The organism is Geothermobacter hydrogeniphilus (genome assembly GCF_002898515.1).
Lineage (GTDB): Bacteria > Desulfobacterota > Desulfuromonadia > Desulfuromonadales > Geothermobacteraceae > Geothermobacter_A.
In genome coordinates, this window is sequence record NZ_PPFX01000007.1 from 59,842 (window position 1) to 116,383 (window position 56,542).

Here is a 56,542-nt window from a genome sequence, read left to right on the forward strand (position 1 = left end):
GTGCTGCAGAACGATCTCGAACTGATCGCTGACCAGTATTTCAATATCGGCTATCTTCAGGTCAAGGTCAGGAAACCGGTCATCCTTATCAGCGAAGATCGTAAATATGTCGATATCTATATTCAGATCGAGGAGGGTGACCAGTTCCGGGTCGGGAAGCTGGATATTGCCGGTGACCTGATCAAACCCAAGGCTGACCTGCTCGCGGAACTGAAGACGAAGCCCGGTGATATCTTCAAGCGGAATGTTCTGCGCAAGGATGTTCTCAAGTTGAATGATGCCTATGCCGACCAGGGGTATGCCTACGTCAATGTCGCCCCCCTGACCCAGCTGGACACTGAACGCAGACTGGTCGATCTCAAGTTCGATATCGAAAAAGGTCCCCTGGTTCGTATCAATCGAATCCATATCGCCGGCAACACCAAGACCCGGGACAAGGTTATTCGACGTGAGGTTCAGCTTGCCGAAGGGGAGCTTTTCAGCTCGACCAAAATAAAAGCCAGTCGGAGACGGATCAACAACCTGGGTTTTTTCGAGGAAGTCGAAGTGTCGACGAACAAGACCGCCAACGAACAATTGATGGATATCGATATTCAGGTCAAGGAGCGACCGACAGGAAATTTCAGTATCGGAGCCGGTTACTCCTCGATCGACGGGTTGATTGCGCAGGGGTCGGTCAGTCAGGATAATTTTCTCGGGCTCGCTCTCAAGCTGAATCTCAGCGGTTCCTTCGGCGGACGGACCACGACCTATAATGTCGGTCTGCTGGACCCTCATTTTCTTGATACCCGGTTCGCGCTGGGCGGAGACCTTTTCAAAACCAAGTACGAATACAGCGAATATGACCGGGCCTCGATCGGGGGGGATATCAAGCTCGGCTTCCAGTTCGGAGAGGACAACAGCGCCCTGTTCATTTATCGTTATGAACAGAAAGATATCACCAATGTTGACCCCGCCGCCGCTTTTGAAATCCAGGAATCCCTGGGTCGTTCCACCATCTCTTCGCTTTCAACCAAGATTACCCGCGATCGCACAGATTACCGACTTGATCCCACGCGGGGTTATCTGACCGAATTTTCCTCGGAACTGGCAGGGTGGGGCGGCAGTGAGCAGTATGCCAAACTGATTCTGCAGCATCGGCACTTTTTCCCCTTCAAATGGGAAACCTATTTTGTCATTCACGGGCAGATTGGTTACCTGGGGGCGATTGGCGGCAAAACTCTGCCGGTCGATGAGAAATTCTTCCTCGGCGGACTTTCCAGCATCCGGGGTTTTGACTGGCGGGAAGTCGGTCCCCGGGTTCAGCTGAAGGACAGTACCGGAACCCCGATTCCCGGGGCTTACGATTATGTTGGTGGGGACAAGGAAGCTTTTGCCAATTTTGAATATATTTTTCCCTTGATCAAGGAAGTCAAATTCAAAGGTGTCGTCTTTTTTGACATCGGCAATGCCTGGGATGCCAACGAAGATTATTTTTCCGGCATGCGCTACAGTACGGGTGCCGGAATTCGCTGGACGAGTCCCATGGGACCGTTGCGTCTCGAATGGGGGTATAATCTCGACCCCATAGATGGTGAACAGCAAAGCCGGTTTGATTTTACCATGGGTAAGTACTTTTAATTTCAAGTTCATTTAAAGGAGATTGTTATGAAACGGATCATGATGGTTCTGGCGATTTTTGCGTTGCTGCTGGGTGGAGTGAACTACGCGGCGGCAGATGTGAAGATCGGTTACATCGACCTGCAGAAAGTTCTCAATGAATCCGACAGCGGCAAGGTGGCCAAGGAAAAAATTGCCAAGAAGGTGAAGGAGTATGAGGTCCAGATTGACCGGCAACAGGAGGATTTGAAAAAGGCCAAGGAAGAACTTGAAAAACAGGCGTTGCTCCTTTCAGAAGAAGCCCGTTCCAGGAAACAGCGTGAATACCAACAGAAACTCAAGGAACTGCAGCGTTTTACCAAGGATGTCCGGGATGAATTGCGCATGAAGGACAATGATTATACGCGCAAGATTCTCGATGAGATCATCAAGGTTGTTGAGAAGTTTGGTGCTGAAAAGGGTTATACCGCCATTTTTGAAAAAAATGAGAGCTCCCTGGTTTACGCCGATGAGAAAATCGACCTGACCGACCAGGTGATCAAGCGTTACAATCAGTCCATGAAGAAGTGACTCGGGAGAAGCCGGATGCCATGCCTGCAGGAACTGGCTGACCTTGTCGGCGGTCGGGTGGTCGGAGACCCTCAACTGGAGATCAACCGTCTGACGACCTTCGAGGAGGCCGAGCCGGGAGATATCGTTTTCGTCACCAGGGCCGGGTACGCAAATCGTCTCGGCGAAACCAGGGCCTCCGCTGTCATTCTGGACAAGGAGCGGGAGAACCTGCCCCTCGCCCAGTTGGTCTGTCCGAACCCCTACCTGGCCTTCGCCCGGGTTCTCCAATGTCTGCAGCCCGCGAACCCGTCCCCGCTCGGCATTATGCCCGGGGCTTTTGTCGACCCTGAAGCTTCGCTCGGTGAGAATGTGAGCATTCATCCCGGTTGTCATGTCGGTCGGGGGGTACGGATAGGCCGTGGTACCGTCCTGCACCCCAACGTGGTCATCTATCCGGGAGCGACAATCGGCGACGATTGCCTGATCCAGGCCGGGTGCGTGGTTCGCGAGGATTGCCGGATCGGCAACCGTGTCATCCTGCAGCCCAATGCCGTGATCGGCTCCGATGGTTTCGGTTTCGCTCCGGACGGTGAACGGTATGAGAAAATTCCCCAAGTCGGCATCGTTGTCATCGAAGACGATGTTGAAATAGGAGCCTGCGCCTGTGTCGACCGGGCCGCACTCGGCGTGACCCGTATCGGCACCGGGTGCAAGCTCGACAACCAGGTTCAGATCGGACACAATGTCGATGTCGGGCCGCATACCGTCATGGCGGCCCAGTCCGGCATTTCCGGCAGTACCGTCATCGGTCGACACTGCACCTTCGGCGGCCAGTCCGGGACCGCCGGCCATATTCGTATCGGTGACAACGTCACCGTTGCCGGGCGTGGCGGCGTAGCCAGTCATACCGAGGGAAACCAGGTGATTTCCGGTGCCCCGGCCATCCCTCACCGGGAGTGGCTGAAGCTGTCCATGACACTGCCGAAACTGCCTGAAATGAGAAAAGAAATTTCCCGTCTTAAGCGTCAGGTTGATGAGCTGAAGGCGTTGTTGAAGGAGTCTTGAAGGATGGTTCTCGATTATAAAAAGATTATGGCTATGCTGCCGCATCGTTATCCCTTTCTGCTGGTGGATCGGATTCTTTCCGTGGAGCCGGGGAAGAGGATTGTCGGGCTGAAAAATGTCACCATCAATGAACCCTTTTTCCAGGGGCATTTTCCCGGGCACCCGATCATGCCTGGGGTGTTGATCATTGAAGCCATGGCCCAGGTCGGCGGGGTCTACGCCCTGGTCAGTGACGAGGTCGGGGAGGACAAGGTGACCTACTTCGTCGGCATCGACAAGGCCAAGTTCAGACGGCCGGTGGTCCCCGGAGACAGCCTGCGTATTGAATTGGAAATGGTCGGTGTTCGCAGGGGGATCTACACTTTTGCCGGCAAGGCACTGGTGGACGGCAAAGTGGTCGCCGAAGCGGAACTGAAGGCAACCTTTGCTGACCGGGAAGGATGAAACCATGATCCATGCCACGGCACAGATCCATCCCCAGGCGGAGCTGGGCGAGAAAGTTCAGGTCGGGCCTTTCGCCGTCATCGGGGAACATGTCCGCATCGGTTCAGGGACGAAAATCGGTGCCCACGCGGTCATCGACGACTATACGGAAATCGGTCGGGACAACCATATCTACCAGTTTGCTTCGGTCGGCGCCGAACCGCAGGACCTGAAATTCGGCGGGGAAGTTTCCTGGCTGCGCATCGGTGACCGCAACCGTATTCGCGAGTTTGCCACTCTGCACCGCGGCACCGCTGACGGTGGCGGAGAAACCCGGATCGGTGATGACTGCCTGTTTATGGCCTACTCTCATGTCGCCCACGATTGTCAGGTCGGCAACCATGTGATCCTCGCCAACGCCGCGACCCTGGCCGGGCACGTGCTGGTCGAGGATTTCGCCATATTCGGCGGGCTGTCCGCTGTCCACCAGTTCACCAGGGTCGGGGCGCACGCCATGATCAGCGGTGGATCGATGATCACCCAGGATATTGTCCCCTACGCTATCGCCCAGGGTGACCGGGCCAAAATTGTCGGTCTGAACCTGATCGGTCTCAAGCGGCGCGGGTTCTCGGATCAGGCGCTGGCAACTCTCAAGGCGGCGTATAAGCTGGTTTTTCGCAGTGACCTGCGTCTTGAAGCCGCGATCAGCCGTATTGAGGAGGAACTCGAAGACGGACCGGAACTGAGTGTTCTGGTTGATTTTCTGAAACGGGGTGAGCGCGGTATCGCGCGCTGAGCAGGTCCCGGTTTCGGTGATGACGCAACGGACAGAGCACCGTCGAGTGCTGATTGTAGCCGGCGAAGCCTCCGGCGATCTGCATGCCGCCAATCTTATCCGGGCAGCCCGGGAGCTTGCTCCCGGGCTATCCTTTTTCGGGGTCGGCGGAGACTGGATGCGGGCTGCGGGGTGCGATATCCGTATTCCCATGGAATCGCTTTCGGTCATGGGCGTTGTGGAGGTGCTGGGACGTCTGCCGGCCATCCGCAGGGTTTATCGCGATCTCTGCCGGATGATGCAGCCGGGAGGCGATGAGCGTCCCGACCTGCTGGTGCTTGTCGATTATCCGGGGATGAACCTCAAGCTCGCCCGTGCCGCCAGGCGGGCCGGGGTGCCGGTCCTCTACTACATCGCTCCCAAGGTCTGGGCTTCACGGCCCGGCCGGATGAAGACCATGGCCCGGTGTATCGATCAGCTGGCCGTGATCTTTCCTTTTGAGGAAGAGCTGTTCAACGCAGCCGGAATCCGTACTGCCTATGTCGGCAACCCCCTGCTGGACGAGTTTTCCGGATCCGTCCGGGACGCGGGTCTCGGTGGACGGCTCGGGTTTGATCCGCAACGGCCGATCGTGGGGCTGTTGCCCGGCAGTCGACGGAGTGAAATCCGCTACTGCTGGCCGACCATGGTTGAAGCCGCGCGGGCTCTCAAAGACGAGCGTCCCGAACTGCAGTTCGTTGTTCCGCTGGCACCGTCTCTGAGTGAAGACCTGTTACGGGAGAAATTGACCCCGGCTTTTCCGGATCTGATGATCTGTCGGGAGGATATCTATTCGGTTGCCGGAATCTGTTCCGCCATCTTGTCTGTTTCGGGGACTGTTACCCTGCAGGTGGCCCTGGCCGGTATCCCGATGACGGTCATTTACAAGGCCTCCTCCCTGACCTATGCCCTGGCCCGAAGGTTGATCAGAATACCCTATGTAAGCCTGCCGAACATCGTTGCCGGCAGACAGGTTGTCGCGGAATATCTTCAGGACGAGGCGAATGTCGAGAATCTGCTCGCCGAGCTTAAACGGCTGCTGTCGGACGGTTCCTGTCGTGACGCGATGATAAATGATCTGGCCGAGGTGCGCAGGCTGCTCGGTGAGCCGGGGTGTTCCCGGAAGGTTGCCGCTTTGTTGAAAGAGATGGTGTATTGATCGTGGATGATTCCAGGCAGATAAAGAATCTTTCCAGGCGGGTCTGGTCTTATGCGTGGCCCTACCGCAGGAGAATCCTGCTGTCCATGCTCGCGTCTCTCGGCGTGGCGTCGACCGACGGCGCCATGGCGAAGCTTGTTCAGCCGTTTATCGACAAGCTGATCATCGCCGGGGACCGTGACCTGATTCAGCTTGTTCCGTTGATTGTGATCGGCCTGGCGGCGTTCAAGGGGTTGTCCCGGTATGTTCAGCAGTATTATATCCTGACCGCCGGGCAGCTGGCGATCCAGGATCTGCGCAACCAGGTCTTCAAGCACCTGATGTCCCTGTCGATGCGGTTTCATTCCAGCAACGGGACCGGCAGTATCATGTCGCGGGTACTCAATGATATCGGCATGCTGCAGGCTTTTCTCGGTGATGTCCTGGTGATCATCCTGCGGGAGAGCTTTACCCTGGTGGTGCTGGTCGGGCTGGCTTTTTATACCGACTGGAAAATGGCCCTGATCGCTTTCACCGCGCTGCCGGCAACGGCCCTGCCGGCGGCGCTGCTGGCGAGGCGCATCAAGGCTTACGTGAAGAAGAGTCAGGGCGCGATCGCGGTTCTGACTACGGCGCTTGAACAGGCCTTTTCCGGCATCAAGGTGATCAAGTCCTTCGGGACCGAAAAGGACCAGGTTCGACGCTTCTTCGACAAGAATCGCTCCTATTACAATTTCTGGCGCAAGGTCATCAAGTATGATGCCGCGTCGTCTCCGGTCACCGAGCTGCTGACCTCCCTCGGCGTCGCCGGGGTGCTCTGGTACGGGCTCAACCGGGTGCTGGCCGGAGAAATGACCCAGGGTCAGTTGTTTTCCATTGTTGCCGCCATCCTGATGATGTATGGACCGGTCAAGCGGCTGGTCAGGGTCAACAATGTCTTCCAGTCGGCGATGGGGGCGGCCGAGCGGGTGTTCGAACTGTTTGAAGCGCAACCGGAGATTCTCGACGCGGAAAACGCCGTCCGGCTTGACCGGGTTCGGGGTGAGCTGGTGCTGGAGCATGTCTGCTTCAGCTATGACACCGCTTCACTGGAACCGGTTATCCGCGATCTGTCGCTCACGATCAAGCCGGGAGAAATGGTGGCCCTGGTCGGGCCGAGTGGCTCGGGAAAAACCACCCTGATGGGGTTGCTGCTGCGGTTTTTTGATCCCGATTCAGGATCGATCCGGCTTGACGGCCATGATCTGCGGGAGATCAGCGCCGAAAGCCTGCATCGTAATCTGGCCATGGTCGACCAGGAGGCTTTTCTCTTCAACGACACCATCGCCAACAACATCAGCTACGGCAGCGCCGAGGGCTCTCTCGACCGGGTGCGGGAAGCCGCCCGCCAGGCCTATGCCGATGGGTTTATCGAGGAGCTTCCCGACGGCTACCAGACTGAAATCGGTGACCGTGGTCTCAGGCTGTCCGGCGGTCAGCGGCAACGGATCAGTATTGCCCGTGCCGTCTATCAGAACGCGCCGGTGCTGATTCTCGACGAGGCGACCAGCGCCCTGGATACCGAAAGCGAGGCGATTGTCCAGGAGGCGCTCAACAACCTGGTGGAGAACCGGACGACGATCGTCATCGCCCACCGGCTCTCGACGGTGAAACATGCCGATCGCATCGTCGTGCTCGACAAGGGAGTCATCTGCGAAATCGGCAGCCACGAGGAACTGCTGGCGCGGGGTGGCATGTACCGCCGACTGCATGACATGCAGTTCAAAGAGGATACTGATGGGTCGTTGGACTGAGCGCCTGGCCGCGGCCTGCGTTCCGGTGCTGGGGTGGGGAGCCATCAACCTGATCCACGCCAGCCAGAAAACTGAGCTTCTGGGCGTTGACCATGTCCGGGAGCAGTTCGCCAGGGGAGAGCGTATCATCATTTCTTTCTGGCACGATCAACTGCTGCTGATGGTCAAGGGCTATCAGCATGTCAGGAAGGGCGTGGCGGATGGTGGCGGCGCGAGGATCCTGATCAGTTCCTCGCAGGACGGCGAATTGATCGCCCGGACGATGAAACTTTTCGGCCAGGGAACGGTTCGCGGTTCGTCCAGTCGGGGCGGCAGCCGCGCGTTGCGGGAGATGGTCAAACTGATGCGCGAGCCGTTTGACCTGGTTTTCACCCCCGACGGTCCCCGCGGCCCCCGCCACCAGGTCAAGCCGGGCGTTGCCCAATTGGCCAGGATCTCGGGCCGACCGGTGATCCCGATGGCTTACGTTACCAGCCGCGGGCATCGGTTTTCTTCCTGGGACCGTTTTCTGCTGCCGGCACCGTTCGCCCGCGGGGTTTTTTCCTTCGGTCCGCCGATCTGGCATCAACCGGGCGAGCAGGCCGAAGCCTTCTGTGAGCGGCTTGCCCGGTCCATGGCGGAGAATGAGGCGCGGGCCGTTTCACGACTGGAGGAACGTGGTGTATCTGCTGTATGACCTGCTGCTGATTCTGGCGGGCCTGGGCCTGATCCCCTATTACCTGCTGCGCGGCTTGAAGTATGGCAAAAGCCGTCGCGGTATCCGGGATCGACTTGGTTTATACGCCGCCGGGCACCTGGCGCCGCTCGACGGTCGCAAGGTCATCTGGGTCCACGCGGTCTCGGTCGGTGAAACCCGCGCTGCCGTCCCCCTGCTGGAAGGCCTGCGCCGGGCACATCCCGACCATGCCATCGTACTCAGCAATGTCACCGAAACCGGTCATGCCATCGCCGCTGAACTGGACTGCGTCGATCTCTGCCTGTTTTTCCCCTTTGACATTTCTGTTGTCATCCGCCGGGTTCTGGGTCGGATCAGGCCCGAACTGATCGTGCTGGTCGAAACCGAAATCTGGCCCAATTTCGTCCGCCTCGCCCATCGCCGGGGTATTCCGGTCGCGCTGGTCAACGGGCGGATATCCGATCGTTCCTATCCGCGCTACAAGCGTTTCCGCCTGTTGCTCCGGCCGATTCTCGACTGCATCGAGCTCTATGCCATGCAGACCGAGCTGGACGCCGAACGCATTCATGACCTCGGCGCCGGGCGTGACCGGATCGGTGTTTCCGGTAATCTCAAGTTCGACATGGGTTCGCCGGTTTTCGAAACCGGCGAAACGGATCTTTTCAGAACCCTGCTCGGCCTGGCTCCCGAGCAGGTTCTGCTGGTGGCCGGCAGTACCCATGACGGCGAAGAAGAGCTGCTGGTGCAGGCCTATCGATCATGCCTGGAGACGAACCCCGGTTTCCGCCTGATGCTGGTGCCCCGGCATCCCGAGCGGACCCCGGAGGTGGCGGGGATGATCACCCAGTCCGGTCTGCAGACCCGACTGCGCAGCCAGTGCGAGGGCCTGCCCCTGGACGCAGAGACGATCCTGATCGGTGATACCCTGGGCGAAATGCTGAAGTTTTATGACCTCGCCGACATTGTTTTCGTCGGCGGCAGCCTGGTTCCGGTCGGCGGGCATAACATTCTCGAAGCGTCTCTGTTGCAGAAGCCCGTGCTGTTCGGTCCGCACATGAATAATTTCCGGGAAATTTCCCGACTGGTGCTGTTCGCCCGAGGCGGTCGGCAGGTCAACGACCTTTCCGACCTGGTGCGGGTACTAAACGAGATGCTGGCTCACCCCGAGCAGAGGGAGCGTATGGGGCGGGCGGGAAAAGCTCTGCTTGATCGCCATGCCGGTGCCACGGATCGTAGCCTGGAACTGCTTTCCGTGTTGCTGGAGCGGCGGGGATGAAGTTTGCCCGCTGGTATCGCCGCTTTGCCATCGAGGGGCCGGAGAAGGGGGTTGAGACCCTGCTGTTTACCCTGCTGCTCCCCGCCTCACTGGTCTACGGATGGGTCGGCAGAGCGCGGGTGTGGTTCTTCCGTAATGGCTGGTTACATTCTTACCGGCCGCCGGTGCCGGTGGTTTCCGTGGGCAACCTGGCGGCCGGTGGAACCGGCAAGACGCCGATGGTCGCCTGGCTGCTGGACTGGGCACAGCGCCAGGGGGTGCGTGCCGCTGTTATTTCGCGAGGTTACGGTGGGAGGCGTCACGACGGGGTGTTGACCGTCTGTGCCGGCAACGGGCCCCTGGTTTCGGCGACCGAGGCGGGAGACGAGCCCTGGCTGCTGGCCTCGCGTCATCCGCAGGCGGTGGTCGTGGTCGGCAGCGACCGGGTCGGTTGCGCCGAGTGCGCGGTCCGGGAGCATGAAGCCGAACTTTTGCTGATCGATGATGGTTTTCAGCACCTGCGGTTGCAGCGTGATCTCGACCTGCTGTTGCTTGACGCCCGGCGGCCGTTTGCCAACGGCCGGGTTCTGCCGGCGGGTTATCTGCGGGAACCGGCCAGTGCCCGGCAGCGGGCCGACCTGGTTATCCTCACCCGTTGGCATTCCGGAGTGAAGCTTCCCGCCACTCTTGACGACGCGGTTCGTGCCCGGCATTGCCCCGGTGACCCGTTGCTCGAACTGCGTGGTGAGAAGGTTCCGGTGAATGCCCTGCAGGGGCGTGCCGCCGCCTTTTGCGGCATCGCCGACTCTGAATCGTTTTTCAACCAGCTGCGCGAGTTGGGGTTTCGGCTGGAGACGACGCTGGCTTTTGCCGACCATTGTGACTATTCTCCGGCGATTCTTGATCAGGTTGCCGGACTGGCTGAAAATATTGATTTTTTCCTCACCACCGAGAAGGACGGTGTTAAACTGGCTGACACTGACCTGCCCCGTCCCTGCTACCAGGTGCCGTTGCGCATGGAGTTTGTTTCGGGACAGGAACGGTTGGAGGGGCTGCTCGAAGGATTGCTGAACAAGGATGATGGTCAGACCATGCCGCTTTCAAAAGATCTGCTCGAAATTCTCGCCTGCCCGCAATGCAAGGGCCAGGTGCACTGCAACGAAGATCAGACCGCGATTCTCTGCGATCATTGCCGGCTCAGCTTCCCGGTTCGGGACGAAATTCCGGTGATGCTGATCGATGAAGCCCAATCCCTGCCCGGAGGATCTGCACCCGGCGAATGAAGGCTCTGGTTCTCAGCGACGGTAAACCGGGACATGTCAACCAGTCCCTCGCTTTTGCCGAACTGTCAGGGTGTGATCATGACCTGGTCGAAGTCCGGACTCGCGGCAGACTGGCCAAAGGCCTCGGCTACCTGTTTGACCGTTGCGGTGTCTATTCCTCTTCGCTGTTTACTCCGGTGACCTGTGACGGGCATTACGACCTGGTTGTCTCTGCCGGTTCCGAGACCTATTACGCCAACAAGGTGCTTGCCCGGCAGTTGCGGGTCCGTTCGGTGGCGATCATGCTGCCGCGGGGGTTTCGCTATGATTTCAACCTCATCCTCGCCCAGGAGCATGACAACCCTCCGTCCAGGGACAACTTGGTCTCTCTGCCGATCAATCTTTGCCGCGTTTCACCTCAAGGTGTTTTCCGTCCCGAACCCGATCGTCGTTATATTTCCCTGATTATCGGCGGCAACAGTCGCCATTGCCGTCTGGACGCGGCGGCGCTGAAGGTCCGGGTCGAGGAGATCTTTGCCCTTTTTCCCGCGGCGGACAAGCTGGTGACCACCTCCCGGCGAACTCCGGACGAGGTGGAACGAATGCTGGAAACGTTCGATTTCGCCGACCGGGTGATTTATTCCCGGACGCCAAAGAACCCGATCCCCGATTACCTCGCCTGCAGTGAACATGTTTTTCTGACCGGCGACTCGACCTCCATGGTCAGCGAAGCGGTCAGTTTCGGGAACGGTTGCGTGGAGATATTGCCGGTCGATTATCGCCGTCCGGACAGCAAGATTGCCGCTATGATCAGTCACCTTGAGAAGAGGGGGCTGTTGCATGTCTTCGATGGCTCCCTCGGTCATTGCCGCGACAAGATTGACCTTCAGCAGTTGCTCAAGGGGGTGTTGTGATACACGTTGTGCAGGTGTTGCCGGAACTGAACGAAGGAGGGGTTGAGCGGGGAACGGTCGAGTTGAGCCGCGAACTTGTCGCCCGGGGAATCTCCAGCACCGTGATCAGCAACGGCGGCCGCCTGGCCGAGGTCATCGAGCAAGACGGCGGGCGTTATTGCCGGCTGGATGTCTGCAGCAAGAACCCCCTGACGGCGCCGGCGCGCATCCGCCGGCTGCGCCGCCTGCTGATGGAGCTGCGACCCGATATCCTGCACGCCCGCAGCCGGGTTCCGGCCTGGCTCTGCCAGCTCGCCAATCGTTCCCCGCGGATCCCCTTCGTCACCACCGTGCATGGCTTCAACAGTGTCAATGCCTACAGCCGGGTGATGACTTTCGGCGACAAGGTGATCTGCGTCAGCGGGGCGATCAGGGATTATGTCAAACAGCACTACGGAGTGCCCGATGCGAAACTGGTGGTGATTCCGCGCGGGGTGGATCTGGAGTCCTTCAATCCCGACAATCTTGACCGGGAATTCATGGCCCGTTTCCGGGCCGACCATGGGCTCGAAGGCCGGTGGGTCGTCACCTCCGTCGGGCGGATTACCCAGCTGAAGGATTTTGAAACCTTCATCGACGCCATTGCCGGACTGCGGAGGGACATGCCTGATATCCTCGGGTTGATTGTCGGTGGTGTCCGCGAGGATAAACGGACCTACCTCGAAGTCCTCAAGCGACGGGCTGGGGATAAACAATTGGCGGGACACCTGCTGTTCACCGGCAGTCAGAAAAAGATCGCGGAAATCTATGCCTTGAGCGATGTTGTGGTTTCCTCTTCAAAGAAACCGGAAAGTTTCGGTCGGGCAGCAGCTGAAGCTCTGGCCATGGAGGTGCCGGTGATCGCGACGGCTCATGGGGGAGTGCTGGATATCGTCCTGGACGGCAGGACCGGTTTTCTTTTTGCTCCCGGAGACTGTGACGAACTCGGTCAGCGAATCCAGGCGGCCCGCGGACAGACTTTCCGGGATCTGCGGCAGTATGTTGCGACGAATTTCAACCTTGATCTGATGGTTGAAAAAACGGTCTCTGTTTATAACGAGTTGTCGGTGAGACGGGAAAACGGGATCTGCTGAACTGTTGAATGATTTTTTGTCATTCTCCTGAATCCGTGAGTTCCTTGTCGGCGGACAGCACAAGTCATTGATCTTCCTGAGCTTGCCGGTAATAGCGCCGGCGATGCCGCCGCCGCTCAAGCAGCGTCCGCAGATGAAACAGGTGGAAGGTCGTTGACCGGTAGAGCCGGATGCGTCTGGCTTTCGGGATCTGCCCCGGAAACTCCTCCTCCAGTTTGATCGGAAAGGGGACGACGCAGGCGGTCCTGAAGCCGAAATCCCAGTCCCTGTCCAGCGCGACATCGTAGGGAAGACTCATCGGCAGCATTCCGTTGACGCAGCATTCGGCCGCATGTCGGTTGAGGAAATAGGCGCCGGTGTTTTTCAGCACCTTCAGATTATAAGCCAACTGGTGGCATCCGTTCAGCTGGGCGAAAGGGAGAAAGTCGCCTTCCCGCGAGGATGTCAGGCGCAGCATGTCCCAGTTCTCGCCGTGCGTTGTCGCTTCGGTCAGCAGCGGGATGATGTTTTCCGGCAGGCTGACGTCATCTTCGAGGATCAGCGCGTAGGGCAGGTCGGACTGCAGAAAGGTCCGCATCGCCTTGATATGGCTGAAATAGCAGCCGATTTCCCGCTTGTTGGTTTCCTTGCCGGTACGGACTTGGTAACGGTGCTCGTCATAATTCGCAACCGGTTCGTTGAGCCGGTCGCCGTAGACCCCCTCGATGCGGGTGTAGGGGATGGTGGAATGCTCCAGCTGCTCGCGCATATGTTCCCAGCGGGCGGTCGCGTGTTCCAGGTTGATGACGTAGGCATGAAAATTCATGGTTTTCCTTCAAACAAAAGTTTCGGAATCAGTTATGAGCCGTGAGTCCCGACCCGTCTCACATCTCCCCGGTCACCTAGTAAGCTTTTCAGTCTGATCCATCCGGTGCAGCAGGCAAGATAAAATTTCCACAGACCGCGCGTGACCGGATAGATGAGGCGCATGCCTCCTTCAAGACGTACGGTCTTGTCCCAGCGCAGATTGTTGTCCTGGCTGTCGATGCAGGACGGGGATTCGTCGTTGGGCAGCACCGGTGACGGGGCGACCGCCAGGGTTCTGAGCCCGGTCAGCCAGACCGCTCCGTGCAGGGTGTCGATGGCCAGCCAGTTTTTTTGCGTCATCCGGCTCAGGCGTTTCGCGGCCTTCAGGTTGAGCATGTAGCCGTAGGCGCCGCCGGGGATGCCCAGCTGCCGGGCCAGCATGGCCGAGGTCCCCTCCAGGGGGCGGATGGAGCGCGTGGAGCGATAGTTTTTGTCGCGCCCGAGAAAACGGACCAGATCCCAGTTGTCGGCGATCCGTGCCAGGGCTTCGATGACTTCGGGAAGTTCTTCGGTAAGAATCGAGTCGTCTTCGAGGACGACCGCCATCTCGACCTGCAGTTCCTGCATGTGTCGGTAGACATTCCGGTGAGCCAGGATGCAGCCGAACTCTCCCTGCGACAGGTCCCGGCCGTAGAAGAGCCGCCTTTTGATCGGCTCGTAGTCCGGATGATTCTCCAGTTTCAGGCCGCGGCCGTCCACGCCGCTGATAAATTCAAAAGCCAGTCCGAGTTCCCGCAGCCTGGCGCTGATGGTCTGCTGTCTCTCCCTGGCGTGATCCAGGGTGATGACATAGATCGGGCAATGTCGTCGGGTGGTGTGCATCAAAACTCCGTGGGCGGCGTCAGTACATTTTGCGGCGCGGCAGAAAACGGTGCCAGAAGCGTCTCCAGGCCCGGCGGCCGTTGCGGAAGGCCTGCAGGTGCGGGCGGTGATACATGTCGAACAGTTGGCGTTCCCGTTTCTGCCCCCAACGGCTGCGGTTGCGTCGATAGGCCGTCGGCAGCGGCTGGTCGAAGATGTTGGCGAGGAACCGGGCATAGGTTTCGGCCCGCAGTGCTTCCGGCTCCTTCCCGTCCCTGAACCAGGGCGCCTGCAGCATCTTTTCATAGCGGGCGGGGTCCCGGTCGATGCGCGCGACCTCTTCCACCACCTCCTGCAGGGAGGCGAAGTTGTGGCAGTTGACGAAGGCATCGGGGTTGAAGATCTCGCCGATGCCGGGGTCGCCCCAATAGATCGGGATCGCGTTGGCGGCCGCCGCCTGGGCGAATTTTTCCGTCAGGTAGCCGGGATGGGAACAGTTCTCGAAGGCGATGACGAACTTGTGCCGGGACTGAAACGCCAGCTTGTCGGCGACCCGGCCGCCGACATTGTTGCGCCAGAGTCCGCCCGAGTTGACCTGTTTGTACCGTGACAGCAGCTCGAAAATCCGCACGCGTTCCTCGGCACTGCTGCGGGTATTGGACATGACGTAGGCGCAGAAATCGGTTTTCTGCTCCAGGATCTGCCGCGGCTCCGGGCGCGGGCAAGTCAGCGTCTCGTAATCGTGGCGGTAGAGTCTGATCAGCGGCAGCCAGATAGCGCGGTCGGCAAAGGAGAGCCGTTCAAAGGACAGGGCGTAGTCGCTGATGGCGAAATCGGGAGTGACGTTCTCGCCGGTGACAAAGATCCGTACCCCGCTGTATTTCAGCACGTCGTAGCCGTCGATGGAGTGAAAGACGTAGTCCGCGTCCCGGTCGTCGGTCCATTCGAACCGGTAGCGGTCCTGAACGAATTGCAGGATATTCTCGACGAAGTCGCGCTGCGAATCGGCAACGGCGATACGTTTGACGGGTTTGCTCATGACGTTCACCCGGGGGACTGAGACCATGGTTGATGACGTGAGGCGCGCATCAGGATTCGTACCAGTAGTCCCTGATCCAGGGGGTGGGTCGGCAGGCCTTGTAGATCCGCTTCCAGCCGCGCGCGGCCTTGCGGATGTTCGGCGGCGACCAGCGCCCGGCCAGGGCGTCATGGATATCGGGATGGCCGTGAAAGGCGAGTACCTTGGTTCCTTTTTGCGGCAGTGACGGGGTCTGGAAATGCCGCATGAAGGCGAAGGGCAGGCAGTGGAAGCGGAAGGACTGGAACCACGCCTCGGGCCAGAAGTTCAATCGGCCGTATTTTTGAATCACCATGGCCGACAGGTATTCCTGTGACGCCGTCCCGTACTGTTCGATAATGGGATCGGGATCAGCTTCGAAGGTTTCGCGGACAGACCCCAGGGTACCGACAACAAAGGAATAGCAGGTGGCCTGGCCGACGCGGTCCCCCTTGCTGTTCCAGTCATTGATGATGTAGAACTTGTCCCCCTCGGGGTAGGCGAACAGCTCATCGAGATCGTCCATGATCAGCACGTCGAGATCGAAGAAGAAGACCCGCTGCCCGGTCAGTCCGCCGAGATCATCGGCGCAGAGTCCGGCCTCCTTGCGGTAGGCATAGCGGTTCTGGTGGGGGCTGATCCGCATCGCCGGTTCGGGGTGCCGGATGATGGCGGGGTTCAGGTCCGGCAGGTCCTCATTGCTGAAAAGGTGGAAGTTGACCGGTCGGCTGGTGTTGCGTCGGATCATCGCGAAGAGAATATTGACATCCTCCTCGCTGTAGGCCTTGCCCCAGAGGATGCTGATGATGTTGACGGGTTGCTTTGCAGTCATGTCGGCGGCCTGGGGATGCGAACTGTGTAATGATGTCTGACTGTCGGGAAATTCAGCGGAATACTCGCACACTTTTCAGCAAATTTCCAGTTTTCCAGGCAGCGAAGGAGAGGAAGTCGGCCGGGTGCCGCATCCGCATCAGCCGGCGGTTGTAGATCACGCCGCCGGGACTGCTTCCGGTGTTCTCATGGTCGAGAATGATCCTGTTGATCATGGCGGGAAGGTTGTATTCGTCCATCACCAGCCGTTTTGCCTCCAGCACTGCCTCCCGTCGGCGTTCATATTCGCCTTCCCTGGACAGAAGTGAACGGATGTACGCCAGGGAGCCTTCAAAATCGTTGATGTCGATGGGGAGCAGGCTGTCTTTCGGGAAGTAGTCGAAGACATTCGGACAGCCGCAGTAGATGGGGATGGTTTCGGCGAGAAAGGCGTCAGCCAGTTTCTCCGTCCACAGGTGCGGGCCGATCTGGTTTTCTACCACCAGGTGAAATCGATAGGGGTCGAGCGCCTGGTGCTTCTTCTCGACGAAACGGACGCCGTGGCCGAAAATCTCCAGCTCCGGCAGCTCCTTTTTCAGCTTCCAGGTGAAGTCATAGCGCCGGGCGTGCATGGTATGGGGCTGCCGCTTGGAGGAACAGACGGTGGAAATCAGCTCTGATTTCGGGAGCTCGGCGGTCTCTTTGATTTCGTCATAGCTCTTGCCGTAAAACCAGATATTGCCGGTCTGGGAACGGATCGCCCGAGGGTGGGGCAGCGCCCACTCCTCCTGGTTGGTCAGCAGGTGCCCGAATTGCGCGGCAAAGGATTTGCCGTAGCGGGTTACGGAAGAAGGTTCGGAGGTCACCAGGATGGTGTTGTCTCGCGGGCAGGCCAGTTCCTCCCGCTTGCCGGGCATGATCCGGGGAATATCGTCAACAGCGACCAGCCAGTCGTAGTCACGCGCGAAGGGATCGGATGTGAACACGCAGCGATCCCAGCGGGGAGTCCGGCCCGGGCATTGGGCGGTCCATGGGAACCCTTTTTCCTTTCCCCAACGGGTAACGAGTTTGACGCGGATAACGGATTTAGAATTTGCCATGCGCATTATTTGTTTGCTAGAGTCGACTGGCTTTACGAGGGCCCTGCTATCTTCAGTTTGCAGGCACGTCTCATTCTGTCTTAAATGAGGATAGTACTTATAAGGCCGTGCCCGCCGCATTGTCAAATATTGATGGCGTCGCAAAAACTCACCAGCAGCTGCGTTGCTGCGTTTATCTCGCTGCTTCGACGTACGTAAGTACGCCTCATTGTTCGATAAACGCGCGTCTCGCTGATTGCGCTTTTTGCTTAGCCAACATCATTTTGGTTTTCTTGCGAAAGCATCAAATATTGAATCTTCCGGTTTTGTATTTCGGGTTGATCTTGAGGATTTGTCATGAGTTTGCCGCTGCATTCCGTCTGCATCCCTTCCTACAACCATGAGCGGTACATTCTTGACTGCCTGAACAGCGTCAGGCGTCAGACCTATCCCCGTCTGGAACTGATCGTCGTGGACGATGGTTCCGCCGATCAGACTTTCAACCTGGCCGAACAGTTCGTGGCTGAGCATGCCGACAGGTTCGAAAGGGTCGAGTTGTTGCGGCAGGCGAACCGGGGGATTGCGCCCACCTGCAACAGGTTGCTGGACCTCGCCCGGGGAGAATGGTTCCACCTTTTCGGGTCTGACGATATGCTCTATCCGGAAAAAATTGCCGCCGAGTGGGAGGCGTGCTGCCGGTGGAGAGAACCGAATCTGGCCCTGGTGCATGCTGACGCGGAGTTGATTGACGCGGAAGGGAATGTTGTCGGACCGCACTGCTCATCCTGGAAAACCGAGGAACCCGTTGCCAGGGCTTTCGAAACCCTGCTGCTGAATAACTACATCAAGACTCCAACCGCGATGGTGCGTCGGGATGCCCTGGTGGAGATGGGGGGCTATGCTGAAACATTCACCATCGAAGATTATTTCAGCTGGCTGAAGCTCTCCAGCAAATTTCTTATCGGGAAAATAAACAAGGTTGTCTGCGGTTATCGATGGCATGGCGGCAACTATAGTGCCGACAAAAAAGAGATGCTCAAGGAAACTATCGCCATCCATCATAAATTTATAGAAGAGTTCGGTGATAACATCGACAAGAATGTATTGATGAAATGTTATCAGAAAGATGTCAGACGAGTCTGGAGATGGGCTAAGAAGGAGAACAGAAATCTCCTGCCGGTGATGACGAAAAAAGTTCTGGGTAGCTATTTGTTCTGTCCAGATAAGGAAAATTTTAAGCGTTTAACCGGTTTTCTCCAGATGGGTTGATTCTTTAACTTCTCAGCAGTTAAAAATTGCTTTACGCTTTCATGCAATAAATCTGTTCTGTAAATTGATTAAATCGTATACAGGAATATTGTGCCATGGACAAACAACTTGTACTTGTTTTGGGGATGCATAGAAGTGGGACTTCACTTGCTGCAGGTATTCTTTGTAAGTGTGGAATAGATTTCGGTGACAACTTAATGCCTGCAACAGATGATAATCCGAAAGGCTATTTTGAAGATCTCGATTTTGTTGATATTAATGACACTATCCTTAGGAAGTATAAATCTTCATGGTATGATCATAGGCCTATAAAATTCAATTTTTTTAGATTTATAAGATACTATAAGTATCTATCATTGATTAGGACAAAGCTGGATGAAAAGTTTTCAGGGAAAACAATTATTGGTGTCAAGGACCCGCGAATTTCTCGCCTGTTGCCGGTGTGGGAAAAATTTTCCGAGCCCTATGATAAGAAATATATCGTTGTATTCAGATCTCCATTTGAAGTTGCAGAATCCTTAAGAAAAAGAGACGGGTTTTCTTTAGAGAAAAGTATAAAAATATGGATTGCATATAACAATTCAATTGTTGATTTTGTCGACAGCAATGATGGGATATTTTTTTCATATAAGAAAATAATAAGCAATACAGAAATGTTTGTTGATAGGGTTTTGAAAAATTTAAATATTGACATGAATGTGTCAACTATTGATGATTTTGGCTTTGTTGATAAGGGGCTTTATAGAAATAAAATTGAAGATAATTTTGATGACATTAAAGATTCTGAATTAAAGAAGAATTGTTTTGATATGTATCAGAGGCTTATTTCTTTGGAAGAAAAAACTAATATATCGTAAATATGAATAAAATTTCTGTTGTTATGGCAACCTGTAATGGTGCCAGATATTTAAGTAGCCAGATTGACAGTATCTTAAATCAGACCCTTGTGCCGGATGAGTTGATCATTGTTGATGACTTTTCAGATGACGAATCCTACGCTATCGTTCAGGCGTATCAGGATCGCTTTCCTGACAGGGTAAGAGTTTTTCAAAATACCGAAAGACTCGGGGTAAATAAAAATTTTGAAAAAGCTGCGACCCTCGCCACCGGTGAGCTGATTTTTTTTTCTGACCAGGATGATATTTGGGAGGAGGAGAAGATTGAGGTCATGGTTGCCCATAGAGGCGGTGCGAGCCTGCTTTACTCCAGTGGCATGATCATTGGCGAGGAAGGGGAAATCATCCATGAAAATGAACTTGAATTTTTAAGAGTTCCTGCTGTGCAGGGAACACCGTTGTTTTATCAGATTGAGGGAAATTCCATATCTGGACATAATGTTCTGGCGACTCGTGAACTTGTCGCAAAAGCCATTCCGTTCTGCGACGCATGCATGTACGACAAGTGGCTCGGGCTGGTTGCCTGTCTCTTGAATGGAATCAGGTTTCTTGATCTCAAGTTGGTCAGACACCGCATGCATGGTTCAAATGCGCAAAATAATCCTGAACTCAGAAAAAGGAATTCTGACGGTAAAAAAAGCGGCAGACTTATGAGGTTTCGTGAAGATTGCGCAATGAAGCGTGATTTATTGCGGCAACTCTTCAGGGTCCCTGTCGGTGAGTTTCCGCACAAGGACTTGTTGCAGCTGTACGTCGACCATTTGGAGACTTCTCATAGATGTTTTTTTAATCGCACCCTCTATCGGGAGTTGTTGAAACATAATTATGGTGGCTGGCTGAATCTGTCTCCGCCAAAGTTGCGAAAAAGGATTCGTAGAATAGCAAGGGGTGAGCTTTATTACCGTATTTTCTTCGTATGAAATGAAATAATATTTTTTTGAATTATTGAATCAATTTGTTTGTAACCTAAGTGTTTAGACAATCCTGTTTCGCTCTAGAAGGGGCTGGTCATGGCAACTGAGACAGATGATTCGTTTCGCTCCCATCTAACGTTGCACCATCAGGCTTTGAAGTCCGTGGAGCAGAATCTTGATCCCCTGATTCACCAGGCGGTCGAAATGATTGTGGCCTGCTTTGAGAGTGATGGCAAGCTGCTGATCATGGGGAACGGCGGTTCGGCGTCGGATGCCCAGCATTTTGCCGCCGAACTGGTCGGTCGTTATCGGGCGGAGCGGGACGGATTGCCCGCCATTGCCCTGACCACCGATTCCTCGATTCTGACCGCGGTCGGCAATGATTACGGATTTGAGCAGATCTTCGCCCGCCAGGTGGAGGCTCTGGCACGCCCGGAGGATTTGGTGGTTGTCCTCTCCACGAGCGGCAATTCCGGCAATGTCGTGGCCGCGGTGCGGGCGGCGAACGAGATCGGTTGCCGCAGCATCGGTCTGTTGGGGCGGGACGGCGGTGCCCTGAGTGCGCTGGTCGACCTGCCGCTGATCATTCCGGTCGAATCCACAGCCGTGGTGCAGGAGATGCACATCCTGCTGATCCACCTGTTGTGCGAAGCTGTTGATCACCATGATTTCGAGCGACGGGAGAGGTCATGAATGTCGGTCAATTCCTGGAGCAGGCCCGCGATTGTCCGATCCTGGTGATCGGCGACCTGATGCTTGACGAATACCTGTGGGGGGATGTTGAACGCATTTCCCCCGAGGCGCCGGTGCAGGTGGTCGACGTTGCCGACGAGGAAGTCAGACTCGGCGGCGCGGGCAACGTGATCCGGAACCTGGTCGAACTCGGCTGCCGGGTTAGTGCCGCGGGTGTCGTCGGTAAGGATGATGACGGGGACCTTCTCGGCAAAATGCTTGAGACGGCCGGTGTCGATTGCCGGGCCCTGCTGGCTGTTGCCGGTCGGCGCACCGGACGTAAAACCCGGGTTCTTTCGAACAGTCAGCAGATGCTGCGCATCGACCGGGAAAGTTGTGAGAATATCCCGGCGGTGACCGAGTCCCGGCTGCTTGAGGCGGTGCTGCCGCTTATCCCCCGGCAACGGGTGGTTCTGGTTTCCGATTACGGCAAGGGGGTTCTGACCGAGCGGGTGTTGCGGGAAATTCTTGCCGCCGGGCGGGCGGCCAAGGTTCCGGTGCTGGTTGATCCCAAGGGAGAGGATTTCCTGCGCTACCGTGGCGCCTTTCTGCTGACGCCGAACCGGCGCGAGGCCGGTTTGGCGTCCGGCATCCCGGTTGAGGATGAAGCGTCGGCCCTCGCCGCCGGCCGGGCTCTGATGGCGCAGTGCTCTCTTAAGGCCCTGGTCCTGACTCGCAGCGAAGAGGGTATGAGCGTTTTTCTGGAGAATGGTTCGGTGACCCCGATGCCGACCCGTGCCCGGGATGTCTACGATGTTTCCGGAGCCGGTGATACCGTGCTGGTTTTCGTCGGTCTCGGCGTGGCGACCGGCCTGTCGGTGATTGAGGCGGCCGCCCTGGCGAATGTTGCCGCCGGCATCGTCGTCGGCAAAGTCGGCACATCGACCGTGACAGCCGCTGACCTGTTCACCGCCGCCGGTGATGATTCCGGGCTGAACCGCAAGATCCGTCCGGCCGCGGAGTTGGCGGCCATTCTCGCTGACCGACGTCGGCAGGGACAGAACATTGTCTTCACCAACGGCTGTTTCGATCTTCTGCACGTCGGCCATGTCCGCTACCTGCAGCAGGCGAGGCAGCTTGGCGACCTGCTGGTACTGGGCCTTAATTCCGATGCCTCGATCCGTCGCCTGAAGGGGCCGAAGAGACCCCTGATCGGCGCTGAAGAACGGGCCCATATCCTGGCGGCGCTGGACTGTGTCGACTTCGTGGTCATGTTCGATGAGGATACGCCGCTGAACTTGATCGAATCCCTGCGGCCGGATATCCTCGTCAAGGGGAGCGACTACACGCCGGAAGAGGTGGTCGGCAGAGAGTTTGTCGAGAGTCAGGGCGGGCGGGTGGAACTGATCCGGGTGGTTGACGGCAAGTCGACCAGCAATCTCATTGAAAAGATCCTGCAGGCCTATCAGTCGTGACCTTCGGCACCGGTGAAACACTGAAGCCTGCGGTTTTTCTCGACCGGGACGGAACCATCAATGTCGAGAAAAATTACCTTTTCCGGGTGGAGGATTTCGAATTCATTGACGGGGTTCCGGCAGCGATCCGGCGCCTGAACCGGGCCGGACTGCCGGTGGTCGTGATCACCAACCAGTCGGGAATCGCGCGTGGGTTCTACGGTCTGTCCGAGGTCGAGACGCTGCACCGTCATGTTGACCGGTTGCTGGCCGTTGCCGGCGCGCGAATCGACGCCTGGTATATCTGTCCGCACCTCCCAGACTACAGTTCAGCGAAATGCGACTGTCGCAAACCGGCTCCCGGTCTGCTGCTGCGGGCGGCCGCCGAAAGAGGGATCGACCTGGCGCGGTCGTGGATGGTGGGCGACAAGCCGGCCGATATCCGGGCCGGGTTGTCGGTCGGTTGCGGCTCGATCCTGGTGAAAACCGGATACGGGAATACCGCGGTTGCCGAGGCGATGGAACTCAAGGTTCCGGTGGTCGAGACCCTCGTCGAGGCCGTCGATCTTATCCTGCGGCCAGGTTCAGGATTGACGCTTTGATTTCCACGCCGGGAATGATACCATTCCGCCCCAAATTAAATATCCAGCAACGCGACATAGGGGGGAGTTATTTCTACCATGAAAAATATTCTTGTTACCGGCGGCTGCGGGTTTATCGGCGCCAATTTCATCCGGCTGGCGCTTGAGAGCCCTGACGAGATCCGCCTGGTCAACCTCGACAAGCTGACCTATGCCGGCAATCCCGAGAACCTGTCCGGTCTCGACTCTGATCCCCGTTATCGTTTCGTGCGCGGCGATATCTGTGATCGTGAGCTGGTGCAGAAGTTGTTTGCCGAGGAAGAGATCGATACGGTGGTCCATTTTGCTGCGGAATCGCACGTTGATCGCAGCATCGACGGGCCCGGAGAATTCATCCGGACCAATATCAACGGCACCTTCTCGCTCCTTGAGGCGGCCCGCAGCACCTGGCTCGGGGGCGGAGGGAAGGGTGATGGCAGACGTTTCCTGCAAGTCAGCACCGACGAGGTTTACGGATCCCTGGGCGAAACCGGTTATTTTTCCGAAACCACCCCCTACGATCCCCGCTCTCCCTATTCGGCCAGCAAGGCGGCCTCCGACCACCTGGTCAGTGCCTATGGCCATACCTACGGCCTGCCGGTGCTGATCACCAACTGTTCCAACAATTACGGTCCCTACCAGTTTCCGGAAAAGCTGATTCCGCTGATTATCAACAACGCCCTCAATGGACGGGAACTGCCGGTCTACGGTGACGGCCGCAATATTCGCGACTGGCTGTTTGTCGAGGATCACTGCCGGGCGATCCTGGCTGTCCTGAACGGTGGCAGATGCGGCGAAACCTACAATATCGGTGGCAACAGTGAAAAACGGAACATCGAGGTGGTCGAAACTATCTGCGACATTCTCGATGAAAAAGTTGCCCCGCTGGCCTCGGGCGAACCACGTCGTTCGCTGGTCCGCTTCGTCAAGGACCGCGCCGGGCATGATCGCCGCTACGCCATTGACGCCGGCAAGATCAGGCGGGAACTCGGCTGGGAGCCGACGGTCCCTTTCGACGAGGGACTCCGCGGCACGGTCGACTGGTACCTTGCCAACCAGGCCTGGTGTGCCGCCATTCTTGACGGCTCCTACCAGGACTACTACGACCGGATGTACGGAGATCGCTGAATGAGCGTTTCGCTGAAGGTCGCCCTGATCGGGGCCAAGGGGATGCTGGCCGATGCGGTGCAGCGTCTCGCTCCCGGGAACTGGGATATTCGCGGTTATGATCTGCCCGGTTTTGACCTGACGGACCGGACCTCTGTTCTTGACCTGGCAGGGGAAAACCCGGATTTGATCATCAATTGCGCCGCCCTGACCGATGTCGACGGCTGCGAGAGTCGGGTCGAGCAGGCCGAGGCGGTCAACGGCAGGGGACCCGGCTACCTGGCGGAGCTGGCCCGTTGTTGCGGGGCGACGCTGGTGCATATTTCGACCGATTTTGTTTTCGACGGCAAAAAGGACAGTCCCTATCTGGAGACGGATACCCCGGACCCCCTGTCGGTGTATGGTCTGAGCAAGCTGCACGGTGAACAGGCGATTCTTGCCGTCGGCCTGGGGAGCTGCTTCATTATCCGTACCAGCTGGCTTTACGGAGCCGGCGGCGGCAATTTCGTCGAGACCATGGTGCGTCTCGCCCGTGAACGCGAAAGTCTCGGCATCGTCGCCGACCAGACCGGTACCCCGACCTGGACCGACGATCTGGTCCGGGCGATGCTGCGGCTGCTGGAACAGGGTGACTACGGCATCTATCATTACAGTAATGATGGCGCCTGCAGCTGGTACGATTTCGCCTGCGCCGCTATTGAACTGGCCCGGCGTGATGAAAAACTCGCGGTGCGGCAGGTTCGCCCGATCACGACCGCGGACTATCCGCTGCCGGCCTGTCGTCCGCGTTATTCCGTCCTCAGCAAGCAGAAGATCGGAAAGATCTCCGGTGTGGAGATTCCCGCCTGGCGGGAGAGCCTGAAGCGTTATTTTGAACAGAGACAGGGAGGGGATAAACCCCATGGCTATTGAAAAAGGCATTGTGCTGGCCGGTGGTGCCGGCACCCGCCTCTATCCGCTGACCCTGGTGGCCAGCAAGCAGCTGCAGCCGATTTATGACAAACCGATGATCTATTATCCGATCTCGACCCTGATGCGGGCCGGGATAAAGGATATCCTGATCATTTCCACGCCCCAGGATACGCCCCGTTTCGAGGCCCTGCTGGGTGATGGATCGCAGTGGGGACTTCGGCTCAGCTACCAGGTTCAGCCCGAGCCCAAAGGAATCGCCCAGGCTTTTCTGATCGGTGAGAAGTTCATTGACGGAAAGGCGGTTTCGTTGATTCTCGGTGACAATATCTTTTACGGCAAAATGGGCCTGTCGCGTATTTTCCGGGACTTTGCCGGTGGCGCCAGGGTGTTCGGCTATCCGGTGCAGGATCCGGAACGTTACGGCGTGGTCGAGTTCGATGCCTCGGGCAAGGTTCTCGGCATCGAAGAGAAACCGCGGCAGCCGAAATCACGTTACGCCGTGCCGGGGCTCTATCTTTATGATGAAAAGGTTGTCGAGCTGACTCGCGGGCTTCAACCTTCGGCGCGCGGGGAACTGGAAATCACCGACCTCAACCTGGCCTACCTTGAACGTCGGGAACTGCTGGTGGAAAAGCTCGAGCGGGGCATCGCCTGGCTCGACACCGGCACCCACATGAGTTTGCTGGAGGCGAGTCATTTCATCGGCACCCTTGAGGCGCGCCAGGGAGTCAAGATCGGCTGCCTCGAAGAGGTCGCCTACAGAAAAGGCTACATTGACCTTGACCAGCTGCTGGCGGTCATCGAGGCGATGCCGAAATCGAGTTACCGCAGTTACCTGGAACAACTCAGCCGCGAATAGGAGTCTGTATGCGGATTGTTACCATCGCCATTGCCGATGTCCTGCTGCTGGAGCCGCGGATTTTTCCGGACCGGCGCGGATTTTTCTTCGAGAGCTTCAACCGGGCCCGCTGGGAAGAGTTGACCGGGTTGAAAAACGATTTCGTTCAGGACAACCACTCGCGTTCCTGTCGCGGGGTTCTGCGCGGTCTGCATTACCAGGTTCAGCAGCCCCAGGGCAAACTGGTGCGGGCCGTCGGCGGAGAGATTTTCGATGTCGCCGTCGACCTGCGTCGTTCTTCACCGACATTCGGGCAATGGGTCGGCGCTGTCCTGTCGGATGAAAACAAGCGGCAACTCTGGGTCCCGGAAGGATTTGCCCACGGATTTATGGTACTCTCCGAGACGGCGGATCTGCTTTACAAGACCACCGCCTACTATGCCCCGCAGCATGAGCGGACGATTCGTTGGGATGACCCGGACCTGGGGATCGACTGGCCGCGTGATGTTCAGCCCCTGCTGTCGGAAAAAGACGCAGCGGGAACCGCGTTCCGGGATGCCGAATGTTACCCCTGACCTGAATCTGAGTTCCTGTTGGATGGAGAGTGCAAGTGCTTGGTCTGAATGAGATTTGCAAAAATCTGAAGCGCACCCACAGGTTCGCTGGTGATTTTTGGGAAGCTCAGGCAGATCAATGACTTGTGCTGTCCGCCAACAAGGGGCTCACTGATTCAGGACTGAGAGAGGATGAGCCAAGATGATTGACAGCATGACCGGCTTCGGCAAGGGCCGGGCGGCCGGTGAGAACATCGCCATCGGCATCGAGATCAAATCGGTCAACCACCGCTTCTGCGATGTCAATGTCAAGGGGCCACGGGTCGCCATGCCCCTTGAGGGCATACTCAAGAAAAAGGTTTCCGAGAGCCTGTCGCGCGGCAAGATCGATATTTTCATCAACCTGGAGATCATTGGCGAGCAGGCCTACGAGGCCCGGATCAACAAGCCGCTGGCCGACGCCCTGGTCCGGTCGCTGAACAAACTGCAGAAGGCTTATGGTCTGGACGACAAGGTCTCGCTCGACCTGCTGGTCGGGCAGAAGGATGTGCTGCAGTTTTCCGAAAGTATTTCGCTCGACGAGTTGCGGCCGTGTCTGGAACAGGCCCTGGACGAGGCCTTGCTGCAGATTCGCCAGATGCGTCGTTCGGAAGGGGAGGCCCTGCAGGTCGATTTCGAGCAGCGACTGGAAAAGCTCGACAGTTTGATCGGCCGGGTGGCCGAACGGGCGCCTCAAGTCCCCCTGGAATGGCAGGAGAAGTTGCGCCAGCGGCTCGAACGTTATGCCGCCGATGTCGACATCGAACCGCAGCGGATCGCCCAGGAACTGGCCGTCTTTGCCGACCGCTGTGACATCAGCGAAGAACTGACCCGTTTCCGCAGTCACCTGGTCCAGTTTCGTGGGCTGTTTGATGCGGAGGAGCCGGTCGGCCGGAAAATGGACTTCCTGGTGCAGGAAATCAACCGTGAAACCAACACCATCGGCAGCAAGGCCAATGACGCCGTTATCGGCAGCCAGGTGGTCGAGATCAAGGCGGAGCTGGAAAAAATCCGCGAACAGGTACAGAACGTCGCATGAATGAAAAGTCCTCAGCAGAACGGCTTGATCCGATCGAAGCGCCCCGTGAAGGGCTGCTGATCGTCGTTTCTGCTCCATCCGGGGCCGGCAAGACCACCCTCTGTCGACATCTGGTTGACAATTTCAGCAATATCCGTCAGTCTGTCTCGTTCACGACCCGCAAGCCGCGTGGTTCGGAACGGGATGGCGTCGATTACCATTTCGTTGACCAGGCTGAATTCGACCGCATGGTCGCGGCCGGGGAATTCGCCGAGTGGGCGGAGGTCCACGGCAACTGCTACGGTACGGCGCTGAAGACCCTGGACGAGTCCCGTCGGCGGGGCGAGGATATTCTGCTCGATATCGACTGCCAGGGGGCCGCGCAACTGCGAGACAGGCTTGACGCCGCGGTCTTCGTTTTTATCCTGCCGCCGTCGCTTACGGAACTGGAAAGACGTCTCCGTTCCAGGCAGACCGACAGCGATGAGGTGATCCGGCATCGGCTGCGCAATGCCGAGCAGGAAATTCGCGCCGCCAGGTGGTATGATTACCTGATTGTCAATGCCGATCTGGAAACCGCCCGTCAGCGGTTGGCGTCCATCGTTCGGGCCGAACGGTGTCGGACCCGGCGCTTCAAGAGCGCGCCGGCGGTCTGGTTCGGGTTGGAAAAATTAAGTTAACACCAAGGGAGTTCTGATTATGGCACGTGTCACCGTTGAAGATTGTCTGGATGTAATCCCCAACCGCTTTTTGCTCTGCATGGTTGCATCCAAACGCTCCAAGCAGCTTTACAAGGGGGCCGCGCCCCTGATCGACAACAAGGCCAACAACAAAAAGGTCGTTGTTTCGCTGCGTGAAATCGCCGCTGGAAAAGTCGATTTCGAAATCCCCACCCGCAAGAGCTGAATGTAACGCCGGCTGAAAACCCGGGCAGGCGGCCGCCGTGCTGTCTACCCGTTTTTTGCCCGAGCCCTGATGGTCCGTCTCGACGACATCCTTGACATGGTGGCCGGCTATCATCCGACCGCCGACCTGGAACCGATCCGCAAGGCTTATGTCTTCTGCGGAAAGGTTCATCAGGGACAGGTGCGCCTCTCCGGCGAAGCCTATCTGCATCATCCCCTCGAAGTTGCCCATATCCTGGCCCAGTTGCAGCTTGATGTTCCCTCCATCGTTACCGGACTGCTGCACGATACCCTTGAAGACACCCTGACCGGCGAGGCGGAAATCCGCGAACTTTTCGGTGATGAAGTCTTTGAGCTGGTTGACGGGGTGACCAAGATCGGCCGGATGACATTCAAAACCCGGGCCGAGGAGCAGGCGGAAAATTTTCGCAAGATGCTGCTCGCCATGGCGCGCGATATCCGGGTGATCCTCGTCAAGCTGGCTGATCGGCTGCACAACATGCGTACTCTTGACACCCTGCCGCCCGAGCAGCAGCGGCTGATCGCCCGGGAGACGGCGGAGATCTACGCGCCGCTGGCCAACCGCATGGGGATCAGCTGGATCAAGAACGAACTGGAAAATCTTTCCTTCCGCTACCAGGAGCCGGACGACTATCGGGATCTGTCCGCCAGGATCGCGCGCCGCAAGCGCGAGCAGTCCCGCTATATCGAAGAGGTCAAGCGGATCCTCGGGCGGATGCTGAAAGACAACGGTTTTGACGGCCAGATCTCCGGCCGCGCCAAGCATCTTTTTTCCATCTACCAGAAAATGAAGCGGCAGCAGATCGATTTCGACCAGGTGCATGACCTGATCGCTTTCCGCATCATCCTGCCTTCGGTGCAGGACTGTTATGCGGTGCTCGGTATCGTCCATGCTCTATGGAAGCCAATTCCCGGACGCTTCAAGGATTATATTGCCATGCCCAAGGCCAACATGTACCAGTCGCTGCATACGACGGTTCTCGGCCCGCATGGCGAACGGATGGAGATCCAACTGCGCACCATCGAGATGCACCGGATTGCCGAAGAGGGCATCGCGGCGCACTGGAAATACAAGGAAGGCAAGGGGGCCCCGATTGCCGCCAGCGGCCGGCACGACCGGCGTTTCGCCTGGCTGCGGCAGATGCTCGAATGGCAGAAGGACCTGACCGATTCGCGGGAATTTCTCTCCTCGGTCAAGGTTGATCTCTTTCCCGAGGAAGTCTACGTATTTACCCCGAATGGCGATGTCAAGGAGCTGCCGCGCGGCTCGACCCCGGTCGATTTCGCCTACAGTATCCACAGCGATGTCGGCAATCACTGCAGCGGCGCCAAGGTCAACGGCAAGCTGGTACCGCTCAAGACCGAACTGCACAACGGTGACATCGTCGAAGTGACCACCCAGGCCGGCCAGCACCCGAGCAAGGACTGGCTCAAGTTTGTCCGCACGTCCAAGGCGCGCAACAAGATTCGCCACTGGATCAAGACCGAACAGCGTGAACGCAGCGTCGAACTCGGACGTGATCTGCTGGAAAAACGTCTCCGCAAGTACGGCATGAGCCTGAAAAAGGTGCTGTCGTCAGCCGACTGGCGGAAAGCCTGGGAGGAGTTCGGTTTCAGCGGCGGCGAGGATCTGCTGGCGGCTCTCGGTTACGGTAAGGTCTCCCTCGGCCAGATTGTCGCCAAGCTGGTTCCCCGCGAGCAGATCGAAACCCGACCGGCGGCGCCCGGCCCCCTCGGCAAGGTGGTCAACAAGATTCGTCAAAAACCCTCCAATGCCATCAAACTGCAGGGGGTCGAGGATATCCTGGTGCGTTTCGCCAAGTGCTGCAATCCTCTGCCGGGGGATGAAGTGATCGGTTTCATCACTCGTGGCCGCGGGGTGACCGTCCATGCCGGCGATTGCCCTCAGGTGCGGGAAACCGATCCGGAACGCCGTGTTCCGGTTGAGTGGGATCGACGCAAGAAGGCGTCCCGACCGGTCAGAATCAGGGTCTACTGCGAGAACCAGCGGGGGATGCTGGCCGCCATTACCACTGCCATCACCAACTGTGACGCCAACATCATCAGCGCCAATGTCCATTCAACCGCTGACCACAAGGGGGTCAACAATTTTGAAGTGGATGTTCAGGATCTTGAACATCTCAACCGGGTGCGCCAGGCGGTTGTCAACCTCAAGGGTGTTTACAAGGTGGAGCGGTTGCGCGGCTGAGGGTGTCATCAGAAAAGGGAGAGCATCATGGCTAAAGAGATCATTCAGAGTGACAATGCGCCGGCAGCTATCGGACCCTATGCACAGGGGGTCCGGGTGGGCGATCAGGTCTGGTTTTCCGGACAGATTCCGCTTGATCCGGTCAGCGGCGAGGTGGTGTCCGGCGGGATTGCCGAACAGACCGAACAGGTGATGAAAAACATGGGCGCGGTTCTCGCTGCCGCCGGGCTCGATTTCGGCCAGGTGGTCAAGACCACCATCTATCTTGTCGACCTCGCTGATTTTACCGTTGTCAACGAAATTTACGGGCGCTTCTTTCCCGCCGCGCCACCGGCTCGCGCCACCGTTGAAGTGGCTGCCCTGCCGAAAGGGGTATCGGTCGAGATCGAATGGATCGCGCACGATGACGCGTGATGAGATGTGAGGGGACAGTCCCCCTTGATGAAGGGGACTGTCCCCTCACGTTGCCGGTTCACAAAAAAGGCGGTTCACCCCGAGGGCGAACCGCCTTTTTCAGTTTCAGCTACCGGTTGCGTCAGCCTGCCTTGACCACCGCTCCGGAACGGATGCAGCGGGTGCAGACCTTGATCGCCCGGACCTGACCGTTCCGCAGCGCCCTGACCTTCTGCAGGTTCGGATTCCAGACTTTACGGGTTTTGTTATGTGCATGACTGACATTGTTGCCGGTCGTCGGTTTTTTTCCGCAGATTTCACACACCTTGGCCATCGATCGATACCTCCTCAAGATTCAGAACGCAAATTTCTAGCATGCTTCGAAAAAGAATGCAAGGGACTTTTTCAAGTCACCGGACGGCTATGGCCCTTTTCTCTTCATGCCGGTCAGGGTCAGGGCGACCAGGGCTTCGCCGAGCAGCCCGAGAGCGGGATAGAGTTGTTCGGCACAGGCCTGATAGAGACCCTTGCCGGGACGGATCGATCCTCGTTCGCCGCATGCGCCACCGGCCGCGGGGGCCGTGCCGCCGCTCTGCAGGCGCTTGAAAGTGAGCCGGGCGGAAGGGAAGAGTGCGTGCAGTTCGGTCGACAATTGTTCTTCCGGATCGAGATTGGATGGACAGCGCAGATAGATTTCCGGCTGATTCCGGTTGCGGCCGAGAGCAAGTTGAAAGGCACCTGCCGGAGAGTGGAGCAGTAAACGTGGTGCCAACAGCTTCGATGGTTCCGGAGAGGGTGTGCCCAGTTCCCACAGTGCCGGACCGGCCAACGCCTCCGGCCATCCGGGGACCGGGGTGGTTGGTCGGGCCGCCAGCAGCAGTTGATCGCAGGAAACCGTTTCCGAACCGAGGCGGCATTGGACGACTCCCGAACGGAGTGGTCGCAGATCGGTGAGTTGCTCCAGCGGACGCCGGGTCGCGCCGGCATCGATCAGGCGCTGATCGAGCAGCTTGTCGAGAACGGCTCCCGCCACGGACTGTCGGCCGAGGACCTGGGCCCAGGCAAGGGCGGCTTCAGCCAGGCTCAGGTCGGCGGCGGGAATCAGGCAGATGGAGGCCAGAAGAGACTCGCACAGGTGCCTTCCTTCCGCGTCGAGTGTCTGCCGGGAGCACCAGTCGGCAAAGGGTTGGCGCAGAAGGCTCCCGGGCAGCCCCTTGCTGCGACACGCCAGGGCCCAGCGAGTTCTGCGGCGAAGGTTGAGGGCAGGGCTGCCGCCGATTTCGATCAGGGCGTGCTGCAGCGTGCTGCCCCATTGCTGCAGCTGGTCAAGCAGGGCAATGATCCGGGAGTAGGACTGCGGATGTTCCCGCCGGATTTCGTCTTGCCAGGGCGTACTGCCGTGGATTTCGATGCAGGTTGTTCCGATGTGAAGCTGGACCGGGACCGCCGTCGTCAGGCAGTTGCGGGCCTGCAGCTGATCAAGCAGGGCGTCGAGCATGTGCGAGTTGTACCCGAGGAGGTATTTCGGCTGCCCCCGGCCATGCAGGTGCAGGACACGCAGTCCCCGGCGACCCAGCAGGATTCCGTCGATACGGGCTCCGGGGGCATCGCCGGCGATGATCAGGTCGTAATGCTGATGGGCCATGATTCATCCTTCCGGCAGGTTCTCTTCCGACCAGAGCTCGATCCCGTGTCGTTCGAGAAGGGCCGCGGCAACGCCCATTCCGGGGACAACCCGTTCTTCAAGGTAAATGAGGCGGCTGCCGCAGGATGGGCTGCGTTCCTTGAGAATGGCGCGTCGACAGCCGCACAGTCGGGCAATCGCCAGGGTTTGTCCGGCCCCCTTGAGGAAGAGGTCGCTGACCGGTTGCTGCCGGTCGTCGCGGACTTCGCCCGCGCCGTTGAGCAGCGCCCGCCCGTCGCCGCGGGTAAAGCGGGTTCGTGGTCGCGGGGTGGGCAGACCGGCGAGCTGTTCCGGGCAGACCGGTATCGGAACCAGGTTGTGCCGTTGCAGAAAGGCGCGAACGTCGCTGTTGGTTTTGCATCTGCCGTCGTAGCGGGTCGGCAGGCCGAGGAGACAGCTGCTGACGAGAATCGGTTCCGCCTTGCGCTCGCTCATGGCCGTTTGGTCAGTCGTCCAGCGGGGGATTGATCAGGCTCGCCCGCAGGGGGGAGGCCGATGGGGTGATGCGGACCTTGCGGCCCTCGATCCGCAGCCGTCCTTCGGCGAACAGTTGAATGGCGCGGGGGTAGATGCGGTGTTCCTCGACCAGAATGCGGGCGGCGAGGCTCTCCTCGTCGTCATCTTCCAGTACCGGAACCACAGCCTGTAGGATGATCGGGCCGGTGTCGACGCCGCCGTCGACGAAATGAACCGTGCAGCCGGAAAAACGGGCGCCGTATTCAATCGCTTTGCGCTGCACGTGCAGGCCGGGAAAGGCCGGCAACAGGGCGGGGTGAATGTTGATGATGCGTCCGGGAAAGGCTTCGAGGAAGACGTCGCTGATCAACCGCATGAAACCGGCCAGAACCACCAGCTCGACCCCTGCCTGCTGCAGTGCGGAGACGACCCGGTGATCGAAGTCGGCGCGACTGCTGAACTGTCGATGATCGATGCAGAGGGTGGTGATGTCGGCAGCCGCGGCACGTTCCAGGCAACCGGCGCCGGGGTTGTTGCTGATCACCAGCGCGATGGAGGCATCCAGGCTGCCGTCCCGGCAACGGTCGATGATCGCCTGCAGATTGGTGCCGCTTCCTGAGGCCAGGACGCCGATTTTCAGTTTGCCGGACATGGCCCGTTAATCTCCGACACCATGCAGGATGACCTGTTCTTCGCCCTCTTTACAGAGAGAGACGGTACCGATCTGCCAGGCCTTTTCCTCCAGGCCGCCGAGCCGGACCAGGATGTCGTCGGCCTGCGCGGCGGGAACGATCAGCACCATGCCGATACCGTAGTTGAAGGTCCGGTACATCTCCTGTGGGGCGATGTTGCCGCCTTCGCGCAGCCGTTCAAAAATAGCCGGTTTGGGCCAGGCGGTGGTGTCGATGTCGACCCGGCAGTGGCGCGGCAGCACCCGCGGGACATTTTCCAGCAGGCCGCCGCCGGTGATATGGGCCATCCCCTTGATTTCGAAATCCCGCAGCAGGTTGAGGATTGATTTGACGTAGATCCGGGTCGGGGTGATCAGCTCTTCGCCGAGGGTGCCTTCCAGGCCATCAAGGCGGGCATCGAGGGAGAGCCCCATGGTTTCGAGAAAAACCTTGCGGGCCAGGGAGAAACCGTTGGAGTGCAGACCGCTCGACCCGATGCCGATGATCAGATCTCCGTCGGTGATGGCCGATCCGTCGATAATGCGGTTGTTGTCGACCACGCCGACCGTGAAACCGGCCAGGTCATATTCCCCGTCGCCGTACATGCCCGGCATTTCCGCGGTTTCGCCACCGACCAGGGCGCAGTTGGACTGCACGCAGCCTTCGGAGATACCGGCAACGATTTCGGCCGCCTTCTCCGGGGCCAGTTTCCCGGTCGCCAGGTAGTCGAGAAAGAAGAGCGGTTCGGCCCCCTGGACGATGATGTCATTGACGCACATGGCCACCAGGTCGATGCCGACGGTGTCGTGTTTGTCAAGCATGAAGGCCAGCTTCAGCTTGGTGCCGACGCCATCGGTCGAGGAAACCAGGACCGGGTTCTGATACTTGTCGGTATTGAGTGAAAAGAGGCCTCCGAAGCCGCCGATGTCGGTCAGTACCTCGGGCCGCGAAGCTGCCTTGACCAAGGGCTTGATCAATTGCACGAAACGATTGCCGGCATCGATATCGACGCCGGCATCCTTGTAGGTCATCTGCTTGTCTCTGGACAAGGTGGAACTCCTCTGGCTGAAGCCTGAATCTGTGAGCCCCTTGTCGGCGGACAGCATAAGTCATTGCCCTGCCTGAGCTTTCCAAAAATCACCAGCGAACCTATGGGGGCGCTTCAGATTTTTGGAAATCTCATTCAGACCAAGCACTTGCACTCTCCATCCAACAGGAACTCACAGATTCAGGCAAAGTGGACCCTTTTTTAAATCAATGTTGCCGGAGTGTCAATGCTGAATCCGTCTCCTGCGGCCTGACAGAGAGCCTCGGACAGATTGCAACAATCCTTTACAGGGAGCCGTGGCTCAACTATCATGCTGTCTCGCCATGAACAGACTGTACATCCGCCGCCTGACGGCTGACGATCTTGAAAAGATTACCGCACTTGAGCGTCGTTGTCAGCCTCACCCCTGGAGCCGGGAGCTTTTTTGCCGGGAACTGGGCAACCCGGTGGCACGTTTCCATGTGGCGGAACTCGCCGGCAGCATTGCCGGCTACCTGTGCTGCTGGCAGATCGGTGACGAACTGGAAATCCACAACGTCGCGACCGATCCCGATTATCGGCGTCGCGGGATTGCCCGCCGTCTGTTGGCGGGGGTTCTCGCCGACCCCGGAGTGGCCCGCGTCTTCCTTGAAGTCCGGAGCGGCAACCGGGGCGCCATCGCCCTCTACCGGGCACTTGGGTTCCGGGTTTCCGATTGTCGCCGGGGTTATTATCACGACGGCGAGGACGCTTTGCTGATGGACTGGCGGAGACCCGGACCGGATTGACCCTTTTGCAAAACCAGGAGAGACTGTTTCATGTCAAACTTCAAGACCCGAATCCTGGCCAACCAGGAGATATCCCCCGGTTACTGGCGCATGCGGATTCAGGCTCCCGGTGCTGTTGCCGATTGCCGTGCCGGCCAGTTTCTGATGTTCCGGGTGCAGTTGTCGCTGCTGCCGCTGCTGCGCCGCCCCTTCGGCATCTTCCGTACCGGGTTTCAACCTTCGGATGTTGATGGCCTGCCGCCGGTTGAATACCTGGAAATTCTCTACAAAGTGGTCGGTCAGGGGACGGCCATGATGAGCGAACTGCATCATGGCGATCGGGTGGAGATTCTCGGGCCCCTGGGGCGCGGTTTCGATGGCGGCGAGCCGGGGCGACGCAAAATCCTTGTCGGCGGCGGTATCGGTCTGGTTCCTCTCTATATGCTCGCCGAACAGCTGGTCGGCGGCAACGAAGTCAGGCTGCTGATGGGGGGGCGTACCCGTGACGATATCATCGTCGTGACCGAGTTCGAGCGCCTCGGCGTGCAGACCTATGTTTCGACCGAAGACGGCAGCCTCGGCGATCGCGGCCTGGTGACCGCGGTTCTGCAGCAGCAGCTCGACACCGATCCCGACGCCGACGTCTTTGCCTGCGGTCCGCTGCCGATGCTCGAAGCGGTCCATGATATCTGTCGTCAGCGCCAGGTGCCGCTGCAGGTGTCGCTGGAAGCCCTGATGGCCTGCGGGGTCGGTGCCTGTCTCGGTTGCGTGGTCAAGGGTGTCGGCCATTCCGAAACCAGTCCGCGCTTTCTCTGTACCTGTAAGGAAGGTCCGGTTTTCCGTGCCGAACAACTGGCCTGGGACCGCCTGGACCGGACCGAAGGCACTTGCGAGGGATGCAAATGATGTCGCAGCAATCAACGGCCAAAGTCTCCCTGGCGGTGGAAATCGCCGGACTGCGGATGAAAAACCCGGTCATGCCGGCGTCGGGAACCTTCGGTTACGGTGAAGAGTTCGCCCCCTATCTCGATCTCAACCGGCTTGGCGCGATTGTCACCAAGGGCCTGTCGCTGCGGCCCAAGGCCGGCAATCCGACCCCGCGCATCTGTGAAACGGTCAGCGGCATGCTCAACGCCATCGGTCTGCAGAATGTCGGGGTGGATGCCTTTATCGAACACAAGATGCCCTTTCTGCGGGAAATCAATACCCCGGTGATTGCCAACTTCTTCGGCAATACCCTGGAGGAATACGGCGAGGTCGCCCGACGGCTGAACGACATTCCCGAACTGGCGGCGGTCGAGCTGAATATTTCCTGTCCCAACGTCAAGCAGGGAGGGATTGTCTTCGGGACCGATCCGCAGGCCGCCCACCAGGCGGTCGACGTGGTGCGGAAGAATCTCGACAAACCGCTGATTGTCAAGCTGACGCCGAACGTCACCGATATTACCGTGATCGCCCGGGCGGTGGCCGATGCCGGGGCAGACGCGGTCAGCTGCATCAATACCCTGACCGGCATGTCGATTGACGTACGGCGGCGCAAACCGCGAATCGCCAACCGCACCGGCGGGCTGTCGGGGCCGGCGATCCGCCCGATCGCCGTCCGCATGGTCCACCAGGTGGTGCAGGCGGTTGACATTCCGGTGATCGGCGTCGGCGGCATCAGCAGCGCCGAGGATGCCCTCGAATTCCTCATCGCCGGTGCGCAGGCGGTGCAGGTCGGTACCGCCAACTTTGTTGATCCGGATGCCATGCAGCAGGTGATCGACGGCCTGGAACGGTTCTGCATCGAGGAGAGAATCGCGGACATTCGGGAACTGATCGGCAGCCTTGAGGTATAATTCCTTTCAGGATTTCGGCGGAAGGGGACAGTCCCCTTAGCTGAGGGGGACTGTCCCCTTGTTCGGCTCAGATGCCCGGCGCGAAGCGCCCACCCTATGGACGTTATCACCACCCACATCAATGCCGATTTCGACTGTCTCGGTGCCATGGTGGCAGCGCGCAAGCTGTACCCGGACGCCGAGATGGTTTTCCCCGGCTCGCAGGAACGCAACCTGCGGGAATTTTTCCTGCGCAGCACCATCTACGCCTACGACTTCAAGCGCCTGCGCGACATCGATATGGAGCAGGTCGAACGGCTGATCCTGGTCGACGTCCGGCAGTCGGAACGCATCGGTCCTTTCGGCGAGGTCGCCCGCCGGCCCGGTGTTGAGGTGCATATCTACGATCATCATCCGACCGGACCCGGCGACCTCCATGGGGCTCATGAAGTGATCAGGCCGGTCGGGTCAACCGTTACGCTCTTCTGCCAGCTGTTCGCCGAACAGCAGATCCGTCCCGATGCCGATGAGGCGACGCTGATGATGCTCGGTCTCTACGAAGATACCGGCAGCCTGCAGTTCAGTTCCACCACCCGCGCCGATTTCGAAGCCGCCGCCTTTCTGCTCGATTGCGGCGCGGCGCTCTCCGCAGTCGCGGATTTTCTGACCCAGGAGTTGACCGCCGACCAGGTCGGCCTGCTGCACCAGTTGCTGCAGAACCGCCAGATCCTGACTGTCAACGGTCATGAGATCTGTATCAGCCAGGCGACCAGTGAGCAGTATATCGGGGACCTCGCGGTGTTGGCGCACAAGCTCAAGGATATGGAGAATCTCGACGCCCTGATCATTGCGGTGCGGATGGTGGACCGGATTTTTCTGGTCGGCCGGTCGCGTATCCCCGAGGTCCATGTCGGCGCCATTCTCGAGGAATTCGGTGGTGGCGGTCATCCCTTCGCCGCCTCGGGCACCGTGCGCGACCAGACGTTGGTCCAGGTTCTTGACCGTCTGCCGCAGGTTCTGCAGCGCCAGGTCCGTCCGCGCTGGTTGGCAGGGCAGCTGATGTCCAGCCCGGTCAAGTCGGTTGCCGCCGGGGAGACCATCGGCACCGCGCGTGAATTGTTGAATCGTTACAATGTCAATGTCCTGCCGGTACTTGACGACACCGGTCAGGTTGTCGGTCTGATCAGCCGGCAGACGGTTGACAAGGCGGCCCATCACGGCCTTCAGTCCCACCCGGTCGGCAGCTACATGGATGGTTCTTTCACCACGGTTGGTCCCGAAACGCCGCTGCAGCAACTGCAGGAACTGATCGTGGCCGACAACCAGCGTCTGGTGCCGGTTGTCGAGGAGGGCCGGCTGGTCGGGGTATTGACCCGCACCGACCTGTTGCGGCAGCTGCTTTCCTTTGAACAGCACCCGCACGGGCAGGTGCTTCCGGGGCAACGCCGGACGGGCGGTCCATGGCTGAAAAAAAAGCAGCTCGGACGGTTCATGCGTGAACGTCTGCCGCGGGATCTGCAGCGGCGGTTACGCAGTTTCGGTCAGGTCGGTGAAGAGCTGGGGGTGCAGGTCTACCTGGTCGGCGGCATGGTCAGGGACCTGCTGCTACGGCAGGATAATTTTGATGTCGACCTGGTGGTGGAAGGAGACGGCATCGCTTTTGCTTGTGAAATCGCCGCCCGGGAAGGCTGTCGGTTGCGGACCCATCAGAAATTCGGCACCGCGGTGCTGATCTTTGATGATGGTTTCAAGGTCGATGTCGCCTCGGCGCGTATGGAGTACTACCAGCAGCCGGCGGCGCTGCCGACGGTTGAATATGCCTCGATCAAGCTGGACCTGTTCCGGCGGGATTTCACTATCAATACTCTGGCCATCGCCCTGAACGAGGGCAGTTTCGGCGAACTGCTGGATTTCTTCGGCGGCCAGCGGGATCTCAAGGACCGCGCCGTGCGGGTGCTGCATAATCTCAGTTTTGTCGAGGATCCTACCCGTGTCTATCGGGCGGTTCGTTTTGAACAGCGCCTCGGGTTCCGCATGGGGAGGCCGACCGAACACCTGCTGCGCAGTGCCGTGCGCCAGGGGTTCATCGAACGGGTCGGCGGTAATCGCCTGTTTCGCGAACTGGAGCTGATTCTGCGAGAACCCGATCCCTGGCCGGCTATCCAGCGCATGGCTGATCTCGACCTGCTCAAGTACATTCACCCGAATCTGAAAGTCGATGCCCGGATGCCGGGGCTGGTGGCTGAAACCCGCAGGGTTGTCCACTGGTATCAATTACTTTACCTGCACCAACCCTGTGAACCCTGGCTGGTTTTTCTGCTCAGCCTGACGGCCAGGCTCGACGATGACAGCATGCTCGGGATGTGCCGCCGACTGAAGGTGGCCCCCCGCTTTCTGACGCTGTTGTGTGAGCAGCGCCGTGCTGCCAAGAAGGTGCTGGTCGGGCTCAGGCGCCGGGTGAGGCGCGTAACAGAACCGAAAGCGAGCGATCTGTACCGGATGCTTCGCCCGCTGGACAGCGAAATGCTGCTTTTCCTGATGACCCTGGGCGATGACAGCATCCGCCGGTGGGTGGGGCACTATCTCTCCAGTCTGCAGCAGGTCCGCTGTGAATTGAACGGCCATGACCTCGAACGGCTCGGCCTGCCGCCCGGGCCCCTGTTCCGGGAGATTCTCGATACCCTGCTTGCCGGGCGTCTCAATGGTCGTCTGCACAGTCGCGATGATGAACTGGCCCTGGTGCGAAAACGTTTTCTGCGTTGCCGTTCCGAACCTGGCACCGCCGTTGATTGACTTGTCCCGGGCGGTTTGCTAAAACCTGATGGCGTTGCAATAACTCACCAGCAGCTGCGTTGCTGCGCTTGTCTCGCTGCTTCGACGTACATCAGTGCGCCTCATTGCCCGACAAACGCACGCCTTGCTGCCTCAGCCAACAACTTTTTTACGTTCTTGCGAAAGCATCAAAACCTGAACAACCTTTCGCTGCCGCTTGCCGGCACAGCCCTCAACCCTGTCGAGAAAGATCACCGCGTTTGGAAACCCTGATTGCCAAAATCTCGATCATGCTGGTGCCGGCCCTGTTTGCCATTACTCTGCATGAGGTCGCCCACGGATTCGTCGCGGAAAAACTCGGTGACCCGACGGCGCGACTGCTGGGGCGGTTGACCCTCAACCCTTTCCGTCATCTCGACCCGATCGGCACCCTGGCCCTGGTGCTGTTCGGCTTCGGCTGGGCACGGCCGGTACCGGTCAATTTCGGCAACCTTCGCAACCCGCGCCAGGGAATGATCCTGGTGGCGTTGGCCGGTCCGGTGACCAATCTGCTGGTCGCCGTGATTTCGGCTCTGCTGCTGCGGGTGGTTTTTCTTTACGGTGGCCGTTTTGCCGGCGACATGGCCTTCGACCATGTTCTGCAGCCGGTTGCCCTGATGATCGCCTCCAGTCTTTTCATCAATGTTCTGCTCGGTATTTTCAATCTCTTTCCTTTGCCGCCGCTCGACGGCGGTCGGGTGATGGTCGGTCTGCTGCCGGAACGTTACGGCATGCAGTTGGCGCGGCTGGAACCGTTCGGCTTCGTTCTGGTCCTGGTCCTGATCTTCTACACCCCGATCTGGAGTGGGTTTCTCGGTCCGCTGATCTGGTCTCTGGTCGCCGTACTTTCCGGCCCGGCGGCCCCGGTGGTTCATCAGATGGCCGGCATCCTGGTTGGGCGGTAGCGATGAACCTTGATATCAAACTGGAGAATTTCGAGGGACCGCTTGATCTGCTGCTGCACCTGATCAAAAAGAATGAAATGGAGATCTGGGATATCCAGGTTACCCGCATTACCGAGCAGTATCTCGCGATCCTTGACGCCATGCACCATATGAACCTCGATGTCGCCGGTGAATTTCTGGTGATGGCCTCAACCCTGCTGTACATCAAATCGAAGCTGCTGCTGCCGCCGTCGGAAGGTGAACTGGTCGAAGAGGAAGAGGAAGATCCGCGCGCCGAACTGGTCAGACGTCTGCTTGAATACCAGAAATACAAGGATGCCGCCCTCGATCTCGATGAACGTGAACTGCTCGGCCGTGATGTTTTTGCCCGCAAGTTCACCGCCCCCGACCTGGCTGTGGAAGAGGAAGATACCGGTTTCTACGAGGTCGGTATCTATGACCTGGTCGAGGCATTGCAGGATATCCTCGCCCGGGCGCCGCGAGACGTTGTTCATGAAGTTGGGCTGGAACAGGTTTCGATTGCCGAGCGCATCAACCATATCCTCGGATTGCTGAGTCGTTGCGACAGCCTTGCCTTCAGCGACCTGTTTCAGGAGAAACCGCGCCGCAATGATGTCATTGCCACATTTCTGGCGATGCTGGAGCTGGTCAAGATGCGCACCGTCAAACTGATGCAGAATGATCGTTGCGGTTCGATCTGGCTCTTCCCGATTACCGCTGCCGAGACCCTGAACGGTTCCCTGCCGGAGGAGGACAGCCTTGGATATCACTGATCTGAAAGGGATGCTGGAAGCGATGGTGTTCGTTTCCGATGTCCCGCTCAAGGCTGATCGGTTGGCCGAACTGGTCGCCTGTGACCGCGCGCTGGTGCAATCCGCCCTGCAGGAACTGGCCGAAGAGTATCACCGGCGTGACGGCGGTATCGAACTGGCCGAGGTTGCCGGCGGCTACCAGTTCCGGACCGCGGCCCGTCATGTCGAGGCGGTGCGGCGGCTGAACCGCAGCAAACCGTTCCGGTTTTCCCGGGCGGCGCTGGAGAGCCTGGCCATCATCGCCTATCGTCAGCCGGTGACCCGCGGTGATGTCGAGTACTTGCGGGGGGTCGATTCCGGTGGGGTGATCAAAACCCTGCTCGACAAACACCTGATCCGTATTCTCGGCAAGAAGGAAGTCGCCGGCAGACCGCTGATTTATGGCACCACGCGCGAATTCCTGGAGGTGTTCGGTCTGCGCAGTCTCAATGATCTGCCGACTCTGAAGGAATTCAGTGAAATTGATCTCGATCAGGGAATTGCCGATCTTCCGTTGCCGTTTACGGCCGATGACCAGGTTGCAGAGGAGCCGTCGGCCTGAGCCGGCGGTGTGATTGTCATGGCGGAACGCCTGCAGAAAATCATCGCCGCGGCCGGTCTCTGTTCGCGGCGCACCGCCGAGGAATGGATCCGGGCAGGGCGGGTTACGGTCAACGGGGAGATGCCCGATCTCGGTTGCCGGGTTGATCCCGCCGTTGACGAGGTGCTGGTTGACGGCCGACCGCTGCCGGGGGCGGCCGAAAAAGTCACCCTGTTGCTCAATAAACCGACCGGTTGTGTGACCACCGTCAGCGACCCGCAGGGTCGGCGAACCGTCCTCGACCTGCTGCCGCCGCATCTGCCGCGGCTGTTCCCGGTGGGTCGCCTCGATTACAATACCGAAGGGCTGCTGCTGCTGACCAACGACGGGGAACTGGCCCAGCATCTTGCTCACCCGCGTCACAAGGTGGAAAAAACCTACCTGGTTCGCGTCCGGGGTGCGGTGACCGAGGAAATCCGTCGCAAGCTGGAGCGTGGTGTGGCGCTTGCTGACGGGATCACGGCTCCGGCCGGGGTTCGCGTCCGGGGCAGCTCGGGGGGGCACGGCTGGCTGGAAATCACGATCCGCGAAGGACGCAATCGGCAGATTCGCAGGATGTGTGAAGCAGTCGGTTTGTCGGTCAGTCGGTTGAAGCGCATCCGTCTGGGATTTCTGGATCTGGGTGACCTGCCGACCGGAAAAACGCGGATTTTGAATGCCGGGGAGATCGATCGTTTGAAAAGCCTTTAGAACTTGTCATAATAGAATCCTGAATCAGTGAGCCCCTTGTCGGCGGATAGCGCAAGTCATTGACCTGCCTGAGCTTCCCAAAAATCACCAGCGAACCTATGGGTGCGCTTCAAATTTTTGGAAATCCCATTCAGGCCAAGCACTTACACTCTCCATCCGACAGGAACCCACCGATTCAGGAAAATGATCGGATTTGATACCTGCTTTTCCGGAGGAGGGAACCTCATGTCGATCCGCCTTGACTACACCAACATGCTTGCCGACGCCATCGGTGAACCTTGCGGCATCAGCCAGGATGAACTGGATGCCCTGCGGAAACCCGCTCAGGCCATTCATCAGGACTTGACGCAGCGTCGTGAGCAGGGCCTGCTGCCGTTTTACGACCTGCCGTTTGATCGCGCGGTGCTGGAATCTGTGAAACAGCTGGGTGACCAGTTGGCCGGACGCTGCAGCCATTTCGTCGTGCTGGGAATCGGCGGTTCGGCCCTCGGCACCCTGGCGCTCTTTCGCGCCCTGCGTCCCCTTTACCACAACCTGCTGCCCGCTGCTGAACGGGGTGGGCGGCCCCGGTTGCTGATCCTCGACAATGTTGATCCGGCCGGTTTCGGTGAAGCTCTCGACCTGCTGACTCCCGATGAAACCATCTTCTGCGTTATTTCCAAGTCGGGCTCCACGGTCGAGACCAGCTGTCAGCTGATGATCGCCCGACATTGGCTGGAGACCGCTCTCGGTGATCGCTGGCGCGATCACCTGGTCGTGATTACTGATCCCGAGTCCGGCAGTTTGCGTGAATTGGCGGAGCGCGAACAGTTGACCAGCTGTGCCATCCCGAGTGGTGTCGGTGGTCGTTTTTCCGTTCTGACTCCGGTCGGCCTGTTGCCACTGGCCGTTGCCGGGGTTGATATCGACGCCCTGCTTGCCGGCGCGGCCGAGATGGAGGAGCGGGTCACCCGCCCCGATCTGCTGGAAAATCCCGCTTATCTCAATGCCGCCCTGCAGGTCCTGTCCTATCGCAAGGGACAGCATATCTCCGTGTTGATGCCTTACAGTGACCGGTTGCGCGATATTGCCGATTGGTATCGTCAGCTCTGGGCCGAGAGCCTCGGCAAGCGAACTGCTCTCGACGGCAGCCGGGTGCATGTCGGCCCCACACCGGTCAAGGCGCTCGGAACGACAGATCAGCATTCCCAGGTACAACTCTACATGGAGGGGCCCTTCGACAAGGTGGTGACCTTTCTCGCGGTCGAAGACTATGGTCGGGATCTGGTTTTCCCGGCGTTTCCCGGAGCCGGGCATCTTGACTACCTTTCAGGACGCAGCATGACCGAACTGATTCAGGCCGAACAACAGGCCACGGCGGCCGCCCTGACCAGTAACGGCCGGCCCAACTGCACCCTGACCCTGGACCGGGTTTCTCCACAGAATGTCGGTGGCCTCGTTTACCTGTTCGAGGTACAGACGTTGTTCGCCGGCGGGTTGTTCGGCGTTGACCCGCTGGATCAACCCGGTGTCGAGGAAGGGAAGAAGTATACCTACGGGTTGATGGACCGTCCCGGGTTCGAGGAAATGAAGCAGCGTTTCGAATCTATTGTCGGTGGCGTAACTAGGCGCCAACTCTAGCAAAAATTGTTATTGATCGCTTGACAGATCAATGCCTGTTGGTTTAAATTTCTACTTTACTTTGTGCGCTTTTGCGATCTGAGGGATAGTCCGTGTCGAATAAAGCAAAACTTCTCGCGTCCGCGCAAAAGAACCTCCAGAAAGGACAGGTCGCCAAGGCGATCCGGGATTTCCAGAAAATCGTGGAAATCGATCCCAAGGATATCCGCAGTCGGCAGAAACTGGCCGAACTTTACAGCCGTGCCCACCAGCTTGATAACGCCCTCGAAGAATATGAAGCCGTTGCCAGGTATTATTCGGAAAATGGGTTCTACCTGAAGGCGATCGCTGTTTACAAGCAGATGCAGAAGCTCGATGAGAGCCAGGTCAAAATTTATCATCGGCTTGCTGAACTGAATGAAAAGCAGGGTCTGATCGGCAACGCCCTGGCTGAATATCGCAGCCTGGTGGCTCATTATGAGCAGCACCAGATGGCCGCCGAGGCGATCAGCGTGCTGCAGAAAATGAAAGAGCTTGAACCTGAGAATCTCAATGTCCTGGTCAAATATGCCGAGTCCTGTGCCTGCAGCGGGATGCGCGATAAGGCGCGGGAGGAATTTCAGGAAGTCCTGCAACGGCTGCTGGAGAAGGATGATTACGGCAAAATTCTGAATCTGTGCAATATGTTTCTGCCTTTTTTTCCGGAAGACCCGGAGATTCTCCTGCATAAGGGCGATGCTCTGATTCGTACGGGACAACCGGAGGCAGGTATCGCCCTGCTCAAACAGTTGCTGGCCAACGATAGCGAGGCGGAGCAGGCGTTGCGTTGCCTTGCCCATGGTTATCGGGTGGTCGCTGACTATGACAGTGAACGCTTGACGTTTCAACGGTTACTGGACCGGAACGGCGACGATCTGGATTTGCGTCAGGCTCTGATACAGGCTTGTCTCGACGGCAGGGATTATGAGAGGGCTCTCGATGAGCTGGAGGAATGGAAGGATGCCTTTTTCGAATCGGACCGGATCAGGGTCCTCAAGGCATGTTACGAAACCTTGCGGGAAGAACTGCCGCAGAATGAGCGGGTTATCAAAACCCTGCATGCCATCTACGAAATTTCCGGAGACGGTGACAAACTTTTCGACCTGATGTCGAGCAACAATGAACCGGCCTCTGCCTCGGATGACGGTCTGGTTGAGGATCTCGAGACCCTCGACGATGATCTGCTGACCGATGTTGTCGGTGATCTTGAAAGTATTGAAGACAGTGTGCCTGAAGAGTCGTTGCGGGAAGGGCCTGTCGAAGGTGATGAGCCGGTTCCGGCCGTGGAAGAAAATGAGCCACCATCGTCAGAGTTGCCCGCCGATGAAGTGCCGCTGGAATTCCTCGAAGAAGTTGCCGGCAGCGACAGCGGGGAACCTGAGCCGGACCTGGTGTCATCGTCAGTTGTTGCCGGGGACGCCGCTGCAGTGATGGATGAGGAACCCGGACGGGAGGAAGCTTCGGCTGTAGAAGTTGAAGTTGAACTCGAACTTGAGCTTGAGTTCGATGATGAATCCCCGGTGTCGGAGACAGCGGACGATTCGGACTCCGTGTCGGCTGATGCGGTTGTTGACACTGCAACGACCGTTGCGGCGGAGTCGGAGTCGACGCGGACCGAGATCGTTGCCACTTCTGAGCAGGATTTGGAAGCCGTCGCAGAAGAAGTTGTTGAGCTGGAGGAAGTCGAGGAAGTCGAGGAAGTCGAGGACATCGAGGACATCGAGGACATCGAGGAAGTCGAGGACATCGAGGACATCGAGGACATCGAGGACATCGAGGACATCGAGGACATCGAGGAGCCGGCCGCGGAAACTGTCGTGGATATTCCCGCGCGCCTTGAAGAGGCCGGATTTTATATGCAGCAGGGCTTGTTTGCCGAAGCTGAGCGGGTCTGCCGGGAGATTCTCGATTTTGATGCCGTGTGTGTTGAAGCACGTGATCTTCTCGCTGAAATTGCCGTCCGGCAGGGTAAAACGGCCCCGGCTTCAACCCGCCCTGAAGAGCCTGTGGCGGAATCCTTGCCCGATGAGGACGAGAGTGCTTTTGACTGGGATGACGCCTTTCGCAGAACGCAGTATGAGGGGGCAGCGGACATGCTCCCGGAAGATGCGGAATCCCACTATAATCTCGGCATCGCCTACAAGGAGATGGGCCTGCTGGAAGACGCCATCAAGGAGTTTGATCTCGCCATGAATCATCCTGTGAGGCGGTTGGACAGCTTGTCTTTGAAGGCTCTCTGCCTGGTCGAAACGGGTGACTTTGACGCCGCTGAAGAAGCTTTTAGACTTGCTCTGGCCTACCCCGGCATCTGCCCCGATGAACGTCTTAATCTGACGTTTGAAATCGGACAGCTCAAGGAGCGGGCCGGTATGGCGGAAGAAGCCCTGGAGTGTTTCCTCAAGGTGGCAGAATCAGACCACTTCTATCGCGAAGTCGGGGTTCGCATCAAACAGTTGCGGGCCCGGTTGGGGATTGCGGAAAATGATCTGACCGGTAACGTCGGAACGGCTGGAAACAGGAAAAAAGTCACCTATCTTTAAATCAGTGAGTTTATGAGTTATCTAGAGCAGTTCGGGCTCGAGCGGGAACCGTTTTCAAATGCTCCTGACGCCCGTTTCTATTACGACACGGAACAACACAGTCAGGCCCTGCTGCGGTTGATGTACGCCATTGACTCGAACAAGGGACTGGCGGTCCTGATCGGCGGTGTCGGCACCGGTAAGACCACCCTGGCCCGTCGAATGCTGGAAAACCTGCCGGAAGAAAAATATGAATCTTCGTTGTTGGTGATGGTTCATTCCGGTATCACCCAGGAATGGATTCTGACCCGGATCGCCATGCAGTTGGGAGTGGAGGCTCCCGCCATGGACCGGTTGACGTTGCTCAAGCAGCTTTATGACCGGCTGCTGGATATCGAGGAAAGTGGTCGCCGGGCGGTGGTGCTGATCGATGAGGCGCAAATGCTTGAATCGCGGGAACTGATGGAAGAGTTCCGCGGTCTGCTCAATCTCGAAATCCCCGGCAAGAAATTGCTCAATATTATCTTCTTCGGGTTGCCCGAGGTCGAAGACTGTCTGCGTCTTGATGAACCGCTGGCGCAGCGGGTGGCGGTCAAGTATCACCTCAAGTCGATGCCTGTAGAGACGACCGAAGCCTATATCAAGCACCGTCTGCGCGTCGCCAAGGCCCCGAGGATGTTGTTTGACGCCGATACGGTGCCTGCCATACACCGTTATGCCGGCGGGGTGCCGCGCCTGATCAATACCATCTGTGACAACTGCCTGTTCGAGGCTTATCTGCGCAAGTTGCCGCGTGTCAATGCCCAGGTACTCAACAGTGTTGTCGGCGATCTCGGGTTGCTGCAGCGGCCGGTGGTTGAGCCGCCGCCGCGTAGCGAGGCGGATGACCTGGCCGAGATCGAAAGCATGCTGGACAGCCTCGAACAGAAATGACCCACAACCGGCCGTCTGCAGCGGTTGAAGCTCCCTGCCGCCCTCTACTTTTATGACCAGCCAGATAAAAATCCTGCCGGAAAATCTGTGCAACAAGATTGCTGCCGGTGAGGTTGTCGAACGTCCCGCCTCGGTGGTCAAGGAACTGCTGGAAAATTCTATCGATGCCGACGCCCGCGATATCACCATTGAAATCGAGAAGGGCGGCAAGAAACTGATTCGTCTTGTCGATGATGGTTGCGGCATGGACCGGGACGATATCTTCCTCTGTCTTGAGCGTCATGCCACCAGCAAGATATCCTCCGCCGACGATTTATTCAAATTGCAGACCCTCGGTTTCCGCGGCGAGGCGCTGCCGTCTATCGCCGCCGTCTCGCGCATGGTTCTGCGCTCCCGCCCGCCGCAGTGCGAAGCGGGCATGGAACTGCTCCTCGATGGCGGCGAGGTCAAACGGGCCGATGTCTGCGGAATGGCTCCCGGGACCAGTGTCGAGGTTCGTGATCTCTTCTACCGTCTGCCGGCTCGGCGTAAATTTCTGCGTCGCGACGAAACCGAGTTGGCGCATGTCGGTGAAGTGGTCACCAGGACGGCTCTGGCCCATCCCGATATCCAGTTTCGTCTGTTGCACCATGGTCGCTCCTTGATCGACGTGCGTCGCGCGGAAGGGCTGCGTGCCCGGGTTGCCAATCTGCTCGGCAGACACCTGGCCTCAGATCTGGTCGAGATTGATGCTGCCGGACCCGACTGCCACATTCATGGCCTGATCGGCCCCCCGCAGACCAACCGGGCCACCAGCGGGACGATCTACACGTTTGTCAACGGCCGCTATATTCGTGATCGCGTCGTCCAACATGCCGTGCTCGACGGTTACCGGACCCTGTTGCCCAGGGGGCGGTATCCGGTCGTGGTGCTGTTTCTGGAGCTTGATCCGGAGCAGGTAGATGTCAATGTGCATCCGACCAAGCATGAAGTGCGTTTCCGACAGCAGAGCCGGGTCCACGATTTTATCGTCGCCGGGCTTGCCGATGCCCTGCGCGAGTCATCCTGGGTTTCCCCGGCCGATCCCGGGCCGACGCCGGACGCGGATGCGCCTGGACCGGGTGCCGTCCTCGCGATGCCGGAGAAAACGCCGCCCCCGTCGGGAGCCGGTCGTCAGGCGGAAATTCGTGAAAGCCTGCAGCGTTATGTGCAGACGCCGTCCCCGCCCATGGATTCGCGGTCCGTCTTTGCCCTGCCGTCGGCGCCCGCGGCAGAAACTGTCGAAGCGGATGTCGGCTTTTTTTCCGGGCTGCGGCTGATCGGCCAGTATCACAACAGCTACCTGCTTTGCCAGGATGGGCCGGACCTGTTGCTGATCGACCAACATGCCGCCCATGAACGGGTCGGTTTCGAACGCTTGCGTGCCCAATGGCGGCAGGGGGGCATTGAACGCCAGAGCCTGTTGTTCCCGCCGGTGCTTGAATTCAGTCACCTGGAACAGTGTCGCCTGCAGGAGAACCTTGAAAAGCTCGGCCGACTCGGGTTTGAACTGGAACCGTTCGGCGGCAATGCTTTTGTCCTCAAGGCGGTTCCCCAGTTGCTGTCGGGCAGTGATGCGGAACAACTGGTGCGTGATGTCGCCGCTGAACTTGCCGGCCTCGGCAGCAGTTCGCTGATCGAAGAGGCCTTGGACAAGGTTCTGATCCTGATGGCCTGTCACCGGATGGTGCGTGCCAATCAGGCCTTGACCGAGGCGCAGATCCGGGCCTTGCTGAAGGACCTTGACAGTATCGATTTCAGTGCCCAGTGTCCCCATGGCCGTCCGGTGATGCATCGCCTCAGCCTGGCCGAGGTGGAAAAGTTTTTTCACCGGGGCTGACCATGGCGAATGAACCGAAGCAACCCTTGCTGGTGATCTGCGGGCCGACCGCCAGCGGCAAAACCGGTCTGGCGCTGAGTCTTGCCGGGCAGTTTCCTGTTGAGATCATATCGGCCGATTCACGTCAGGTTTACCGGCGGCTCGACATCGGCACCGCTAAACCGACCGCCGCAGAACTCTCCCGGGTTCGACACCACCTGATTGACCTGGTGGAACCCGAACAACCGTTCAGCGTCGCCGATTTTGTCGATCTGGCAAACGCGGCGATTGCCGACATCGCCGCCCGTGGTCAATGGCCGTTGCTGGTCGGCGGCACCGGGCTTTACATCCAGGCCCTGACGGCGGGGCTGGCGGAGACGCCGTCAGCTGATCCCCGACTGCGTGCCACGTTGGAGGCCGAAGCGAGAGAACATGGTCTCGACAGGCTCTACCGGCGGCTGCAGCAGGTTGACCCGCCGACCGCCGCCAGGCTCAGTCCCAATGATCAGGTGCGGATTGTCAGGGCCCTGGAGGTCGAGGCGTTGAGTGGTCGCCGGATGTCCGATTTTCAGGCCCGCCATGCCTTTGCCGAACATCCGTTCCGGCTGCTGAAGCTGGGCCTGCTGCAGCAGCGGGAGCACCTTTACCGTAGGATTGAACAGCGGGTTGACGCGATGTTTGCCGCTGGACTGGTCGATGAAGTCAGGGCGCTGCTCGCCTCGGGATGTCCCGCTGATGTCAAGGGCCTGAAAACCATCGGCTACCAGGAAGTGATGACCTATCTGCGGGGAGATTGCGATCTGCCGACCGCGATTGAGCTGGTGAAACGCAACAGCCGTCGCTATGCCAAGCGTCAGATGACCTGGTTTCGCCGGGATTCTTCCATTATTTGGGTTGACCCCGAGCGTGAGTTTGTTAGAATCACAGAGTTAATTGCCGAATTTAATGCAGCCTAAAAAGGAGCGGACATGCCTAAGACGCCATTCAACATCCAGGACCAGTATCTCAATCAGGCGCGTAAAGAGAGGGTGCGCGTTACCATCACCATGATGTCCGGCGAAAAGCTGGAGGGTTTCATCAAGTCGTTTGACAGCTTCTGCGTGCTGGTTGACAGCAGTGGTGACATCCTGCTTTACAAACACGCGATTTCCTCCATCACTTCGAGTGACGGCAGTTTCCGCCTGCACGGCGGCCGGGACTGATTCCCATCCCAAAGGCAGACCGATAACAGGTCCCCGTTGACAACCCCGGGTTGTTACGGGGGCCTGTTGTCTTTTGGTCTGCCGCAGGCCGTTATGATCGATGGGTTCGATGCTTGAGATTATCGCCGTACACCCGGAATCTGTCGGCCGGGAACTGGACATCGAAGCGGGAGATTTTCTCCTTGAGGTGAACGGACATGCAATCCGCGATCTCATCGACGCCCGCTTTTACCTGGCGGATTCCCCGTTGCTGCTGCAGATCGAGAAGGCCGACGGTGACCTCTGGGAACTGGAAATCGAACTCGGGGTCGGGGATGACCTGGGACTGGAGTTCGCCCACCCGGAGCCGAGCCGTTGCGGAAACAACTGCCAATTCTGCTACGTTCATCAACTCCCGCGCGGGTTGCGTTCGACCCTCTATATCAAGGACGAGGATTATCGTTTCTCCTTCCTCTACGGGGCTTATGTGACCCTGGCCAACCTGGCCGAGTCGGATCTGCGGCGCATTCTTGAACAGCGACTCTCGCCGTTGTATGTTTCGGTACATGCCGTGACTCCGGAGATTCGTAACCATCTGCTCGGCAAACAGGCGCCGCCGGTTCTTCCGTTATTGAAAAAACTGGTAAGCGGAGGGATCACCCTGCATACCCAGATCGTACTCTGCCCCGGCATCAATGATGGCGCCGTGCTTCAGGAGAGCATCTCCGCGCTGGCCGACCTGCGCCCCGGGATCGAATCGCTGGCTGTGGTGCCGGTCGGCCTGACCGGTCATCGTCAGGCGTTGCCGTCATTGCGCACGCCCTCCCGTGCCGAAGCGGAAAGGGTGCTTGATTTGATCGAGGACCGGCAGCGGCAGTTCCGAACTGACGGCGGGCGCTTCGTCTTTGCCGCCGATGAATTCTATCTCAAGGCGCAGCGTCCGCTTCCGTCGGCTGAACACTATGAAGGTTTTCCCCAACTGGAGAACGGCATCGGCCTGATAGCCGCTTTCCGCCAGGGGACGAAAGCCGCGCTGCGGGAGGCGTCCGGGTTGCCGCCGCTTCGCCTGACGACAATTACCGGGCGTTCCTTTTACCCCGAACTGCAGGCGTTTGCCGATCAGCTCGCAGCCTGTTCGGAGGTCGATCTGCAGGTGCTGGCCGTGCCCAGCTGTTTGCTCGGTGGTGAAATCAGTGTCGCCGGGCTGATCTGTGGTGAGGATATCCTTTCCCATCTGCAGGGAGTCGACCTGGGGGTCGGACTGTTGTTGCCCGATATCGTGCTGCGTGACGGCAGCGACCAGTTGTTGGATGACCTGAGTCCGGCGGAGCTGTCCGCCCGGCTCGGTTGCCCCGTCACGGTGATCGACGCAACCGCGCCCGGCCTGGTGGCCGGCATCAGGTCTTTCTTATCTGGAGAAAATTTATGAACGGGACGAGCTCTGAGTTGAAGGAACAGGGGCGGCTTGCTCTTGAACGTGGCGCTGTCGAGATGGCCGAAAAGTGTCTGCACAAAGCCCTGCAGCAGGCCGGTGACGATGCCGAAATTCCCCTGCTGCTCGCCGAGGCTCTCGGTGAAAACGAAAAATTGACGGAGTCCCGCCGGGTGCTTGAGAAGGCGGTCGCCTCCTTTCCCGATGACATCGAGCTGACCTTCTCCCTTGGCGATACCTGTTTTGAACTGGGTGATGCCGCCGCGGCCCGCGGTTGCTACGAGCGGGTGATCGAACTGGACCGGGAACAGGTGGATGCCTGGGTCAGTCTGGGACTTCTGCATTATCAGCAGGAGAACTACCAGCAGGCCCTGGTCTGCCACAAGCAGGCGCTCGACCTTGATCCGCAATCGGTTTTCGCCCTCAATTCCTACGGCGACGCCTGTTACGCGCTGGGCGATGTCGCGGCGGCTGTTTCCGCCTATGAGAAGGTGACCGAGCTGGAACCGGATGACCCCCAGGCCTACTACAACCTTGGAGAACTCTATTATGACGGCGGTGACCTGGACCGCGGCGAGAGCATGTGCCGCAAGACGCTGCAGCTCGATCCCGAGTTTGCCTTCGCCTGGCTGACGTTGGGAAATATCTGTCTCGACCGCGAGCAGGTTCGGGAAGCGATCGCCGCTTTTGAAACTTTCCTGCGCCTGGAACCCGGCGATGAGGCCCGACAGATCCGTGATGAGGTGACGGCTGTGATCGCCGGCTTGAAAAGCTGAGGGAAGGAAGATGATTCGTGGATTTGCCGTCCTGCTCGGATTCCAGTTTTTCGGCGAGCTGCTGAGCCGCTGGAGCGGGATTCCGATTCCAGGCAATGTGATCGGTATGGCGTTGCTGCTGGCGGCCCTCGGTTGCGGCTGGGTGAAGCTGGCCTGGATCGAGGAGGCGGCCGAATTGCTGTTGTCGCACCTGGCGCTTTTCTTCGTTCCGGCCGGTGTCGGGGTGATGATCTATGGCGGACTGATCGCCCGGGAATGGTTGCCGATCAGTATCGCCACGGTTGTCAGCACCTTCGTGGTCATGGCGGTGACCGGTTGGGTCGCCAGCCTGCTGGACCGGGAAGGGGGCGAACATGCCGAGTGAGTTCTTTGCCACGCCGTTGTTCGGCATCACCCTGACGATTGTCGTCTACGCCCTGGCGCAGATGCTCTACCGCCGGACCGGGAGCCTTTTCTGCAACCCGGTGGCGCTCTCCATTCTCGGTATCATCCTGTTGCTGCTGGCCTGCAGGATCCCCTACCGAAGCTATGCCGTCGGCGGGCACTATATTCTCTTTCTGCTCGGTCCTTCGGTGGTCGCCCTGGCGGTTCCGCTCTACGCGCGGCGCCGTGAGATCTGGGCGCGGCGGACGCCGATTCTGGTCGGCGTTGCCGCCGGCGGCCTGGCCTCGGTCGTGTCAGCATCCGGCCTTGCCTGGCTGCTCGGCGGCAGCCACGACGTGGTGCTCTCGCTGGCGCCGAAATCGGTGACCACGCCGATCGCCATCAGTATCGTCGAAAAGATCGGCGGGATCGCGCCCCTGACAGCGGCGCTGGTGGTCATGACCGGTTGTCTCGGAGCCATCTGTGGGCCCGAGTTCTGTCGCCTGATCGGGCTGCGGAACCGGGTTGCCATCGGCCTGGCGGTCGGTACCGCGGCTCACGGGATCGGTACGGCGCGGATGTTGGAGGTGGATCGTCTCGGGGGGGCGGTCGCCGGGTTGGCCATCGGTCTCAACGGGTTGCTGACCGCCTTTCTGCTGCCGATGCTGTTTCTGCTTTTTTCCTGATGTGAACCTGAATCAGAGAGTTCTTTGCCGGTGAATAGCACAAGTTATTGACCCGTCTGTACTTTCCAAAAATTGCCGGCGAACCTATGGGTGCGCCTCAGATTTTTGGAAATCACATTCAGATCAAGCCCTTGCACTCTTCATCCGACATGACCCCACAGATTCAGGTTGAACACAAAAAAGGCAGGCCCTTCCGGGTCTGCCTTTTTTGTCTGAAATGTTCTGCGGGACCGACTCAGTGACCGCCGCGCTTGGAGGCCTTGAGCGGATTGATGCGTTGCTCGACCACCTTCTTTTCAACCTTCTGATGGGTGGCGAAATTGCAGATATTCACGGCCCATTTCCTGGCCGGCGCCGGGGCGACCGAGCAGACCTTGCCGATCGAACCTTCGACGACGCGCGCGCAACCCTCGCACTGCTCGACAATCTGCTGGCAGGAACTGCCTTCGAAACTGCAACCGTTTTTGCCCCAGAAGGTGCACTCGGTACCGGGAAGAACTGTTTGACACTGCATGACTGGAGTCTCCTTACTTTATAGTATCAAGAGTCGTCTCTGTTTTTTCCCAAGACCCCCCTTTTACCCGATTTCGGAGTGGGCTGTCAACGAAAACTTGCAGGGCATCTGTTGACGACGGCGCCCTGATCCTTTAGCCTGAGCACAGACGCCGAACCTGAAAGTAGAAGATGTTCTGAGGAGTTCTTGCATGAGAAAACATTCCCATTGGGAGCAGATTTGTCGGCGTTGCGGCCGTTGCTGCTACGAGAAGATTGAATTCGAAGGAGAGGTTTATTACACTGACCAGCCCTGTCCTCATCTGGATCTGGAAACCCGGCTCTGCACTGTCTATGACCGGCGTTCCCGGGTCAAGCCGGATTGTATGCCGCTGTCGCCGCGGGTTCTCGGCATGGGCGTTTTGCCTGATGATTGTCCCTATGTTGCCGGGCGGGATAATTACCCCGCTCCGCACCTTTGGGACGAATGGGACGAGGAGGCGTCATGATGCTTGCGGGGCAGGTGCTGATATTCTTCGAGGTGGACAGGCTGGCGGGCACCGGTTCCGCTGATCCGATCGACCCGGACGAGGGGGAGGACGCATGAATAAAATTGTTTTCGGGACATCCGGCTGGCGGGGTATTCTGGCCGAAGATTTTACTTTTGAAAATGTCAGGGTGGTGACCCAGGCTATTGCCGATCATCTGACGGCGGATCATGCCGCTGCCGGTGGTGTGGTGGTCGGCTACGACGCCCGCTTCATGGGGCGACGCTTTGCCCACGAGGCCTGCCGGGTGCTGGCCGGGTCAGGTATCCGCAGCTGGATCTGCAACCGCGATACGCCGACGCCGGTCATTGCCCATGAGGTTCTCGCCCGGCAGGCCGGCGCCGCCATCAATTTTACCGCCAGTCACAATCCCTGCGAATACAACGGCTTGAAATTTTCTCCCGCTTCGGGAGGTCCGGCCCTGCCGGAGACGACGCGTGATATCGAAGAGCGCGCCAATCGCATGCTGGGACAGGTCTGTTACCGGGACATGCCGCTGGACCGGGCGGTGCGTGATGGATTGGTAGTGGAGATCGACCCGTTGCCGGCCTATTTCGAAACCCTGCGCCGACGTATCGATTTTGCCGCCATCGCCGCTTCGGGCCTGAAAATAGCGGTCAATCCCCTCTATGGAACGGGGAGGGGCTATCTCGACCGTATCCTGCGCGAGGCGGGGGTTGAGGTGGTGACCTTCAACGATCACATCGATCCGACCTTCGGCGGGCTTCCGCCGGAACCGGCGGAGACCTACATTGCCGATTTCATGTCCATGATTCGTTCCGACGCGGCCATCGGCCTCGGCCTGGCAACGGATGGTGACGCCGACCGTTACGGCATTGTCGATGGTGACGGCAGTTATTACGAACCGAATTACATTCTCGCCCTGCTGGCCGATTATCT

At 58.6% G+C, this 56,542-nt stretch carries 58 protein-coding genes (2 of these 58 running past the window's edge); 47 read left to right on the plus strand and 11 right to left on the minus strand.

The window, feature by feature from the left end; translation table 11 throughout:
* The 12 genes from bamA to C2E25_RS04875 all read left to right on the plus strand — a co-directional run.
* On the plus strand, positions 1-1,620 hold the 3' portion of the coding sequence (bamA, locus tag C2E25_RS04820) for an outer membrane protein assembly factor BamA (RefSeq protein WP_103114654.1). It extends 654 nt beyond the left edge of the window; the window shows 1,620 of its 2,274 coding nt (coding positions 655-2,274); its start codon lies off the left edge, out of view; its stop codon occupies positions 1,618-1,620.
* 27 nt (positions 1,621-1,647) lie between these two features.
* Entirely contained in the window at positions 1,648-2,169 is a 522-nt protein-coding gene (locus C2E25_RS04825; protein ID WP_103114655.1) for an OmpH family outer membrane protein, read from the plus strand.
* A 15-nt stretch (positions 2,170-2,184) separates the two neighbouring features.
* Positions 2,185-3,216 (plus strand): UDP-3-O-(3-hydroxymyristoyl)glucosamine N-acyltransferase, encoded by a 1,032-nt coding sequence (lpxD, locus tag C2E25_RS04830; protein ID WP_103114656.1) that lies wholly within the window; start codon positions 2,185-2,187, stop codon positions 3,214-3,216.
* Between the two features lie 3 nt (positions 3,217-3,219).
* The gene (gene fabZ, locus C2E25_RS04835; RefSeq protein WP_103114657.1) at positions 3,220-3,660 is read left to right on the plus strand and encodes a 3-hydroxyacyl-ACP dehydratase FabZ; all 441 of its coding nucleotides are present in this window, start codon (positions 3,220-3,222) and stop codon (positions 3,658-3,660) included.
* 4 nt (positions 3,661-3,664) lie between these two features.
* Positions 3,665-4,435: an acyl-ACP--UDP-N-acetylglucosamine O-acyltransferase gene (lpxA, locus tag C2E25_RS04840; protein WP_103114658.1), complete on the plus strand. Its 771-nt coding sequence runs from the start codon at positions 3,665-3,667 to the stop codon at positions 4,433-4,435.
* A gap of 19 nt (positions 4,436-4,454) precedes the next feature.
* On the plus strand, positions 4,455-5,612 hold the full coding sequence (gene lpxB, locus C2E25_RS04845) for a lipid-A-disaccharide synthase (RefSeq protein WP_146032893.1): 1,158 nt from the start codon (positions 4,455-4,457) through the stop codon (positions 5,610-5,612).
* 86 nt (positions 5,613-5,698) lie between these two features.
* A complete protein-coding gene (locus C2E25_RS04850) occupies positions 5,699-7,384 on the plus strand; it encodes an ABC transporter ATP-binding protein (RefSeq protein WP_103114660.1) in 1,686 nt (561 codons plus the stop codon).
* Complete coding sequence (locus C2E25_RS04855) at positions 7,368-8,060, plus strand: lysophospholipid acyltransferase family protein (RefSeq protein ID WP_103114661.1); 693 nt, start codon at positions 7,368-7,370, stop codon at positions 8,058-8,060. Before C2E25_RS04850 ends, C2E25_RS04855 begins: the two co-directional genes overlap by 17 nt.
* A complete protein-coding gene (locus C2E25_RS04860; RefSeq protein WP_158247125.1) occupies positions 8,044-9,336 on the plus strand; it encodes a 3-deoxy-D-manno-octulosonic acid transferase in 1,293 nt (430 codons plus the stop codon). Before C2E25_RS04855 ends, C2E25_RS04860 begins: the two co-directional genes overlap by 17 nt.
* A complete protein-coding gene (gene lpxK, locus C2E25_RS04865; protein WP_103114663.1) occupies positions 9,333-10,598 on the plus strand; it encodes a tetraacyldisaccharide 4'-kinase in 1,266 nt (421 codons plus the stop codon). Before C2E25_RS04860 ends, lpxK begins: the two co-directional genes overlap by 4 nt.
* Positions 10,595-11,491, plus strand: a complete 897-nt coding sequence (locus tag C2E25_RS04870; protein WP_103114664.1) for an ELM1/GtrOC1 family putative glycosyltransferase — start codon at positions 10,595-10,597, stop codon at positions 11,489-11,491. The genes lpxK and C2E25_RS04870 overlap by 4 nt, the downstream gene beginning before the upstream one ends.
* Positions 11,488-12,603, plus strand: coding sequence for a glycosyltransferase family 4 protein (locus tag C2E25_RS04875; RefSeq protein WP_199177364.1), 1,116 nt, complete (start codon positions 11,488-11,490; stop codon positions 12,601-12,603). The genes C2E25_RS04870 and C2E25_RS04875 overlap by 4 nt, the downstream gene beginning before the upstream one ends.
* A gap of 64 nt (positions 12,604-12,667) precedes the next feature.
* On the opposite strand, the gene C2E25_RS04880 is transcribed toward C2E25_RS04875, so the two are convergent.
* The 5 genes from C2E25_RS04880 to C2E25_RS04895 are packed head-to-tail and all read right to left on the minus strand — an operon-like array spanning position 12,668 to position 17,103.
* On the minus strand, positions 12,668-13,408 hold the full coding sequence (locus C2E25_RS04880; protein ID WP_103114665.1) for a glycosyltransferase family 25 protein: 741 nt from the start codon (positions 13,406-13,408) through the stop codon (positions 12,668-12,670).
* A gap of 32 nt (positions 13,409-13,440) precedes the next feature.
* Positions 13,441-14,271 (minus strand): glycosyltransferase family 25 protein, encoded by an 831-nt coding sequence (locus tag C2E25_RS04885; RefSeq protein WP_158247126.1) that lies wholly within the window; start codon positions 14,269-14,271, stop codon positions 13,441-13,443.
* 19 nt (positions 14,272-14,290) lie between these two features.
* The gene (locus tag C2E25_RS04890; RefSeq protein ID WP_158247127.1) at positions 14,291-15,289 is read right to left on the minus strand and encodes a glycosyltransferase family 10 domain-containing protein; all 999 of its coding nucleotides are present in this window, start codon (positions 15,287-15,289) and stop codon (positions 14,291-14,293) included.
* A 49-nt stretch (positions 15,290-15,338) separates the two neighbouring features.
* Positions 15,339-16,139: a hypothetical protein gene (locus C2E25_RS17445; protein ID WP_158247128.1), complete on the minus strand. Its 801-nt coding sequence runs from the start codon at positions 16,137-16,139 to the stop codon at positions 15,339-15,341.
* Between the two features lie 52 nt (positions 16,140-16,191).
* On the minus strand, positions 16,192-17,103 hold the full coding sequence (locus C2E25_RS04895; RefSeq protein ID WP_158247129.1) for a glycosyltransferase family 10 domain-containing protein: 912 nt from the start codon (positions 17,101-17,103) through the stop codon (positions 16,192-16,194).
* A gap of 450 nt (positions 17,104-17,553) precedes the next feature.
* Between C2E25_RS04895 and C2E25_RS04900 the strand changes: the two genes are divergently transcribed.
* The 15 genes from C2E25_RS04900 (at position 17,554) to C2E25_RS04970 (ending at position 31,038) form a co-directional block, all read left to right on the plus strand.
* The gene (locus tag C2E25_RS04900; RefSeq protein ID WP_103114669.1) at positions 17,554-18,465 is read left to right on the plus strand and encodes a glycosyltransferase; all 912 of its coding nucleotides are present in this window, start codon (positions 17,554-17,556) and stop codon (positions 18,463-18,465) included.
* Between the two features lie 95 nt (positions 18,466-18,560).
* Positions 18,561-19,322 carry a sulfotransferase family protein gene (locus C2E25_RS04905; protein WP_103114670.1) on the plus strand — a complete coding sequence of 254 codons (762 nt, stop codon included), beginning with the start codon at positions 18,561-18,563 and terminating at the stop codon, positions 19,320-19,322.
* Between the two features lie 2 nt (positions 19,323-19,324).
* Complete coding sequence (locus tag C2E25_RS04910) at positions 19,325-20,281, plus strand: glycosyltransferase (RefSeq protein WP_103114671.1); 957 nt, start codon at positions 19,325-19,327, stop codon at positions 20,279-20,281.
* Between the two features lie 90 nt (positions 20,282-20,371).
* The gene (locus tag C2E25_RS04915; RefSeq protein WP_103114672.1) at positions 20,372-20,968 is read left to right on the plus strand and encodes a D-sedoheptulose-7-phosphate isomerase; all 597 of its coding nucleotides are present in this window, start codon (positions 20,372-20,374) and stop codon (positions 20,966-20,968) included.
* Complete coding sequence (rfaE1, locus tag C2E25_RS04920) at positions 20,965-22,422, plus strand: D-glycero-beta-D-manno-heptose-7-phosphate kinase (RefSeq protein WP_103114673.1); 1,458 nt, start codon at positions 20,965-20,967, stop codon at positions 22,420-22,422. The genes C2E25_RS04915 and rfaE1 overlap by 4 nt, the downstream gene beginning before the upstream one ends.
* Positions 22,419-23,003 carry a D-glycero-beta-D-manno-heptose 1,7-bisphosphate 7-phosphatase gene (gmhB, locus tag C2E25_RS04925; RefSeq protein ID WP_233189342.1) on the plus strand — a complete coding sequence of 195 codons (585 nt, stop codon included), beginning with the start codon at positions 22,419-22,421 and terminating at the stop codon, positions 23,001-23,003. Before rfaE1 ends, gmhB begins: the two co-directional genes overlap by 4 nt.
* 78 nt (positions 23,004-23,081) lie before the next feature.
* Positions 23,082-24,149: a dTDP-glucose 4,6-dehydratase gene (rfbB, locus tag C2E25_RS04930; protein ID WP_103114674.1), complete on the plus strand. Its 1,068-nt coding sequence runs from the start codon at positions 23,082-23,084 to the stop codon at positions 24,147-24,149.
* Positions 24,150-25,040 carry a dTDP-4-dehydrorhamnose reductase gene (gene rfbD / locus C2E25_RS04935; protein WP_103114675.1) on the plus strand — a complete coding sequence of 297 codons (891 nt, stop codon included), beginning with the start codon at positions 24,150-24,152 and terminating at the stop codon, positions 25,038-25,040.
* On the plus strand, positions 25,030-25,899 hold the full coding sequence (rfbA, locus tag C2E25_RS04940) for a glucose-1-phosphate thymidylyltransferase RfbA (RefSeq protein ID WP_103114676.1): 870 nt from the start codon (positions 25,030-25,032) through the stop codon (positions 25,897-25,899). Before rfbD ends, rfbA begins: the two co-directional genes overlap by 11 nt.
* A gap of 8 nt (positions 25,900-25,907) precedes the next feature.
* Entirely contained in the window at positions 25,908-26,453 is a 546-nt protein-coding gene (gene rfbC / locus C2E25_RS04945; RefSeq protein WP_103114677.1) for a dTDP-4-dehydrorhamnose 3,5-epimerase, read from the plus strand.
* 181 nt (positions 26,454-26,634) lie between these two features.
* The gene (locus C2E25_RS04950) at positions 26,635-27,510 is read left to right on the plus strand and encodes a YicC/YloC family endoribonuclease (protein ID WP_103114678.1); all 876 of its coding nucleotides are present in this window, start codon (positions 26,635-26,637) and stop codon (positions 27,508-27,510) included.
* Positions 27,507-28,169, plus strand: a complete 663-nt coding sequence (gmk, locus tag C2E25_RS04955; RefSeq protein ID WP_103114679.1) for a guanylate kinase — start codon at positions 27,507-27,509, stop codon at positions 28,167-28,169. The genes C2E25_RS04950 and gmk overlap by 4 nt, the downstream gene beginning before the upstream one ends.
* Positions 28,170-28,188: 19 nt before the next feature.
* A complete protein-coding gene (gene rpoZ, locus C2E25_RS04960; RefSeq protein ID WP_085010786.1) occupies positions 28,189-28,395 on the plus strand; it encodes a DNA-directed RNA polymerase subunit omega in 207 nt (68 codons plus the stop codon).
* Positions 28,396-28,464: 69 nt separating this feature from the next.
* Positions 28,465-30,624 (plus strand): RelA/SpoT family protein, encoded by a 2,160-nt coding sequence (locus C2E25_RS04965; RefSeq protein ID WP_103114680.1) that lies wholly within the window; start codon positions 28,465-28,467, stop codon positions 30,622-30,624.
* A 27-nt stretch (positions 30,625-30,651) separates the two neighbouring features.
* The gene (locus C2E25_RS04970) at positions 30,652-31,038 is read left to right on the plus strand and encodes a RidA family protein (protein ID WP_103114681.1); all 387 of its coding nucleotides are present in this window, start codon (positions 30,652-30,654) and stop codon (positions 31,036-31,038) included.
* A 121-nt stretch (positions 31,039-31,159) separates the two neighbouring features.
* Here the strand turns inward: C2E25_RS04970 and rpmB are convergent, their stop codons facing one another.
* The 5 genes from rpmB to purM all read right to left on the minus strand — a co-directional run bounded on the left by rpmB (position 31,160) and on the right by purM (position 34,859).
* A complete protein-coding gene (rpmB, locus tag C2E25_RS04975) occupies positions 31,160-31,351 on the minus strand; it encodes a 50S ribosomal protein L28 (protein WP_085008226.1) in 192 nt (63 codons plus the stop codon).
* Positions 31,352-31,438: 87 nt separating this feature from the next.
* Complete coding sequence (locus C2E25_RS04980; protein ID WP_103114682.1) at positions 31,439-32,662, minus strand: hypothetical protein; 1,224 nt, start codon at positions 32,660-32,662, stop codon at positions 31,439-31,441.
* Positions 32,663-32,665: 3 nt separating this feature from the next.
* Positions 32,666-33,136, minus strand: coding sequence for a DUF523 domain-containing protein (locus tag C2E25_RS04985; protein ID WP_103114683.1), 471 nt, complete (start codon positions 33,134-33,136; stop codon positions 32,666-32,668).
* Between the two features lie 10 nt (positions 33,137-33,146).
* Complete coding sequence (purN, locus tag C2E25_RS04990; protein WP_103114684.1) at positions 33,147-33,809, minus strand: phosphoribosylglycinamide formyltransferase; 663 nt, start codon at positions 33,807-33,809, stop codon at positions 33,147-33,149.
* Positions 33,810-33,815: 6 nt separating this feature from the next.
* The gene (gene purM, locus C2E25_RS04995) at positions 33,816-34,859 is read right to left on the minus strand and encodes a phosphoribosylformylglycinamidine cyclo-ligase (protein ID WP_103114709.1); all 1,044 of its coding nucleotides are present in this window, start codon (positions 34,857-34,859) and stop codon (positions 33,816-33,818) included.
* Between the two features lie 340 nt (positions 34,860-35,199).
* Here purM and rimI point away from each other — a divergent pair, with 340 nt between their 5' ends.
* The 18 genes from rimI (at position 35,200) to C2E25_RS05085 (ending at position 54,602) form a co-directional block, all read left to right on the plus strand.
* A complete protein-coding gene (gene rimI, locus C2E25_RS05000) occupies positions 35,200-35,643 on the plus strand; it encodes a ribosomal protein S18-alanine N-acetyltransferase (RefSeq protein ID WP_103114685.1) in 444 nt (147 codons plus the stop codon).
* A gap of 30 nt (positions 35,644-35,673) precedes the next feature.
* Positions 35,674-36,528, plus strand: a complete 855-nt coding sequence (locus C2E25_RS05005) for a dihydroorotate dehydrogenase electron transfer subunit (RefSeq protein WP_103114686.1) — start codon at positions 35,674-35,676, stop codon at positions 36,526-36,528.
* Complete coding sequence (locus C2E25_RS05010; RefSeq protein WP_103114687.1) at positions 36,528-37,460, plus strand: dihydroorotate dehydrogenase; 933 nt, start codon at positions 36,528-36,530, stop codon at positions 37,458-37,460. Before C2E25_RS05005 ends, C2E25_RS05010 begins: the two co-directional genes overlap by 1 nt.
* A 96-nt stretch (positions 37,461-37,556) precedes the next feature.
* Positions 37,557-40,232 (plus strand): CBS domain-containing protein, encoded by a 2,676-nt coding sequence (locus C2E25_RS05015; RefSeq protein WP_103114688.1) that lies wholly within the window; start codon positions 37,557-37,559, stop codon positions 40,230-40,232.
* A 239-nt stretch (positions 40,233-40,471) separates the two neighbouring features.
* Positions 40,472-41,155, plus strand: coding sequence for a site-2 protease family protein (locus C2E25_RS05020; protein ID WP_233189343.1), 684 nt, complete (start codon positions 40,472-40,474; stop codon positions 41,153-41,155).
* Between the two features lie 2 nt (positions 41,156-41,157).
* On the plus strand, positions 41,158-41,928 hold the full coding sequence (locus C2E25_RS05025) for a segregation and condensation protein A (RefSeq protein ID WP_103114689.1): 771 nt from the start codon (positions 41,158-41,160) through the stop codon (positions 41,926-41,928).
* Positions 41,915-42,508, plus strand: coding sequence for an SMC-Scp complex subunit ScpB (scpB, locus tag C2E25_RS05030; protein WP_103114690.1), 594 nt, complete (start codon positions 41,915-41,917; stop codon positions 42,506-42,508). The genes C2E25_RS05025 and scpB overlap by 14 nt, the downstream gene beginning before the upstream one ends.
* 18 nt (positions 42,509-42,526) lie before the next feature.
* Positions 42,527-43,237 carry a pseudouridine synthase gene (locus C2E25_RS05035; protein ID WP_103114691.1) on the plus strand — a complete coding sequence of 237 codons (711 nt, stop codon included), beginning with the start codon at positions 42,527-42,529 and terminating at the stop codon, positions 43,235-43,237.
* 225 nt (positions 43,238-43,462) lie between these two features.
* Positions 43,463-44,857, plus strand: coding sequence for a glucose-6-phosphate isomerase (locus C2E25_RS05040; RefSeq protein WP_103114711.1), 1,395 nt, complete (start codon positions 43,463-43,465; stop codon positions 44,855-44,857).
* A gap of 92 nt (positions 44,858-44,949) precedes the next feature.
* On the plus strand, positions 44,950-47,415 hold the full coding sequence (locus C2E25_RS17775) for a tetratricopeptide repeat protein (RefSeq protein ID WP_146032896.1): 2,466 nt from the start codon (positions 44,950-44,952) through the stop codon (positions 47,413-47,415).
* 12 nt (positions 47,416-47,427) lie between these two features.
* The gene (locus tag C2E25_RS05050) at positions 47,428-48,327 is read left to right on the plus strand and encodes an ExeA family protein (protein WP_103114692.1); all 900 of its coding nucleotides are present in this window, start codon (positions 47,428-47,430) and stop codon (positions 48,325-48,327) included.
* 52 nt (positions 48,328-48,379) lie between these two features.
* Entirely contained in the window at positions 48,380-50,185 is a 1,806-nt protein-coding gene (gene mutL / locus C2E25_RS05055; protein WP_103114693.1) for a DNA mismatch repair endonuclease MutL, read from the plus strand.
* Between the two features lie 2 nt (positions 50,186-50,187).
* On the plus strand, positions 50,188-51,120 hold the full coding sequence (gene miaA / locus C2E25_RS05060) for a tRNA (adenosine(37)-N6)-dimethylallyltransferase MiaA (protein WP_103114694.1): 933 nt from the start codon (positions 50,188-50,190) through the stop codon (positions 51,118-51,120).
* A gap of 12 nt (positions 51,121-51,132) precedes the next feature.
* On the plus strand, positions 51,133-51,366 hold the full coding sequence (hfq, locus tag C2E25_RS05065; protein ID WP_103114695.1) for an RNA chaperone Hfq: 234 nt from the start codon (positions 51,133-51,135) through the stop codon (positions 51,364-51,366).
* 109 nt (positions 51,367-51,475) lie between these two features.
* Positions 51,476-52,774, plus strand: a complete 1,299-nt coding sequence (locus C2E25_RS05070) for a DUF512 domain-containing protein (RefSeq protein WP_158247130.1) — start codon at positions 51,476-51,478, stop codon at positions 52,772-52,774.
* Positions 52,771-53,553, plus strand: a complete 783-nt coding sequence (locus C2E25_RS05075; protein WP_103114697.1) for a tetratricopeptide repeat protein — start codon at positions 52,771-52,773, stop codon at positions 53,551-53,553. Before C2E25_RS05070 ends, C2E25_RS05075 begins: the two co-directional genes overlap by 4 nt.
* 10 nt (positions 53,554-53,563) lie before the next feature.
* On the plus strand, positions 53,564-53,917 hold the full coding sequence (locus C2E25_RS05080) for a CidA/LrgA family protein (RefSeq protein ID WP_103114698.1): 354 nt from the start codon (positions 53,564-53,566) through the stop codon (positions 53,915-53,917).
* Complete coding sequence (locus C2E25_RS05085) at positions 53,907-54,602, plus strand: LrgB family protein (RefSeq protein WP_103114699.1); 696 nt, start codon at positions 53,907-53,909, stop codon at positions 54,600-54,602. The genes C2E25_RS05080 and C2E25_RS05085 overlap by 11 nt, the downstream gene beginning before the upstream one ends.
* Positions 54,603-54,837: 235 nt before the next feature.
* Here C2E25_RS05085 and C2E25_RS05090 read toward each other — a convergent pair whose 3' ends face one another.
* On the minus strand, positions 54,838-55,116 hold the full coding sequence (locus C2E25_RS05090; protein WP_103114700.1) for a PxxKW family cysteine-rich protein: 279 nt from the start codon (positions 55,114-55,116) through the stop codon (positions 54,838-54,840).
* 190 nt (positions 55,117-55,306) lie between these two features.
* Between C2E25_RS05090 and C2E25_RS05095 the strand changes: the two genes are divergently transcribed.
* Entirely contained in the window at positions 55,307-55,603 is a 297-nt protein-coding gene (locus C2E25_RS05095) for a hypothetical protein (protein WP_199177365.1), read from the plus strand.
* 94 nt (positions 55,604-55,697) lie between these two features.
* Positions 55,698-56,542, plus strand: partial view of a phosphoglucomutase/phosphomannomutase family protein gene (locus C2E25_RS05100; protein ID WP_103114701.1) — the 5' portion only. The gene runs 577 nt beyond the window's last position; only the first 845 of its 1,422 coding nucleotides appear in the window; its start codon is at positions 55,698-55,700; the stop codon falls past the right edge of the window.

Coding starts and splice junctions, on each gene's coding strand:
- hfq (WP_103114695.1), top strand. CDS start 51,133: ATGCCTAAGACGCCATTCAACATCCAGGACCAGTATCTCAATCAGGCG.
- C2E25_RS05025 (WP_103114689.1), top strand. CDS start 41,158: ATGAACCTTGATATCAAACTGGAGAATTTCGAGGGACCGCTTGATCTG.
- C2E25_RS05040 (WP_103114711.1), top strand. CDS start 43,463: ATGTCGATCCGCCTTGACTACACCAACATGCTTGCCGACGCCATCGGT.
- C2E25_RS05090 (WP_103114700.1), bottom strand. CDS start 55,116: ATGCAGTGTCAAACAGTTCTTCCCGGTACCGAGTGCACCTTCTGGGGC.
- C2E25_RS05010 (WP_103114687.1), top strand. CDS start 36,528: ATGTCGCAGCAATCAACGGCCAAAGTCTCCCTGGCGGTGGAAATCGCC.
- C2E25_RS05005 (WP_103114686.1), top strand. CDS start 35,674: ATGTCAAACTTCAAGACCCGAATCCTGGCCAACCAGGAGATATCCCCC.
- C2E25_RS04970 (WP_103114681.1), top strand. CDS start 30,652: ATGGCTAAAGAGATCATTCAGAGTGACAATGCGCCGGCAGCTATCGGA.
- lpxA (WP_103114658.1), top strand. CDS start 3,665: ATGATCCATGCCACGGCACAGATCCATCCCCAGGCGGAGCTGGGCGAG.
- C2E25_RS04855 (WP_103114661.1), top strand. CDS start 7,368: ATGGGTCGTTGGACTGAGCGCCTGGCCGCGGCCTGCGTTCCGGTGCTG.
- lpxB (WP_146032893.1), top strand. CDS start 4,455: ATGACGCAACGGACAGAGCACCGTCGAGTGCTGATTGTAGCCGGCGAA.
- purM (WP_103114709.1), bottom strand. CDS start 34,859: ATGACCTACAAGGATGCCGGCGTCGATATCGATGCCGGCAATCGTTTC.
- C2E25_RS05080 (WP_103114698.1), top strand. CDS start 53,564: ATGATTCGTGGATTTGCCGTCCTGCTCGGATTCCAGTTTTTCGGCGAG.
- rfbA (WP_103114676.1), top strand. CDS start 25,030: ATGGCTATTGAAAAAGGCATTGTGCTGGCCGGTGGTGCCGGCACCCGC.
- C2E25_RS05070 (WP_158247130.1), top strand. CDS start 51,476: ATGCTTGAGATTATCGCCGTACACCCGGAATCTGTCGGCCGGGAACTG.
- mutL (WP_103114693.1), top strand. CDS start 48,380: ATGACCAGCCAGATAAAAATCCTGCCGGAAAATCTGTGCAACAAGATT.
- C2E25_RS04915 (WP_103114672.1), top strand. CDS start 20,372: ATGGCAACTGAGACAGATGATTCGTTTCGCTCCCATCTAACGTTGCAC.
- purN (WP_103114684.1), bottom strand. CDS start 33,809: ATGTCCGGCAAACTGAAAATCGGCGTCCTGGCCTCAGGAAGCGGCACC.
- C2E25_RS05085 (WP_103114699.1), top strand. CDS start 53,907: ATGCCGAGTGAGTTCTTTGCCACGCCGTTGTTCGGCATCACCCTGACG.
- C2E25_RS04825 (WP_103114655.1), top strand. CDS start 1,648: ATGAAACGGATCATGATGGTTCTGGCGATTTTTGCGTTGCTGCTGGGT.
- rfbD (WP_103114675.1), top strand. CDS start 24,150: ATGAGCGTTTCGCTGAAGGTCGCCCTGATCGGGGCCAAGGGGATGCTG.
- C2E25_RS05015 (WP_103114688.1), top strand. CDS start 37,557: ATGGACGTTATCACCACCCACATCAATGCCGATTTCGACTGTCTCGGT.
- C2E25_RS04900 (WP_103114669.1), top strand. CDS start 17,554: ATGAGTTTGCCGCTGCATTCCGTCTGCATCCCTTCCTACAACCATGAG.
- C2E25_RS17445 (WP_158247128.1), bottom strand. CDS start 16,139: ATGACTGCAAAGCAACCCGTCAACATCATCAGCATCCTCTGGGGCAAG.
- gmk (WP_103114679.1), top strand. CDS start 27,507: ATGAATGAAAAGTCCTCAGCAGAACGGCTTGATCCGATCGAAGCGCCC.
- C2E25_RS05095 (WP_199177365.1), top strand. CDS start 55,307: ATGAGAAAACATTCCCATTGGGAGCAGATTTGTCGGCGTTGCGGCCGT.
- C2E25_RS05050 (WP_103114692.1), top strand. CDS start 47,428: ATGAGTTATCTAGAGCAGTTCGGGCTCGAGCGGGAACCGTTTTCAAAT.
- rpoZ (WP_085010786.1), top strand. CDS start 28,189: ATGGCACGTGTCACCGTTGAAGATTGTCTGGATGTAATCCCCAACCGC.
- C2E25_RS04910 (WP_103114671.1), top strand. CDS start 19,325: ATGAATAAAATTTCTGTTGTTATGGCAACCTGTAATGGTGCCAGATAT.
- C2E25_RS05075 (WP_103114697.1), top strand. CDS start 52,771: ATGAACGGGACGAGCTCTGAGTTGAAGGAACAGGGGCGGCTTGCTCTT.
- fabZ (WP_103114657.1), top strand. CDS start 3,220: ATGGTTCTCGATTATAAAAAGATTATGGCTATGCTGCCGCATCGTTAT.
- lpxD (WP_103114656.1), top strand. CDS start 2,185: ATGCCATGCCTGCAGGAACTGGCTGACCTTGTCGGCGGTCGGGTGGTC.
- rfbC (WP_103114677.1), top strand. CDS start 25,908: ATGCGGATTGTTACCATCGCCATTGCCGATGTCCTGCTGCTGGAGCCG.
- C2E25_RS04885 (WP_158247126.1), bottom strand. CDS start 14,271: ATGCACACCACCCGACGACATTGCCCGATCTATGTCATCACCCTGGAT.
- C2E25_RS04985 (WP_103114683.1), bottom strand. CDS start 33,136: ATGAGCGAGCGCAAGGCGGAACCGATTCTCGTCAGCAGCTGTCTCCTC.
- rpmB (WP_085008226.1), bottom strand. CDS start 31,351: ATGGCCAAGGTGTGTGAAATCTGCGGAAAAAAACCGACGACCGGCAAC.
- C2E25_RS04905 (WP_103114670.1), top strand. CDS start 18,561: ATGGACAAACAACTTGTACTTGTTTTGGGGATGCATAGAAGTGGGACT.
- rfbB (WP_103114674.1), top strand. CDS start 23,082: ATGAAAAATATTCTTGTTACCGGCGGCTGCGGGTTTATCGGCGCCAAT.
- C2E25_RS05035 (WP_103114691.1), top strand. CDS start 42,527: ATGGCGGAACGCCTGCAGAAAATCATCGCCGCGGCCGGTCTCTGTTCG.
- C2E25_RS04850 (WP_103114660.1), top strand. CDS start 5,699: ATGCTCGCGTCTCTCGGCGTGGCGTCGACCGACGGCGCCATGGCGAAG.
- C2E25_RS04950 (WP_103114678.1), top strand. CDS start 26,635: ATGATTGACAGCATGACCGGCTTCGGCAAGGGCCGGGCGGCCGGTGAG.
- rfaE1 (WP_103114673.1), top strand. CDS start 20,965: ATGAATGTCGGTCAATTCCTGGAGCAGGCCCGCGATTGTCCGATCCTG.
- rimI (WP_103114685.1), top strand. CDS start 35,200: ATGAACAGACTGTACATCCGCCGCCTGACGGCTGACGATCTTGAAAAG.
- C2E25_RS04880 (WP_103114665.1), bottom strand. CDS start 13,408: ATGAATTTTCATGCCTACGTCATCAACCTGGAACACGCGACCGCCCGC.
- C2E25_RS04870 (WP_103114664.1), top strand. CDS start 10,595: ATGAAGGCTCTGGTTCTCAGCGACGGTAAACCGGGACATGTCAACCAG.
- lpxK (WP_103114663.1), top strand. CDS start 9,333: ATGAAGTTTGCCCGCTGGTATCGCCGCTTTGCCATCGAGGGGCCGGAG.
- miaA (WP_103114694.1), top strand. CDS start 50,188: ATGGCGAATGAACCGAAGCAACCCTTGCTGGTGATCTGCGGGCCGACC.
- C2E25_RS04890 (WP_158247127.1), bottom strand. CDS start 15,289: ATGAGCAAACCCGTCAAACGTATCGCCGTTGCCGATTCGCAGCGCGAC.
- C2E25_RS04965 (WP_103114680.1), top strand. CDS start 28,465: ATGGTCCGTCTCGACGACATCCTTGACATGGTGGCCGGCTATCATCCG.
- C2E25_RS04980 (WP_103114682.1), bottom strand. CDS start 32,662: ATGGCCCATCAGCATTACGACCTGATCATCGCCGGCGATGCCCCCGGA.